We start from the raw sequence: 49,295 nt of genomic DNA, 5'->3' as shown, positions 1-49,295 counted from the left end.
AATGCCGTTAGAAACAAAATAGCATTGAGAATTGCTGCAGTTATTAAAAATCAAGTCAGCTATAAAAATAACTATAATATAGCTGCGTAAAATTTGTTTTTATCATAACAATCATTTCGAGCGGAGTGCAACGTAGCCGAGAACCACGATTGCTCAGCGAAGCTAAATCTGTCTCTATAGATTTCTCCGTTCTGTCACCGGTGAAAAACTGGCACGCTTCAGTCGAAAGGACGATTCTTCTATAGGATCTGAAAATGGTAACTTGTTTCAGGATCTAAAAGAAAGTATTATTAAGTAGATGAAAAAAAATGCTCCTGCTTAACTTGTTTAAGCAGGAGCATAATATTGATCCTGAGTGTTTTATTGCCTTAATAAAGTTTTCAGCTCTTTTTCTTTAATGATTAATATGGTACCGTGTCTTAAGCCTTTTGGCAAGGAAATCTTATCTGAAACATCAGTCCAGTTTTTTAAATCAGTAGATTGGATTGCCCCGTATTGGTGATCACGGTACTTATCAAAATACACCATCCAGGTATTACCGGTTTTTAAGCTTGTTGGTCCTTCAGCCCAGTAATTTCCGGTAATTGGATTTCCGGCTTTACTGTAAGGACCAATCAATTGATCGGCATAAGCCATTTTAATGTTTTTTTGGGCAGGCTGAGGGGTTTCATCCTTTAAAAACATGATAAACTGTTTACCGTTTTTAACGATAGTGGCATCAATAACATTAAAGCCCGGGTCGTAGAGCAGTTTAGTTTCAGAAAAGGTTTTGAAATCTTTAGTAGTAACATAGTATATGCGGTGGTTGTATCCGCTTTCTGCCTTTGAAGCTGTTTCATTAAATTGGCCAGTAATGGTAGTTGCCCAATAAATCATGTAGGTTTTGGTCTGCCCGTCATAAGTAATTTCTGGTGCCCAGGTATTTCGCGCACCTTCTTCTTTGGCCATTACCGGTAAAAATTGTTGTTCGCTCCAATTGATCAGGTCTTTTGAGCTGGCATAACCTATTCCTTTATCTTTCCAGCTCACTGTCCAAACCATATGAAATAATCCATCAGCCCCGCGGATAATGCAAGGATCGCGCATTAGTTTGTCTTTACTCACAGTAGGAGCAAGGAAAGATTGATCGTTTTTAAGGGTTGTCCAATTATAGGCATCGGTACTGTAGGCCAGGTGCAAACCATCTTCTCCGTTGCCTTTAAAATAGGCGAAAAGATAAACGTCTTTACGGCTTTGTGCCTGCGCGCTAAAAAAGAAGATGAACAATAAGGGGAAAAAATATGCTATTCTTTTCATCATGTTATTCTACAACAATTACAAAACCACCGAAAGGTTTCATGGTGATGTTAAAATTCGCGTTAGGGCTTACTTCCGTTTGGGTAAAGGATAATTCTTCGTTTCCATCGGTAATTAATGTTGCCTTCTTCCCTTTATACTTCGCCAGATCAAAATTTACTGCTTTAGCATTGGCTTCGCCATTTATACCTGCTATATACCACTTTGAACCTGCTTTACGCGCCATTACAACAAATTTACCCGGATAACCATCAATCAGTTTAGTGTCTTCCCAGCCCGATGGAAAGTTTTGCAGGAACGATTTAACATAAGGCGGTACGGTAGCCATTCCATCGGGAGATTCGGCCAGGTGTTGAATGCCTGATTGAAAAATTACAGGCAGGGCCAACTCAAATGCACTGGTTGTTTTACGCTTAATGTTTGGAATTTTAGTGAGATTCATTGGCGTAAAATCCATTGGATCGAAAATATTCCTCGTAAACGGGATGGTTGTGGCATGCGTAGGCTCTTGATCGGCATCGTACTGGCTGAAAGTGATAAATTCCATGCCTTTGATTGATTCCATGGTAAGCAGGTTCGGATAAGTACGTTGCCATCCCCTTGGTAAAGTGGCGCCGTGGCAGTTTACGCTTAAACCAAATTTGGCTGCATCTTTAAAAAGCTCAAGGTAATACCGAATCATTGATTGGCCATCGCCTCCAAAAAAGTCTATTTTTATACCTTTAATGCCCATTTTTTGAAGTAAAGCAAATTCTTTCAGGCGGCTTTCTTTTGTGGTTAATTTATTTTTAGGCGTGTATTTTACCGTATTCCAATCTCCTGCAGAATTGTACCAGAGCAACAGGCTTACCTTTTTTGATTTGGCGTAATCAGCCAGCTCCTTCATTTTTTCGTAACCTATTTTGGTATCCCAATCTGCATCAATCAGGCAGTATTCCCATTTCATATCAGCCGCAAAATCAATGTATCTTTTTTGTACATCATAGATAATCGAATCATCTTTCAGCATGATCCAGCTCCATGAAGCTTTACCAAGTGGGAATAAATCCGGGTTGATGTTTGCCTTTGCAGGATCAGCCAGGTCTGTACCTAAGGTAGATTCGGTTACTTTTTTAAGGCTGCCGATAGCAATCACCCTCCAAGGGCTATACCAGGGTAGGGTAGATTCGGGATTTACATTCTGATTGGTAAAAGCTTCTCTGGGATCAGGGAAGCCCACCTGGTAATTCCCATCAGGCGAATTTTGTTTTAACCGGGTGGCGCAATAATTGCCATCTAAACCTGTTTCGGTAATGAGCAACCAGGTATCTTTATAATTAAAAAGTGCCGGATATACCCAACCCGCAGCTGTTGGTGCCGGCGTACCTACATTGATCTCTTTTTTGTAATGTTCTTCGTAAGACGGATTGGTGCTTTCAAAGCCGGTTTTGGCTACTGCCATAGGCTGCAGCCATGCTTTGGTAGCTGTAAGGAAATGAAATGCCGTTTTTTCTTCGGTTATTTTTTTGAGTTGCTTATCACTATCAGGGAAGTAATAACGGAAAGCTACGCCATCATCAGAAACCTGAAAAATAACATCCATTTTTTTTGAAGAGGCATTTTGCAGGTGGAGAACTCTCCTGTTGGCCAGGTATTGATTGTTTAATCTTTTACCATTTTTAAGGGTATAGTTGTCTTTAATGAGTTCGTTCTTGGAAACCGATAGGACAGACAGGTTTTTAGAAAAGTCTGCATCTTCACGTACCAGGCCAAGTAACGAATTAGACAATACAGTGGAAGCATTTCTATTAATGCTATAAAAAAGCGATTTGTCTTGAAGAAAAACAGAAACCGTAAGTGTTTTATCAGGACTTGCAATTTCGTATCTGGTTTGACCCTTTAATATTTGAGTAACCGAAAGCAGTAAAAATACGATGCTTGTGATTTTATATTTCATCTTTTGATTTATTTTAATTCAAGAACCACAATTGATTGTGCGGGTAATTCTACTTTTAAGCTGTTTCCAGATTTTTTTGCACCTGTAAATTTTGCGTTATGAACTTTGTTAGGATCGTTGAAGGTATTTACATCAGTAAGTTTTGCAGAGGTTAATATTTGTCCACTAACCGAGCTCCATTTTAAGCCTTCTAATACAGTGCTTAAAGCAATTTTTTTATTCGGATCTAAATTAACCAGTGAAATATGTACTGCGCCACTTGAATCCTGAGAAGCAGAAACATTTAATGCCGGAATTTTTTGATTACCCACTGTATATTCAGGGCTGGTAAAGGCAATTGGTAAATATTTAGCATCCTGATGCACCTTGTACAGGTCAAAAACATGGTAAGTTGGTGTGAGTACCATTTTATCTTTTTCGGTTAGTACTAAGGCCTGTAAAACATTTACGGTTTGTGCCAGGTTGGCCATTTTAACGCGGTCAGAATGGTTATTAAAGATATTTAAAGTAGTACCGGCAATTAAGGCATCGCGTAAACTGTTCTGCTGATACAGGAAACCAGGGTTAGTTCCAGGCTCTACATCGGTCCAGATTCCCCATTCATCAACCACCAAAGCAACTTTCTTTTTAGGGTCATATTTGTCCATTATTTCGGAATGTTTGCTTACCAGTTCTTCCATATGCAGGCAGTTTTTCATGGTCGAAAAGTATTCTGCTTCATCAAATTTAGTAGCCGATCCTTTTTTACCCCAGTTACCCGTCGGAATGGTGTAGTAATGCAGCGTTAATCCCCACATCTGGTTGCCAATATTTTTCATACAGGTTTCGGTCCAGTTGTAATCGCTAGAATTTGCTCCACTGGCAATCTTTTTTAACGGTGCACCCGGATAATTGCGCGCATAGGTGGCATACCTGCGGTATAAATCAGAATAATAGTCTGCAGTCATATTGCCACCACAGCCCCAGCTTTCGTTACCTACGCCCCAGAAAGAAACTTTCCAGGGTTTTTCTCTTCCGTTTTGGCTGCGAATGGCTGTCATCGGGCTTACTCCGTCAAAATTCAGATATTCTACCCATTTGGCCATTTCTTCAACGGTTCCGCTACCTACATTACCTGCAATATAAGGTTCGCAGTTAATCATCTGGCAGAGGTCTAAAAACTCATGTGTACCAAAGCTATTGTCTTCGGTTACACCACCCCAGTTGGTATTCACCATTTTGGGGCGTTGGTTCCTTGGTCCAATGCCATCACGCCAATGGTACTCATCTGCAAAACAACCACCAGGCCAGCGCAGGTTAGGAACTTTTATTTTCTTTAGGGCATCAACAATGTCTAACCTGATCCTGCCTTTGTTCGGAATGGTCGAATTTTCATCCACCCAAAAACCATCATAAATACATCGGCCCAAATGCTCGGAAAAATGGCCATAAATGTGCTTGCTAACCACTTGGTTGCCGGCAGGTTTAATGGTTAACTGGGTTTCATTTTGTGCATGCACTAAAATGGAACTGCAGAATAAAGCTGCAGATAAGAAAAGTTTTTTCATTGTGATCTCGTTAAGTCTATTGGTTAAATGGGATTTTGATCACGTTAAAAGAGTAGGGTTTCAACGCGATGTTTAATTTTTTACCCTTTAAGTTAAATGTGCTTATTTTGGGGCTTACCGCTTCAGGGTTTTCGAAAGAATTGATCTGATTCAGGTTACTGTTCGCTATTTCTTCATTGGTAACCTTACTTTTTAATTTCATCTTTCCTTCAAGGTCAAAATCAATGTTTTGGGCCTGATCGGAGTTGTTTGCAATTTTAATGATGAGTTCTTTTTTGGCCTGATCGGTTACGGCAGAAGCGTAAAGCCCATCCTGGCCGATAACATTTTTCTCATCGAGCGTAATGGAAACCACATCAGTTCCTTTATTGGTAGAAAATAGCTTCTGTACATAATAATCGGGCGTGCCATACGATTTTAGGTTATCTACCCAGATCATATCCGGTGCCCACTGCCAGGCATCTATATGGGCAAAAAGGGGAGCGTAAGAAGCCATTTGTACCACATCAGCATTGCGCTCAAGTCCGGTCATTAACGAGGCCGAGGCAAGTGCACTTTGCCAGTTGTTTTTATTGCTGCCGGTAATATTACTATTGGCATGTACCGCGTATTCGCCTACAAAAACTTTAGATCCATTGCGTGGGTAATTGTCGTAGCGGCCGGCATTTTTTAAAAACCAATCGGCCGGACGGTAATAATGTTCGTCTATAAAATCGGCATTATTGCTTCTTAAGGCATTGTTCAACAGGTCGAAACGGTCGCCGTCCGGGCCGGTTCCAGAACTGTTAATCAATTTAAAATCAGGGTATTTCGCTTTAATCGCTTTGGTGAAAATGGCTACCCTTTCTAAATATTGCGGGCCCCAGTTTTCGTTTCCTATACCCATCATTTTTAGGTTAAAAGGTTTCGGGTGACCTAAATCAGCACGCATTTTGCCCCATTTGGTGGTTACATCGCCATTGGCAAATTCAATCAGATCTAAAGCATCCTGTACATAAGGGTCCAGTTCGTCAAGTGAAGCTACCTCAGCAGAGTTATACTGGCAGGCCATACCGCAATTTAATATGGGCAGGGCATCTGAACCTATATCTTCTGCCAGTTGAAAATATTCGAAAAATCCTAAACCGAAGCTTTGATAATAATCAGGTGCTGCACGGTGTGCAAATTCCATATTCCAGCGGTTCACAATCAGCTGTCTGTTTTCAATCGGGCCAATGGTTTTTTTCCACTGATAGCGGTTGGCCAGATCGGTTCCTTCTACAATACAACCCCCAGGGAAACGGATAAAGCCGGGTTTCATATCGGCTAATAACTGTACCATATCAGCCCTTAAGCCCTGCGGACGGTTTTTCCAGGTATCGCCAGGAAATAAGGAAATCATATCAACATCGATATCTCCATTGCCCTGAAACAAAATGGAAAACTTGGCTTTGGAGCTGGTTTCGGTGGCTGTAAAACTAGCTGATTGTTTTTTCCAGTCGCTACCGGCCTGATCAGGGGTTAAAGTTCCCTGGCCGATAATTTTATTATTCTCATCTTTAAGCATTAATACCAGTTTAACACCTGGAGATGCTTGGCGGTACATCAATGAAAAATCGTAACGAAGGCCTTTTTTTACACCAATGCCTTTAAATCCCTCGTTTACAAGCTCAAAATCTTCATTTTGTTTTTTTACCTGTAAATACCTGGGATTGGCCGTATTTACCTCTTTGCGGTTGACTACCAAAACTTCGCCTTCCTGCAGTTTCTTGCTCTTGATACTCCAGCCCATTAATGGTTTGGTAAATTCGAATGAACGGTTTTTAATCAGTTCGGCATAAATACCGCCATCTGCGCCAAAGTTAATATCCTCAAAAAAGACACCCCACATATTAGGTTGAACCTTGGCTATGGCATGGTCTGTTTTAACTTTGATCACTTTTGCAGTTTGTGCTTGTAAATTAGGAGTATATCCAATTGCCATTACAGCATATACTGTACATGCAGAAAACACACTTTTTATAGGGTTACTCAATTTCATACGGTTTTAATATTTGGAAGAATCTTATCGTAAAAGTAAAATATTTAGAATAATAAACGTTGCTTTAACATTTATTTTTTTTCTTAATATCGATTTTGTCGGTAAATTCTACAACTTTAGCATTAAATAGCTAGCTAAATAAAGTTTAATGGCACATAAAATGGTTAATATAACAACTTGGTTACGTAACTTTTTATATGAAATTTGAGATAATTTTAATGAAAGCCTTAAAATTTTTTCAGGTAATTTATTGTTACGGTCAAAAAGCAGGATACCACAGGATGCAGGTTAAAAATATACTGTTTACATTCGACTTGAATCATTTAACCCTAACTGCTAAGTTATGGCTAAGATTTGCTAACCAATTACACATAATGAGCCTATCTTTTTTCGATGTTTTTATATTGAATATGTTTTTGCGAGGCAGTTTATGCGAAAAAAATCTGTTTCACATGATTAACTATACATATGAATCCTAAAAAATATATTTTATTCAGCCTCTCAAACTTCGTGATGGTATTTTGTGCTTGGGCACAGCAAAAAACTATACCTGCTGGCGCTGATAAACAAACGGTTAAACTTTTTTTCGAGAAATCATATTTGCAGGTAGACCGTAGTTATTATAGCACCGGCGAAGATATTTGGTTTAGCGCTTACCTGGTAAACGGAAAAAGCAGCAGTTTAACTTCAACCAGTAATAATTTATATGTTGAATTACTTTCACCTCAATCAGAAGTATTGGACCGGAAAATGATCAGGTTAGATGGCGGGCTGGGTAAGGGCGATTTTAAATTAAAAGACTCCATCCCTTCGGGCTGGTACGGCATTAGGGCATATACCAATTGGATGCTGAATTTTGGCGATGATTTTGTATTTCAGAAACGGGTTTATATCAGCAATAACAGGGTCGAAAGTGCAGCTTTACCTACAGGTAATCCGTCTGATGCTTCAAACTCGAAAAAATCGATTGCTTTTTTCCCGGAAGGAGGGGCTTTGGTTGAAGGCTTAACCGGTATTGTTGCCTTTAAAACCAACGATGATGCCGGAAACGGTGTTAAAGCTACAGGCAGTGTGATTTCAGCTCGTGGTGATACCGTAACCACTTTCCAAAGTACAGAAGCCGGCATAGGTATTTTTGCCTTCACACCCAGGGCCAGCGAAAAATATAGGGTTGAAGGATTTTATGGCAAAGAAAAATTCTCCTCTGAATTACCTGTAATCCTTAAAAAAGGATTGTCGTTACATGTTACTACTGATTCTGTAACGATCAGGGCAACCATTAGTGCCAATGAAATGATGTTTAACGAATTGAAAGATAAAAACATTTCGGTGGTGATTAAACATGCTGGTGATAATATTTATACTGGATCGATCAAATTGAGTAAAGCTACTGTTTCGGTATCTATCCCAACTAAAGATTTTCCTAAAGGTATTTCGGGTATTACCTTGTTTGATGATGCGAACAGGCCAAATTGCGAACGCCTGATATTTATACAGGACAACAATCAAGTCGATTTTACGATTATTCCAGGGAAACGCATTTATAAACCACGGGAACAAGCGGTGATAAAGGTAAAGGCAACCAATTCTCTCGGGAAACCTGTTAAAGCCGCATTTTCATTCGCTGCTGTTGACGGGCTTGTTCCGGATGATGGAAATGATATTGTTTCATATTTAATGCTGCAATCGGAAGTAAAAGGAGAAATTAAAAATGCCGCACAATATTTCGATGTTAAAAATCCATCGCGGTTAAAACAGCTCGATTTATTGTTGCTTACCCAGGGCTGGAGAGATTATATCTGGAAAAAACTGGCCGATTCTGCCATTAAAATAAGCTACTTGCCTGAGCCAGGTATTACGATAAAAGGGTTGGTAAGAGAAAAACTGGCCGATAAACCGATTCCGAATATGAATATCACCCTCTTTGGCACCAACTTTACAGGTAATAAAATATTTACTACGAAAACGGATCAGAATGGGCGGTATTTTTTTGATGGACTCAGCTGGTACGGCAATCAAATGGTAAAAATTTCTTCAAAAGATGACAAGGGAAAAAAAGGCGGCTGGTTGCAGATCGATACACTGATTAAACCTTTAAATCTGGCTCCGCTACAAACAATATCATCTGTAATTCCGAATGCCCTGAACATAGAAGTTAAAAAGCGTATGGATTATAACCGGACCTACAAGTTTGGCGATTCGATCAGCCTTAAAGACATTGAAATTAAAGCCGCTCAAAACAACAAGGTAACGTTGTTTCAGGATGTTCTTACCTCATTCGGTTACCCGGAGCAGGTTTTTAACATTACAGCAGCCGATTATTCGTATAAAGGATTGGAACATTTTCTTTTAACCAAGGCTAAGGGAAGCTATCCGGCAGAAGAAAATGATACCTTGGGCAATGAAGGAGTTACTTTCATTGCCAATGGAAAAAAAGTGAGGCCGGTAATAAAAGTAAATAACAGAGAGGAGCTTTTTACCCAGCGTTTGGATTATTACAGTTTAACGATGGATCAGATCAATCAGGTTAAAATTCAGCACCTGTTAAACAGCAGCGGGAAAGATGTATACCTGATCAGTCTTAATTTGAAAGATGAAGCTCTGCGCGGACCAAATTTAGATTTGCTTAACCTCAATTTAAATGGTTATTATGCCGCAAGGACTTTTTATTCGCCAAATTACAGTCACCCGGCAACACCAAATAAAGATTTGCGCACCACCATTTTCTGGTCGCCATCTGTAAAAACCAACGAAAATGGCGAAGCAACAATCACTTATTTCAATGGAGATAATAAGGCCGATATTTTGATCAAAACCGACGGAATTACCGATAAAGGAGTGGCTGTATCGGCCAAAACAGCCTATAAAGTTCAATAACCTGTTGATTAACCATGAATCGATTATATTTTTTAATTAAGCTTGTACATCAGCCATGATGATCAAAACCATAAAATTTTCCTTTTTCTTTATCGGTCTATGCTGCACCGTACCGCTTTTCGCCCAGCGCCAAATGGAAAAACTTGATCGTGGTGTAATTGCGATACGGCAGAATAGTGATTCTGTTTATGTAGGCTGGCGAATGTTCGGTACCGATGCCGATGATATCGCTTTTAATTTGTACCGAAAAACAGGCAATAACCCTGCGGTTAAACTTAACCACGATCCTATTATCAGGAGCACCAACTTTGTAGATGTAGGGGTTAAATTCGACCTTCCAAACAGCTATTTTGTAAAACCCGTTTTAAAAGGACATGAGCTCGAAGCCAGCAAAGCTTTTACCTTAATAGCCAAAGCGCCTGTTCGGCAGTATTTAACCATTCCTTTGAGAACACCCGAAGGTTATTCGCCCAATGATGCTTCTGTAGGCGATTTGGACGGAGATGGTGAATATGAAATTGTATTGCACCAAACAGGACGGTCTCGTGATAATTCATCAAATGGTCCTACTGATCCGCCTATTTTTCAGGCCTATAAGTTAGATGGAACTTTTTTATGGGAGATTAACTTAGGAAAAAACATCCGTGAAGGAGCCCATTACACGCAATTTATGGTGTATGACCTGGATGGCGACGGCATTGCTGAAATGGTATGTAAAACTGCCGATGGAACGGTAGACGGCAAAGGAAAAGTAATTGGCGATGCGACTAAAGATTGGCGTAACGCTAATGGTAAAATATTGGATGGCCCCGAATTTTTGACTGTATTTAGCGGTAAAACAGGCGAGGCACTGGCTACTACCGATTATATTCCCGCCCGTGGCAATGTTGGTGCCTGGGGTGGCAAAGGTGGCAATGGCAAAAACGATAATACGGGTAACCGTGCAGATCGGTTTAATGCCTGTGTGGCTTATTTGGATGGTATTCATCCAAGCGTGGTGATGTGCAGGGGCTATTATGGCAGAACGGTTTTAGCAGCCTGGGACTGGCGCAATGGCAAATTAACTTCCCGGTGGGTGTTTGATAGCAAAGATGCTAAAAACCCATTTTCGGGACAAGGCAACCATAATCTCACTGTGGCCGATGTTGATGGCGATGGAAAGGATGAGATTATTTACGGTTCGATGTGCGTAGATGATAACGGAAAGGGATTATACACTACAGGATTGAGGCACGGTGATGCCATTCACGTTTCAGATCTCGATCCGGAGCATCCCGGATTGGAAGTTTTTGGCATACACGAGATAGAAGAAGGTACAAAAGGCCCTGGTGTGGCCGTTTATGACGCCAAAACCGGCGAAATATTATGGAAAGGATCGCCTGATGAGGATGTGGGCAGAGGAGTAGCCGATAATATTGATAATACACGTTATGGTGCTCAGATGTGGTGGTCGGGCTCGAATGGCTTATACGATATTAAAGGCAACAGGATAGGAGATCAGCCAAGATCGACCAATTTCGTAATTTATTGGGATGGCGATTTATCAAGAGAACTTTTAGATGCAAACCATATCGACAAATACAACGGCGGCAGGCTTTTTACGGCTGATGGAGCTGTTTCCAACAATGGAACCAAATCTACACCGGCATTAAGTGCCGATATTTTTGGCGATTGGCGCGAAGAGCTGATCTTAAGATCGTATGATAACCAAAGTTTACGCATTTATACCACAACGATACCTACAGAACACCGCAATTATACTTTAATGCACGACCCGCAGTACCGTTTAAGTATCGCCTGGCAAAATGATGGCTACAACCAACCGCCGCATACTGGTTTCTACTTCGGTTTTGGCATGAAGAAAGCACCTAAACCTAATATTGTACTTATAGAACCCAAAAAATAACCTGACTAATTTATAATTAAGCACCATTCCTAATTTTAATACGTGATGAATAAAAAATATAATATTATACCAACCCTGATCTTTCTGTGTTTTGCCTCCCTCTCTTTCGTTACACAACAAAAACCTGCCCTGCATACCATTGGCGATTCTACTGTTCGCAATTCTAATAAGGAAACCTGGGGCTGGGGTACTCCCATAGCCGCACTTTTCGATACCACTAAAATCCACATTGAAAACAATGCAATGGCTGGAAGAAGTACCCGTACCTTTTTATCAGAAGGCAGGTGGGATAAGGTTTTGGAGACGTTAAAACCAGGCGATTTTGTAACCATGCAGTTCGGACATAACGATGGTAGCGTTCCCGATACCACAAAAGCCGGTAGAAGAGGAGTTTTAAAAGGAACAGGAGAAGAAACTAAAGTATTAACCTGGCCAGATGGAAAGGTAGAAACCGTACACACCTATGGTTGGTATATCCGCAAATTTGTGCGCGAAACTAAAGCAAAGGGCGCTACACCGATTGTACTTTCGATGATTCCAAGGAACATTTTTAAAGAAGGTAAAGTGGTGCGCGCCAATAACGATTTTGGAAAATGGGCGGCAGAAGTTGCAAAAGAAGAAAATGCCTATTTCGTAGACCTGAATAAAATTACGGCAGATAAATATGATGCATTAGGACCCGATAAAGTAAAACTCTATTTTCCTGTCGACCATACGCATACCAACCTGGAAGGTGCAAAAGTTAATGCCCAATCGGTAGTAGAAGGGATTAAAGAATTAAAAGGCTGTAATTTGAAAATGTACCTGAAAGACTAAATACTAAAGCTTAAAGACCGACGCAACTAACGAAGTCGCGATTTCTACCCGTAGTGGAGAAATCTTTAGATTTTCAATAAAGATTTCTCGATTTCATTGCGTTTTAGTTGAAATGGCTACTTTTTTAAGACAACTACCTAAAATTAACCTGTATAATCATTCCAATAAAAATGAAATCAACTAAAAAATACCTCAGCTTAGCCCTTATTGGTGCATTCATCATATTTTCTTCCTGCATCATCTTTAAACAGCAAGATAAACCCACATTATTTCTCATTGGCGATTCTACCGTTAAAAATGGAAAAGGCAAAGGTGATGGCGCTTTATGGGGCTGGGGGAGTTTCATCGGTGATTTATTCAACAGCGAAAAAATCAATGTAGAAAACGATGCCCTTGGCGGTACCAGCAGTCGTACTTTCCAGACGAATGGCCTGTGGGATGCCGTTTTGGCTAAAGTAAAAAAAGGCGACTTCGTAATGATGCAGTTTGGCCATAACGATAGCAGCCCTTTAGATGATACTGCACGTGCACGCGGCACCATAAAAGGAATTGGTAAGGAAAGTAAAGAAATTTATAACCCGATTAAAAAAAAGCAGGAAGTGGTTTATACATATGGCTGGTACCTGCGCAAATTCATTAACGACATTAAGGCTAAAGGTGCTACAGCCATTGTATGTTCACCTGTTCCACGCAATCCGGTTAAAGATGATGCCGTAGTTTTAGCCAACGACAGTTACGCCGGCTGGGCAGCAGAAGTTGCAAAGGCCGAAAAAGTCGATTTTATTCCATTGAACCAAATCATTAAGGATAAATATGGTGCGCTAAGTGCTGCCGAGGTGAAAACTTTTTTTACAGAGAAAGACCATACCCATACCAACGAAGCGGGAGCAAAGTTAAATGCAGCCGCAGTTGCAGAGGGCCTAAGGAAATTAAAAAACAATAAACTGAATAACTACTTAAAATAATCCAAGCAGGATACTACAGGATGCCTTACTGGTAATATTCTCTTATTTTAACAGCCCTAACCAAATACAAACGGTAATAAACCGTCCAATTTTATGCAGATACAAGTTAAACGGGTTTTCAAGGTGCTGATAGGCATTGCTTTTGTACTTTTAATCATTACACAAATACATGCCCAGAGCATCTCGCTTGCTGGCAAATGGCGTTTTAAAATTGATGCAAAAGATGAAGGAATAAAAGGGAAATGGTATTCAACTGTGCTTCCCGAATCTGTTAATTTGCCGGGCTCGATGGCCGAAAATTTAAAGGGTGATGATATTACCCTCAAAACAAAATGGACCGGAAGCATTTACGATAGTTCTTACTTTTTTCACCCGCGTTTAGAAAAGTACCGCAAGCCGGGTAACTTAAAAATACCTTTCTGGTTAACCCCTGCCAAACATTATACCGGGGTGGCATGGTATCAGAAAGATATCGAAATCCCTGCCAATTGGCGGGGTAAAAGGCTGGTATTATCTTTGGAATACCCCCATTCAGAAACAAGGGCATGGATAGATGATGTCGAAATCGGAACCCGGTATACCTTTGTAGTGTCCCAAAATTTCGAGCTGCCAGCAAATTTAAAGGCAGGAAAACATACTATTACTTTATTGATTGACAATCGCATCAAAGCGATTAATGTGGGGCAGGATTCGCATAGTTTAACCGATCATACACAGGGAAACTGGAATGGTGTGGTAGGCAAAATGGAGCTGATAGCCGGTTCGCCTGTATATTTTGAAGATATCCAGGTTTATCCCGATTTAAAAAATAAATCTGCCAAAGTTAAGATTCAGCTTAAAGCCAGTGCTGATCAATCTTCTAATGGGAAAGTTACGCTTAGTGCTACCACTTTTAATACCAAAAATATACTCCAGGTTAAATCTGTAACGGTGGCTTACCAGATTACAAATGGAAACGATATTTTGGAAGTCGACTTGCCATTGGGCAAAAAAATTGCCACCTGGGATGAATTCGATCCGGCTTTGTACCGTTTAACAGCTGTTTTATTATCTAAAGATGGCCAAAAAGACGAGAAAAAGGTACAGTTCGGTATGCGCGAATTTAAAGCTGTGGGCAGAACTTTTGAAATTAATGGCCGTCCGGTTTTTTTACGGGGTACGGTAAACAATTGCGAATTCCCGTTAACCGGCTATCCATCAATGGATGTTGAGGCCTGGATCCGCATTTTTAAAATTGCAAAGGCTTATGGCTTAAACCACATGCGTTTTCACTCCTGGTGCCCACCTGAAGCCGCTTTTATTGCAGCAGATCAGGTAGGTTTTTACCTGCAGCCGGAGGGCCCGAGCTGGGCCAATCATGGTTCTTCTATCGGAGATGGAAAGCCCATTGATCAGTTTATTTACGATGAAACCAACCGCATGACCAAAAACTATGGCAATTATGCATCATTTTGCATGATGGCCTATGGAAACGAACCACGTGGGAGACAGGTAGAATACCTTACTAAATTTAACAAGTACTGGAAAGCAAAAGATTCTAGAAGACTGTACACCGGAGCATCTGTTGGAGGCAGCTGGCCAGTTATTCCAAACAACGAATTTATGGTACGTGCAGGCGCCAGGGGGCTTGATTGGGGCAAAAAACCTGAAAGTATTTCTACTTATGCCAAACAAATTGAACAGTTTACGGTCCCATTTGTGGCGCACGAAATGGGGCAGTATTGTGTCTTCCCTAATTTTGATGAAATAAAAAAATATACGGGGGTTTATCGTGCAAAAAATTTCGAGATGTTTCAGGAAGATCTTAAAGACCACGATATGGCCGATCAGGGTCACGATTTTTTAATGGCTTCAGGAAAATTACAGGCCCTTTGTTATAAAAATGAAATTGAAAAGGCATTACGTACACCTAACTATAATGGTTATCAGTTATTATCGTTAAATGACTACCCTGGGCAAGGAACGGCACTTGTTGGCGTTTTAGATGCCTTCTGGGATGAAAAAGGTTATATTACCGCTAAAGAATTTAAACGCTTTTCTAACAGCACTGTGCCTCTTTTAAAAGTTTCGAAATTTGTATTTACCAATGCTGAAACCCTTGAAGCTGCGGTAGAAGTGGCACATTTTGGTAAAGTGCCCATTGAAAATGCAAAACTCTCCTGGACGCTCAAAGATGAAAGTGGAGCAAATGTGGCAAAAGGTAATTTTAGCCCAAAAACCCTTAATATTACTAATTGTATTGCCATCGGAGAGATTAAGTATGCTTTAAATACAATCATCAGTGCCACCAAATTGAAATTAGAGGTTGCCATTGAGGGAACTGAATTTGCCAACGATTGGAATTTCTGGGTTTATCCGGCACAACTGCCACAGGTTAAAAGCAATGTATATTACTGTACCAGTTTAGATGACAAAGCGCAGGCCGTTTTGGCCGAGGGAGGGAATGTTTTTCTCAATGCAGCAGGCAAAGTGGTAAAAGGGAAAGAAGTGGTGCAAACTTTTCTGCCTGTTTTTTGGAATACCTCATGGTTTAAAATGCGCCCGCCTCATACTTTGGGTATTTTATGCGACCCAAAACAAGCTGCTTTTAAAAGTTTTCCTACTGATTTCCATAGCGATATGCAATGGTGGGAAATCGTAAACAAAGCGCAGGTTATGAACCTTGAAGATTTTCCTTCGGGATTTAAACCAATTGTTCAGCCAATCGATACCTGGTTTCTGAACCGTCGTTTGGCATTGGTTTTTGAGGCGAAAGTAGGTAAAGGAAAGCTGATTGTCTCGAGTGCCAATCTCTCGCCCGATTTAAAAGACATGCCTGCAGCACAACAGCTCTATTTCAGTTTGCAGCAGTACATGATGTCTGACGGGTTTAATCCAAAATACGAAGTAGCTTTTAACACTGTAAAAGATATTTTCGAAAGTCCGTCGAAAATTCAGTTCGATACCTTTACCAAAGATAGTCCGGATGAGTTGAAACCAAAATCCAAAACCAATTAATCAAGATAAGCGATTACCATGAAGAAATTTATATTTATCTCCTTTATACTGTTAAGTATATCAGTTCAGCTGCTTTTTGCACAGAAAATCCCGAATAAAAAGGAGGTTTTAAAAGTGTTAAAAGCTACCAATGCTTACTTCATGAATAAATGGCCTGATGCGGGAAAATCGATTATAACCAACAAGGAGAGGCCGAGCAACATCTGGACAAGGGCCGTGTATTACGAGGGATTAATGAATCTTTATAAAATTGCCCCTGAAAAGGCATACTACGATTATGCTGTTCAATGGGGGCAAAAACATAACTGGGGTTTAAGAAATGGCATTGCTACAAAAAATGCCGACGACCAGGCCTGTGGGCAAACTTACATTGATCTTTACCTGATTGATAAGCAACCCGAGCGCATTAAAGATATTAAAGCCTCTATTGATTTGGTCATTAAATCGGGCAAGGTAAATGATTGGACCTGGATCGATGCCATACAAATGGGTATGCCCGTTTTTGCCAAATTGGGTAAATTGTATAACGATACTACTTATTATAATTATATGTACAAAATGTATATGCACACCAAAAACATTGAAGGTGGTGGCCTGTACAATGCCAAAGATGGCCTTTGGTGGCGCGATAAAGATTTTGTACCGCCTTACAAAGAGCCCAATGGCGAAGATTGTTACTGGGCAAGGGGGAATGGATGGGTTGTGGCTGCCCTGGTGCGTGTATTGGAAATTATCCCTGAAAATGAAGCTCACCGGAACGAGTATTTAAAAACCTACCTGGAGATGATCAAAGCATTAGTTCCTGTTCAACGTGCAGATGGTTTTTGGAACGTGAGCTTACACGATGCCACACATTATGGCGGTAAGGAAACTTCGGGTACTGCCCTGTTTGTGTACGGCCTGGCCTGGGGGGTAAATCAAGGTATTTTAGATAAGGCTACTTATCTGCCTGTCATTACCAAAGCATGGAATGCCATGACAAAAGATGCCGTTCAAAAAAATGGTTTTATCGGTTTTATGCAGGGAACAGGTAAAGAACCAAAAGACGGGCAGCCTGTAAGTTATACCAGTGTACCTGATTTTGAGGATTATGGTTTGGGTTGCTTCCTTTTGGCCGGAACGGAGGTTTATAAGCTTAAAAAATAATTTAATGAATTTATACGGGAAGTTGGTTGTGAAAATTTGCATACTCGATCCGGGTTTGGTAATCAACCAATTGGAAATACGATAAATATGATGAAGAAACTTTTAGCTTTTGCTCTTTCCTTAATTTTTACGTTTGCCATTGCCAGGGCACAAAGCATTGGCGATTATAAATCCGGGTTTAAAAAAACGGGTAACATCATTTCATTTTTAACTACAAGAGGAGCAGTAAAATTAGAATTCTGCACACCAGAAATCATCAGGATCAGAAGCAGCTGGAGCGGAAAATTCGAAGCCAACGAAAACCTCATGGTGATTAATTATAACTGGGCTGATGTTGCAGTTAAAGTTTTAGATAAAAAAGATCATTTTTTGCTCTCCACAACTAAAATAACACTAAAACTGCACAAGGTTCCTTTTAAGATTGATGTTTTCGATGCCAAAGGTAAATTGCTGAGCAGTGAAGTAAATGGTGCCGTAGTTAAGGAAAATAACCAGGTAGGGGTAACTAAAAACCTGCAGGCCGATGAGCATTTCTTTGGTTTCGGAGAACGCATGGATTTTATGGACCGCCGTTTTAAAAAAGTAACTTTAAATGTTGGCCGTGGTAAAGGGCTGCCACATGCCATTGGTGCTTATAATATATTGGAAGCCAATTATTGTCCGGTTCCATTTTTTATGAGTACAAAAGGTTATGGTATTTTCCTGCATAACTCTTTTGCCACAGAATGGGATATGGGTGCTTCCAAGAAAGATCAGTACAGTTTTAAAGCTGCTGATGGGGAGTTGGATTACTATTTCATGTATGGACCAACTTTTCCGGCTATTTTAGATCACTATACCAGCATAACCGGTAAAACCCCTATGTTACCCCAGTTTGCTTTAGGTTTGCATGCCGGTACATATAGCGGTGGTACATGGGGGCACGAGGCAAAAACTTCAGATCATTATGTGGTTGAGCTGGCAAAAAAATATAGATCACTGGGCATTCCTGTTGATTTGCTGTGGCTGGATTCTACCTGGCGCTTATTTGGCGAAAATGGGGGTAAAGGCGCAACCTCTTTCGAGTGGAGAGAAACCTTTAAAGATCCAAAATCAATGTTCGACAGCCTTTATGCTATGAATTATAAAATGGTTGGGCTGCACCTTCGTCCGCGGTTTGATAATGCTAAAAAATTGAACTTATTGGACCAGGCAAGGGAAAAAGGTTACACCTATCCAGAAAATGGTAAACCCGGTGAGTTTGTAAACTTTTTTGATGAAAAGGCTACGCAATGGTGGTGGGATAATGGAGTAATGCGGGTAGCCAAATTGGGGGCAAAATTCTTAAAAACCGATGAGGGCAGCGCCTTCGGATCTTTAGCCAATGAGAGTGATAAAGTTGGTCCGACAGGAAAAGATGCCGAACGTTTACATAATCTTTTCCCAATAGCTTACGCCAGGGCACCATTTGTGGAATTCGAAAAGTTTAACGGCTTCAGGGGATTAAATCAAACCCGCGAGGGGTATGCAGGCATTCAGCGTTATCCGTATATTTTTGCCGGCGATTGGCCAAGTGAGTGGCAGTATTTCGCTCCGGTAATCAGGGCTGGGTTAAATGTAGGCATTTCAGGCGTAGGTTCCTGGGCACATTGTATGGGAGGTTTTGAACATCAGGCCGACCCGGAATTGTATATCCGCTGGGTGCAGTTTGGGATGTTCAGCCCTATTGCCCTTGTTTTTGGAATGGATCATCCAGGTTATAAAGAACCCTGGAAATATGGTGAAGATGCTTTGCGCAATTTCAAAAAATATGATCTGCTTCGCTATCGTTTGTTCCCTTACCTTTACACCAGCATGTATCAGCAATACGAAACAGGTTTGCCGATAATGAGGGCTTTGGTACTTAATTACCAGGATGACGAAAATGTATATGAAATTGGCGATCAGTACCTGCTTGGCGATCATTTAATGGTTGCTCCCGTTACCACTAAGGGTGCCATTACACGCTCTGTTTACCTACCGGAAGGTACCTGGTTTAATTATTGGACAAATCAAAAATACGAAGGTAAAAGTTATCACCATGTGGTAGCACCTTTAGATACTATTCCCTTATTTGTTAAGGCAGGGGGTATTATTCCAATGCAGCCAGAAATGACCTATAGTGGCGAAAAACCAGTAGACGTGATTACTTTGGACGTTTTTCCTTACGGGACATCCAGTTATGAAATGTATGAAGATGATAATTTAAGCGATGTCTACAAAACAGGAAACTTTGTATTAACTAAGATTACTTCGTCATTAACAGCTGCCAATCTTACCTTGAATGTGGCTAAACCAACAGGTAGTTTTAAACCAACTAAACATAAATACCTGGCTAAAATACATTGGACAGGAAAGATAAATCCTAATGTCGTTTCAGAAAATGGGATTAAATTAAAGCTTTTAAAGACGTTAGATCAATTGGATAAAACCGAAGGTTGGTGGTATGATATAAAAAATAAGCTACTTTGGATTAAATCTGCCGGCGACAATGGTGCTGATTTGAGTTTTGTGGTGAATTGACAACAACTTGATTACAAGTGGATCGTGGGGACACGGACCATGGAAGAAGAAAGATTCTGCACTGCGTTCAGAATGACAATAATAAAGGGTTAAAATCCCTTAAAATAATAAATTGAGAATATGAAAATTGCATTTAAGATGAAACTTAAGCCCGGCTTCAAAGCGGAATATAAAAAACGCCATGATGAGATCTGGCCAAAATTATCCGATTTGTTAAAAGAAAATGGGATTAGCGATTACTCTATTTTTTTTGATGAAGAAACCAATATACTTTTCGCCGTGCAGCAACAAAACGGAAGCTCCTCTCAAGATTTGGGCAGCACCCTGATTGTACAGGAATGGTGGGCTTATATGGCAGATATTATGGAAACCAATGCCGATAATTCTCCAAAAACTTTCCCCTTAGAAATGGTATTCCATTTAGATTAAACTTATGTATTTACAACGATTCTGTTCCGTTCTGCTGTTAAGCACATTAACTTTTAGTTTGGCTAAAGCACAAAAGCCCGTGAAAAATACTGGCAGCTGGCCCATTATCGAAAAGCAAATGAAACCTTGGACACGCTGGTGGTGGATGGGAAATGCCGTAGACGAACAGAATTTGAACCTGGTTTTAAAGAAATATGCCGATGCAGGCCTTGGCGGGGTAGAAATTACCCCTATTTATGGAGCCAAAGGCTTTGAAAAGCAATATTTGAAGTTTTTATCGCCAGAGTGGATGAATATATTGCATTATACAGTAGATAAAGCCAATACTTTAGGCTTGGGGGTTGATATGAATACCGGTACAGGCTGGCCATTCGGCGGACCGCAGATTAAACCCGAAAATGCAGCAACTAAGCTAATTACCCAGCAATATACACTCAAGGCTGGTGAAGGGTTAAATGAAACCATTAAGGTTAAGGAAGCCAAACAGGATTTTGCACAGTTACAGGCTTTAACCGCTTATGGTACCAACGGTGAGGTACTTGATCTGTTTTCAAAGGTTCAGGCTGACGGATCTTTAAATTGGACGCCCGGCAGTGGCAGCTGGGATATTTATGCAACTTTTGCAGGTAAAACAAGGCAAATGGTTAAACGTGCAGCGCCAGGGGGTGAAGGATTTACTTTGGATCATCTCGATAAAGATGCAGTTGATGTTTACCTCAAAAGATTTTCAGATGCTTTTGGAGGCAAGCCCCAGGGCATTCGGTCTTTTTTTAACGATAGTTATGAAGTGTATGGTGCTACCTGGACACTAACTTTCCTGCAGGAATTTAAGAAAAACAGGGGCTATGATCTGGCAGCACACATCAGAGAATTAACCGGCAAAGATTCTACAAACAAAAATATAGCCCGTTTAAAATCAGACTATCGTGAAACTATGGATGAGCTTTTGCTCCATAATTTTACGCAAAACTGGACCAATTGGGCACACCGTCTCCACTCAGTAACTAAAAACCAGTCACACGGTTCGCCAGGTAATCTGCTCGATCTTTATGGTGCGGTAGATATTCCCGAAGCCGAAACTTTTGGTTCGAGTTACTTTCCAATCCCAGGACTTAGGCGTGATGCAGCTGATATCCGCAATGTGGATCCCGATCCTGTGATGTGTAAATTTGCCTCTTCTGCTGCACATACAGGTGGCAAAAAACTGGCTTCTTCCGAAACGTTTACCTGGTTAACCGAACATTTTAAAACATCCTTTTCACAATGTAAACCAGAAGCAGAGCAATTGTTTTTGGCAGGAATAAACCATATTTTTTATCATGGTACCAGCTATTCGCCAACAAATGTCACCTGGCCGGGATGGCTTTTTTATGCTTCGGTAGAAATGAATCCAAATAACAGTTTATGGCCTCATGTAAAAGGCTTAAATAATTATATTGCACGTTGCCAGTCTATTCTTCAATCAGGAAAACCAGATAATGAACTTTTAATCTATTGGCCGATATATGATGTGTGGAACAAGGCAAAAGGTTTGGATATGCCCTTAAAAGTGCACGATGTTGACGAGTGGCTGCACCCAACTGCATTTTATAAATTGTCAAAGGAGCTTTCTAAATCGGGTTATTCCTTTGACTTTGCATCAGACCGGTTATTGAACCAATCAACTGTTAACCACGCGCAGATCAGTACCAGCGCAACGGCTGCACCATATCAGGTACTCATTGTTCCGCAGTGCGAAATGATGCGTCCGGAAACGCTGGATCAGATAATAAAACTTGCCAGTAATGGAGCAAAAATCATTTTTCAGGCATTACCTCAGGATGTTCCGGGCCTAAGTAACCTGGAAGCCCGAAGAACGCAGCTAAAAGCTACTTTGGCCAAATTGATTTTTACAGGCGGGGCAGATGGCATTAAACAATTTAAAATAGGTACGGGGCTTGTATTGCTTGCTGATGATGTACAAAAAGCATTAAATTCGATAGGAATTAATAGAGAGACCTTAACCGATACGGGCCTTCAGTTTATCAGAAGGAAAACAGATACCGGTAAATACTATTACCTGGTTAACCACACCGCCAAAGATATTGATACCGGACTTTCCTTAAATGAAGATGGACAGGTTTTGATTATGGATCCACAAAGCTCGGAGGTAGGAGTAGCTGCAGTACGCGATAAAAAGGTTCGTGTTCAGCTTAAATCAGGAGAGAGTTTGTTTTTAAAGGTTGAGCAGAATGGAACAGCCAAAGCACCCTGGGTTTATTTAAATAAAGCGGGCAGTTCAATTAATCTTAACCAGGCCTGGAATTTGAATTTTACAGAGGGGGGACCTGAATTGCCTGCAGATCAGCATTTAACTAAACTGGTAAGCTGGACTACTTTGGCTGATCCTAAACTACAGGCCTTTTCCGGTACCGGCATTTATACTTCAAGTTTTAACCTGGACTCAAAAACGGCCAAAGAATATGTTTTAAACTTAAATCAGGTAGATGAGAGTGCACGTGTATGGATCAATGGCCAGGAAGTTGGTATTTTGTGGAGTATTCCTTTTCAGGCCCGTATTGGTAAATACTTAAAAGCGGGGAATAATACGGTCAAAATTGAAGTGGTTAATTTGATGGCCAACCATATTCGCGATATGGATATCAAAAAAATCCCGTGGCGTAACTACCACGAAATCAATTTCGTCAATATTAATTATAAAGATTTCGACGCTTCGGGCTGGAATGTAATGCCTTCGGGATTAATCGGCCCGGTAAGCATTACGGCTTTTAATTAATTTTTATTGATAACACCAGTCTTCGACAAGTAAACTTGGGTGTTGCTTTCGTCTAATAAGATAGATGAAAGCTTTTGTTTATATTCGCAAAACCAAAATTATTCTCCTATGCGCTCCTTTATTTTCCTTATACTTAGTTTAGTTTCCGTATTGTGCAGCGCACAGATTAAATCGGCTGATCTTTCAGGCTCGTGGGTTGCTGGAAAGGTGAATTTTCTTAGTGGCGATGACCTGCCGGATGAAAATGTGCTGAAATATACTTATGTAAAATACACATTTTCAATGCCGGACAAAATGTATTTTTCTTCCGTATATCATACTTTAGGTTCTGAATTGCTTTTTGAACTTCGCGGAAATAAACTATTAGTAAAATCAAGTGTGGGTTTTGTTATTAATACATTAAAGATAATGGAACTAACCAAAACCAAGTTGGTTTTGGTTAGTTCTGATGCAAATGGTTCTTTAGAAAGTCCCAAGGCTATTCAGTATACTTTTTATCCAGAACCATTAGTGCAGCGCAGCCTTGCACTTAATCCAGATGATATCTATAAAATTAATGGGACTGATACCGTATATAATTCTAGCCAAAAAATATATGCATTATTTAAGGGTGCAGATTTTAGTAATTATATTTCTTACGAACTTAATAAAATGGATGTACACGTTAAAACTGGAACCTTACAGGCTATATTTATTGTAAATGCCTCCGGTAAAGCAGATAGTTTGAAGATTATTCAGGGCATTAATGCCAATTATGACAAGGCCTATACTAAGGTTTTTTATGCAGCGCAAAATAAATGGGAAGCGGCTACCCATAATGGGAAACCAGTTAATGTGTTGATGCATCAGGAAAAGAAATATTTCACTTCTGAAGAAGTTATACCCAGCATTTTTAATACACAAAAAGCAAATGCAGCCTATGGAGAAAAAAACTATGAGGTAGCGCTTTATTATTATGATTTATCATTAAAAGATAGACCAGACGATAAAGAGAATCTTTACCGTAGAGGTATCTGCAAACAGATGCTTGGAAACCTTTCCGGAGCCTGTAGCGATTGGAAAAAAGTACAGGAACTGAATAGCAACCTGGCTGATTCCTTGTTGGCTAAATATTGCAAATAAGGCATTGTTTTCAGGAAATTGTTGTTTAATGAACCAATTTTTAACAGGATGCATCAGGATGCGGTTTCAAAAAGCTTTTTTGATATTTGTTGATCAATTGTTCACAGTAAGAATTGGCTAACCAAATACATGTGCTTTTTATCATGAAAAAACTCATTATACTCGTTTTGTTTACCGCCATTGGTATAAATGCCATGGCTCAAGATTATACCATCACAAAATTTGGTGTAGGTACCGACAGCACGAAGCTGAATACCAAAGCGATTCAAAGTGTGATAGATAAGGCTTACCAAAAAGGAGGAGGAACCATTGTAATACCGAAAGGTGTTTACTTAACCGGAGCGCTCTTTTTTAAGCCTAAAACGAAACTGTTGTTGCAAGAAGGTGCTGTGCTTAAAGGTTCTGATAACATACAAGATTACCCTTTTATCCCATCGCGTATGGAAGGGAGGGGCCTTAAATACTTTGCGGCATTAATTAATGCAACAAAAGTAGATGGTTTTAGTATTTCGGGGCCAGGTACCATTGATGGAAATGGACATAAATTCTGGAAAACATTTTGGGCACATCGCGATTCGCTTAAAAAATTAGGAAAGCAATCTACAAACCTGGAGGTGAGCCGTCCGCGGTTACTTTTTATCTGGGGATGCAACAATGTGAGTATAAAAGGAGTAAAATTGCGTAATGCCGGATTCTGGACAACCCACCTGTACCAATCCAATAATGTATTAATTGAGGATTGCGATATCCGCTCGCCATTTCGGCCCGTAAAAGCACCAAGTACTGATGGTATAGATATTGATTTTTGTAAAGAAATTACAATAAGAAACTGTTATATCTCGGTGAATGATGATGCCATTTGCATTAAAGGTGGCAAAGGACCTGATGCACAGAAACTGCCAGAAAACGGAATTGTTGAAAACGTTTTAATTGAAAATTGTACCATTGGCGAATCGCATGCTGCTTTAACCATGGGAAGCGAATGTATTCATGCGCGCAATATTACCATGCGCAACTGTAAGGTAGATAATGACTGCCCTATTTTAAGGATGAAAATGCGCGGAGATACGGAGCAGCTTTATGAAAATATTACGGTAGAAAACATTACCGGGAAATGTGGCGCAATTATCGACATAAATCCCTGGAGGCAGTTTTTCGACCTTGGAGGCAGCAACGCAAAGCCATTTGGTACGATCAGGAACATTAAGATGACCAACATTAAAGTAGAAGCAACAAAATTTGGCGAAATGGATGGGAATCCTGAAGATAAAGTATCAGGCTTTCTTTTTAAAGATCTGGAGGTGACAGCTAAAACACCATTTCTGAAAAACAGGTACCAGGATGTTAAAATTGAGAACGTAGTGGTAAACGGAGCCCCTTTGGTGGTTAAACCTTAATCTTGATGAAACTAAAAGTGGTTGGTGAGACACATAGTACTAGACCAGGATTGCCAGCATGAAAGATTGCTTCGTCGTTCCTCCTCGCAATGACGATCTTTCTATAAATCTGAGTTTGATTATCCTATCGGTAGGTGTCTCACCGATTGAAATAGAATCAGGAAATGAGTATTCAGTGGTTCTTGGCGGTTTGCAGCCCCGCTTTCGCTTATAGTCCTCGTTGCGCTCCGGGCTTTACATTGCAATTGGGTTTAGGAACAAGAGTTCCTGCATCCTGTAACTCTTAAAGTGAAAATATTTGCTATCCTCAATCTGTGTCCTCACAAAACTAAAAATTAATATTTAGGTTGCTTTGTGTGACACAGGTCACCGGAAAAACTACTGTTTATTTCCGTGCTTTCAGTGTTTCTGTGGCAAAAAAAGCAAGATGCTACCAATCCAATTTCAATAGAGCCACACCTTGCCTGGCTAATTCCATTTCAAAAGCACCGTTTGCAGTGTTAAATTTTTTTGGTTTGCCAATCATTTTAAGCTGGCCAGATTTTTCTAATGCTGCAATCTGTTTTGCATCCGGGTTTTGTGGCGAACCCATTTTTTTCCATTCCGTATAAGAATTGCTGTTTTCAGTGTCAATACGGTATTCACTTATGGTTACTGTTTTTGCAGGTAGCTTATTTAACGAGATGGAAACGGGATCTTTTGAACCTGTTTTATCCTCATCGTGGTAATTCCACAACATAACCGCGGCCGTTTTATCAGCTTTAGTAGCTAAAACACCTATATCTGTGTGCGGTTTTCTAATGCTCGAATCCAAAATAGAATTTAAATTGTACATCCGGTTGCTTACCGCTTCAACCCGGTTCCCTTTCATCTGGCCAAACATCCTGAATACATTTAAAATAGGTTTATCCACACCATTGGTGGCTAAATCACGAAAGCCGGCAAACCAAGGCTGGTTTTCAAATTCGAACGACCAGGTAACAGCCCCTAACAGGTTGATGTGATATTGATCGGTAAGTTCATAAAGCCTGGCGAAAGAGGCTGCGGTATAACTCGAATACATGGTGCCGTTGCGATAAGCATTTTCGGGATTGGTACTCATGCCACAGGCAGCACAACCTTCAGGATCAGATTCGCCGATAATGACAGGGATGTTTTTAAGCTGGGGGTATTTACGGATGATTTTATAATTGCCGTCAATATTGCGGAGCTGTGCCCTTACATTCATTACTACGGTTCCGTTAACTACCCGTGGCGACCCTTTAGCATGAAACAAAACGGCATCTAAAGGCGACCCGATTTTACCGGTTACATAATTGGTATCTGTTAAACAATGTTTAATAAAGGCATCTAAATACCTGGTACCCCAACCAGTTACGTTGGCACCCCCAATTTTGGCAGTGGGTAAAGCCCTTTTAAGTCCATCGGCAGCGTAATCGTACAGTTTAAAGAATTCGGCTTGTGTACCTTTCCAATAAGCACCATCGGGCTCGTTCCATACTTCCCAGTACCAGCTTTCTACCTCTGCCTTGCCATAACGTTCTACACAATGTTTAACCCACTCATATACCAAATTACCCCACTTTTTGTAATCTTTTGGCGGGTAGGCCCAACCCGTTAAAATTTCATCGTAGCGTAGCCCGGGTTTCCATTTATGCTGGTAAGGAAAAGGTTTGGTAGACAATGCCTCGGGCATAAAACCAATTTGCGCCAAAGGTTTCATTCCTCTTTTAACATAGGTATCGAAAATCTGGTCGACAATCTTCCAGTTATAAACCGGGTTACCCTGTGCATCTTCGGTATAGGCATTAGTGGATCCCCATTTTAAAGCAGGGGTGCCGTCTCCGGAAGTGAGCAAATTATGTGCCCGCACATATACCGGAACCGGGCTTAATTTAGAAATTTCAGTGAGCAGTTTCTGGCCGTCTTTCATATAGGTATAATTTGGTTCATCATAACCAAACCATGCCCATATTGGTTTCATGGGCGCTATATCCTTGTCGAAATTAACCTCAATATTGGCTTTTGATTGTGCCTTTGCAGTATAGATAAAAACAGATAAACTAAGTAAAAGGAAAACGTTTTTTAAGATGTTCATATCATATGTTTTATAATTTCTGCCTGGACATAATGTAAGGGCCTGCATTAAAATAAGTGAAAAAAAATGATATTCGGTAAGCTATCCCGAACTAATTTAAATAATCAACAGTCACTCTCTTGTAGGTAAGTTAATCTTGATGCTTCTGCTTAAGATCTCCAATCAAGCTTGAACAAATAAAGGAATAACCTGGCAGCTAAATTTTCTTAAATTTCTTGTTTTCAGATTTTAAGTGAAGGAATGTAATACAGCTAACCACAGCTTCAGCTAAAGAAAAAAGGACAGACCATCCGGTACTGTCCTTACGTCATTAACTAAAACTAAAGTCAACGCTTTTAGGTCTATCCATTAGTGGAAAGCGTTTAAACCACTCGTTAAGAATTTTTTATAATTGGCTATTTCATAATCGGCGCCCTGTGGTGGGGCCAATAGTGCTTCTGTTTTTGGATCGAGCAGCACATAAAAAGGTTGCGAATTGGATTGGAATTTTCTGGCTTGAAGGTCGCTCCATTTTTTACCGATGGTGGTGAGTTTCTTTCCTTCAGGTGTACTGGTTACATCAGCCGGAGCCAGTGCTGTTTTATCATCCACATATAGCTGGATCAATACATAATCGGTACTGATCATCTTATATACCTCTTTATCCGGCCAAACATTGGCTTCCATTTTTCTGCAGTTTACGCAGGCATGACCGGTAAAATCAATCATTACTGGTTTGTTCAGCTTTTTCGCTGCGGCCAGGCCCTCATCATAATCGAAATAGACATTCAGTTTTAACGGCGCATGAAATTTATCTGCATATTTATGCGGGCCATCATTTGGTATTGTCTGTTTTCCGGCCAATAAATTGGTGGTATACAGATCAAAGTCCTGGGTTTCCTGCGGCGGAAGAAAAGCAGAAATGCTCCTCAATGGTGCGCCCCACATGCCTGGTATCAGGTAAATGGTAAAGGCCAATACTACAGTAGCGAGAAAAAGCCTCGGTACTGAGATAAATGCCAGCGGACTATCATGCGAAAACTTTAGTTTACCCAAAAGATAAATGCCCATCATTCCGAAAATAACAATCCACAGGCTTAAGAATACCTCACGATCAAACCATTCCCAATGGTAGGCCAGATCTACGTTACTTAAGAATTTTAACGCAAAAGCAAGCTCCAGGAAGCCGAGCACAACCTTAACACTATTTAGCCAGCCACCAGATTTAGGCAATTTGTTCATTGCAGAAGGGAATAGTGCAAATAAGGCAAAAGGAATGGCCAGGGCTAAGGAAAAGCCAAACATACCCGTTGCGGGTCCTAATAAGGCACCCGTTGTAGCGGCCTGTACCAACAGGGTACCTATAATGGGGCCGGTGCACGAGAAGGATACCAATGCCAGTGTGCCGGCCATAAAAAATAATCCTGCAGTGCCGCCTTTGTCAGAATTGGCATCCATTTTATTTACCCACGAAGAGGGCAGTGTAATTTCGAAAGCACCTAAAAACGAAGCTGCAAAAGCAACAAGTAACAGGAAGAAAAAGAAATTGAATATTCCATTGGTAGATAGACTGTTTAAAGCATCGGCACCAAAAATTACGGTAACCAAAAGTCCGAGTACTACATAAATGAGGATAATGAAAAAACCATATAAGGCTGCCCGCCGAAAGGCTTTTCCTTTTTCCGATCCTTTAGTGAAAAAACTTACTGTAAGGGGCAGCATGGGGAAAATGCAGGGCATCAATAATGCAGCTAAACCGCCAACAAAGCCCGCAATAAAAATTCCCCATAAGGTTTTGTGTTCTTCTTTTGATGGCGCAACAGTTTGTTTAACGGTGGCTGGTACTGCGGTTGCTGTTTTGGCAACCGTATCAGTTGCTTTAATTGTACTATCAGGCGTTTCAGGCTTAATCTCTGTAAACGTAAGGTCATCGGTATCAGAGCTGTCCTGTGCATATCCGGTTAAGGATATGGCACCACAGAACAGCAAACCGAGACAGATTTTTTTAAAGGATATCATATGCTTGGTTGCGCTATTATTTTACAGGAATACTAAAGTCAACCTGTTCTGGCGGCAAACATTGCTTATCATCGCAAACCATAAATTCTACACTGCCTTTAACGGTTGCGGTTTTGCCTGTCAGCTTCACTTTTTGTTGAAACACTACCGACTTTTCAAAGTAGCTTACGTCCATTTTAAATGTAGATTCGAATTTGGTTATCGCTTTTGGTTCGATTGTTTTTCCAACCAGGGTATAAGCAGCAGATGAGGGGAAAGTAAAGGTTGTTTTAACCGGGCCTCCGTCTTTAACAAATTGCGAATAGAGGTGCCAGCCTTGGTCTACCGTGGCTTTGATGAAAACAGTAGCGGTATTTGGACCGGTTTTTTTTGCCGCATAACTCCAGGTTACAGGCTTTAAAATCTGGCTGTTTGCACTAAGGCTGATCAGGCATACGGCACAGAACAAAAAGATGATTTTTTTCATGTTGTGGTTGTATTGGTTATGTTGGTTAATTTAATCTGCTAAAGGCCTGGTAATCCAGAAACTCTACATCAGGGGTAATGTATCCTGATTTAACTGGTTCCTGCTTCATTAAATCGGTACTTAAATATTTTTTATTGCTGTCAGAAAAGATGGTGACCACACAGCTTTCAATTCCCATTTTTTGCTGTTGTTTAATGGCACCTATTACATTGGCACCTGAAGATATGCCTACTGCTAAACCTAATTTCTCAGCTAGTTTTTGCGCCATGAGTATGGCATCGCCATCGTTTACCTGTACCACCTCATCCAGTTCGCACAGCTTGACAATTTCAGGAATGAACTCGTCAGAAATGCCCTGGATTCTATGGGTGCCTACTTTATAGCCAGTAGTTAAGGTTGGCGATTCTGCAGGTTCAAGCGGGTGTATTTTAATATTGGCATTTTGCTTTCTTAAAAAGTTACCTACCCCCATGATGGTTCCCCCGGTACCTACTCCGGCTACAAAAGCATCAGGCGATAGATTTTTCAATTGCAATTGTCCCCAGATTTCCCTGCCTGTAGTATATTCATGTGCTTCCGGATTGGCAATATTTTCAAACTGTTTTGGTAAAAAGATATCGGGACTGTTTGCGGCCATTTTCTCTGCAAGTTTAATGCTACCGATAAAACCGCCTTCTTCTTTGCTTACCAGAATTATTTCGGCGCCTAAACTTTTAATAATATCCATGCGCTCCTTACTTAACCAGTTGGGCATAATGATGGTAACCGGGTGGCCCAATGCTTTGCCTATTGCTGCAAATGCAATTCCAGTATTGCCACTCGTGGCTTCAACTATACGGTCTCCGTCTTTGATTTTACCCTCGGCATAAGCTTTTTTCAAAGTGTAAAGTGCCATCCTGTCCTTAATACTGCCCGTTAGGTTATAATGTTCACATTTAACATAGATTTTGCCTGTACTTCCCTGGTAGGTATAGGTCAGCTCCAGCATGGGTGTATTGCCAACCAGAAGCGATAAATGTTCAAATTTCCCGTTTTTGGCAGAAGTCATTTCATTAGCTGTTAACGTTTTCATGGATGTTTTAAATTAAATCAGAAAGAGCTGTTTTAATTAATTAAAATTTCGGTAAAACTCAGTAATATTATTATTTGTGTCAATAGAAGTCGTTTTTTACAGAAATTTTCTGTTTTTTTGAGTTATTATTGATTTTTATTTCAGTTTACATCAATTTTTTTAACGCCTATTATATTTTTTTTCAATCCATTTAGTGTATGATACAAGGAGATTTAGACCAGGTTGATATCGAGATATTAAAATTGCTGCAGCATGATGCCGCCCTGACCCATAAAGAAGTGGCATTAAAGCTGCATAAATCAATAGCAACCATACACGAGCGTATAAGAAGGTTAAAGGAGCAAGGTTATATTAAAAGAATTGTGGCGATTCTCGACCGTAAAAAAATCAACAGTAACCTGATAGCTTTCTCGCATGTATTGCTGAAAGAACATACGGCTAAAACGCTGATCGAATTCGAAACTGAAGTTTCCAAGTTTGCAGAAGTGATGGAGTGCCTTCAAATGACCGGTGCCCACGATTTTATCTTGCGTATTGCGACTAAAGATATGGATGCCTATCATGAATTTTTACGGAATAAGCTGGCTACATTGCCCAATATTACAACCGTTCAAAGTTACTTTGTACTCTCAGAGCCAAAGAGCGAAACAGCTTACCCGCTGTAATGTTGGTTCTTTAGTTATTTTTAGAAGTTAGCCTGTATACTAAAAAAAGATAACGCTGTTGGTCTGGTTTTAGTTCATGCAGGTTTATACTTTCATGTGCGGGTATCTTTTGAATTGCTTAAATCGTTATAAATGAAATAATTAGTGGATGCGCGAAACTTGTTATATAAATAAATTAAACTTCCCTTCATTTTCTTATAGCAATTATGCATTTATCAATAATAACTGAATTCGATTTGATATCTGCTGCGATCAGTTAATTCTTCAACTTAACCTTAAGTTAACATCGGGGTTCTTTCTTTGTTTGGCATTGCCTGATATAAATGCTTTTAACATGATCAAACCCTTTAGTGTTCTCGTACTTTTTCTGCTTTTCATTTCAAATGCGATTGCCCAGGAAGAGAAATTCGAATCGATTATTGCGCTGAATCAGAAAGATCCGACTGCTGCCCTCGCCCGATTAAAAAAAATATACGCTAAAGCTATCGATGATAACGATGAGCTTTTGGAAGGTAAATGTTTGCAGCAGATGGGTAAGATCTGTTATACGCAAGGGCATTTTAGCCAATCGTTAGAGTTCTTTTTAAAAGCAGATAAAATATTCGGTAATGCCAATCAATCGCTTTTATTGGCTGCTAACCTTAACGATGCCGGGGTGCTCTACTATTACATGAAGCAGAAAGACAAGGCCATGCATAGCTACAGTAAAGCCATTGGCATTTATAAAAGATCAAATAACCTGGTCGGACAGGTAACTGTTTTGGGTAATATTGGGCAGTTATACGAGAAAAGACAACTTTACGACAGCGCATTTTACTATCAAAAACTGGCTTTAAAGATAAACGGAAAGATTAACGACAAAAGTGCAGCTGCAAAAATACATGAAAACCTGGGCAGTATCTATGAAGATCTGGAACGTTATGATTCGGCCTATGTACACTTTAAACAGTCGTTAAAGTTATATCAGGAAGATCATAATAACCTGGGGAGTATTGAGGTAATTAATAATTTAGGTGATATTCTCCGTAAAACCGGCCGGTATAAAGAAAGTATTGCCCAAACAGAAACTGCACTTAAGCTGGCCGAAAAAATGGGCAATATTTATCAGTTAAGCTCCTGTTGCAGGGATTTGGGCAAGGCCTACGAGCTGTTAAACAATATGGACAGCGCCTACCACTATGTAAAACTTGGTTATAAGTACACCATCGATCTGTATTCTGAAGATGGCGCCCGCCAGGCGGCTTTTTTGCAGGTGCTTTATGATATCAATAAAAAATCGGATGAGATCAACAAACTGAAAAACGACCGCAAGGTGAACAGGATTATTGCTTTTTCTGCTACCATTGTGGTGATATTACTGGTTGTTCTGGGCTTTGTTATTTTCAGCAGGCAGCGGTTAAAGTTAAAAGATCAGCAGATGCTGGCAAGGCAGAAGGAAATAGAACATGGGATGACCAGTCTTGAGCTCAAAAATCTTCAGCTCGAGGAACAAAATCTGAAACAATTGCTGGAGGTTAAAAGCAGGGAGTTATCTACACATACCTTAAACCTGATCAAACATAACCAATTCCTTGAAAACCTCAGGAGTACCTTGCAAGCCATGGTAAAAGAGGATAAACGCGATCAGAAAAAGCAGATGAACCAGATCCTGGCAGAGATTAATCAGAGCTTTAACCACGAACGCAACTGGAAAGAATTTACACTGGCTTTCGAACAGGTGCACCACCAATTTCTCGAAAGCCTTAAAAAATATAGCAGTGAGCTTACTTCTGCTGATATGCGCCTGATTGCACTGTTAAAAATGAACCTCGATTCAGGCGATATTGCAACCTTACTTGGTATTTCTACCGATAGCCTGAGGGTATCGAGATACAGGTTAAGGAAAAAGCTAAATCTGGCACAGGGCGATAATTTATCGGCATTTATCCAGGCATTATAAGCGTTACATCAGCTGTAATATACGAACGGTTTTTTAATGGTTTTAGGGGCTTAACAATTCGTTAATGTAACGGTAATAAAAGCATAATGGCGTTTTTTGTTGTTGTTAATGCTTTGATAATCAGTATTTTGTTGTTTTATGTTGCTTTTTTATATATGGCTGTTGTAACGCTGTTGCCTTTATGTAACCCTGATAATTTTTTTGTGTAAAATGGTGTATACATCTTTGGCCGTCGATAATAAAAAGACATGACCAAACACAATGAATAAACAATTACAAATTCTGTTTTTACTTCTTTTTTGTGCAGCAACAGCTCATGCCACAAAACTGAAAGGCCACGTTTACGATAAGCAAACGGGAGAAGCCATTGTAGGTGCAACAGTGGTTTTAGACAACCCAAGGCGCACAACCAATACCGGATTAGATGGTACTTTCGAATTTAAGGATGTAAAAGCAGGTACTGCCAAAATCAGTGTAAGCTACATCACTTACAGAACCATCGAAAAAACTATAGTGATACTGAAAGAAGACAACGATCACTTAAAGTTTTACATGGAGAGCGATTCGAAAAATCTCGATGATATTAGCATTAAGTCGAATGCAGTCAGTTCTACCGATCAGGGAGCAAGGCATCTGGAAAAAAATGCGGCACAGTTGATGAATATCGTATCAGGTAGGGCAATCGAAATTTCGCCGGATTTAACAGTGGCCAATGTGATGCAACGCATTTCGGGTGTATCTATAGAACGCAACAGCAATGGCGATGGGCAATATGCCATATTGAGGGGAATGGATAAACGCTACAATTATACTTTGGTAAATGGCGTTAAAATCCCAAGCCCCGATAATAAATACCGTTATGTTCCGCTTGATCTTTTTCCTTCTGATTTACTTGATCGTTTAGAGGTGTATAAAACGCTTACTCCAAATTTGGAGGGTGATGCGATTGGCGGTGCCATTAATATGGTGATGAAAAATGCCCCGGGTTTGTTGCAGGTAAATGCCAATGTTTCTACCGGTTATAGTCAATTGTTTTTCGATCGTAAGTTTACCAGTTATAATGCTTCAGGTATTAATTATAAATCGCCTTACGAAATAAACGGTAAAAGCTATAATGCTACGCAGAATGATTTCACAAAAGGAACACTCGACTATCAATATAAAAATCCGGCACCTCATTTAATCGGGAGTTTATCTGTAAGTAAACGCTTTTTAGATAACAGGTTAGGTGTAGTGTTGGCAGGGAGTTATCAAAATACCTATCGCGGCAGCAATAGTACTTTTTACAATAATTCAGTTGTGGGCACAGATGCTTATGCTACCATTACCAGTAAGAGTTACCGTGAGTATTCAGAACAGCAGCAACGTACGGGCTTACATGGAAAAATCGATTACGTCTTTAATAAAGATCACCAGATCAGTTTGTACAATGTATATGTTAATCTGAAAAACCAACAGGTTAGAGATGCCGTAACCACCACCTATAACAAAGATTATGATCCTGTAGCAGGAAATGCACAGCTGGTTTTCGATACCCGTAGCCGTTTAACAGAACAGCAGGTTTACAATTCTACGCTGCACGGCGACCATAAATTTTTTGATGATAAATTTAAGGTGCAATGGTCGGCTGTTTATTCTTCAGCTAAAAATGATGTGCCCGAAAATACCAGTATCAGCCTGAATGGATTGGAGCAGAATTTTCAGCGCAAGCGAACCAGTTTAGTGAATACCAACCCGGTTACCCGCAGATGGGAACGCAATACCGACGAAGATTTAGCGGGTTACCTGGACCTGACTTACCATGTTTTATCAGGAATCCATAAACTGGATATTATGGCTGGAGGTTTATACCGAGATAAACAAAGGAGCAGCTTCTTTAATAATTACAATTTGGCCCAGGGAGCAGATCATGCAAATGATGTTTATGGTGTGAATTTCCAAAATTATACAGACTTGAACCTGGTGGTAAGCAATCCAACAGGTGCGGTAGCTAACTCTCTAACTTACGACGCTACAGAGAAAACCACTGCCGGTTATGGAATGTTTAAATATACTTCGGCCAAACTTGAAGTGATAGGTGGTGCAAGGGTAGAGCACACCAATCAGGGTTATAACCTTCTTTTTCCGGCAGGAGAATCTTTCCCGAAAGGAAATCAGATTTATACCGATGTATTGCCTAGTTTAACTGCAAAATATTTTTTAACAGAAAAAGCACAGCTGCATGCTTCTTATTACAAAGCCCTTAACCGCCCGGGTTTTTATGAAATCGTACCCGGAAAAGTTGTAAATGAAGAATTTCAGGAGCGTGGTAATCCTAACCTGCAACGTGCACTGGCCGATAATTTTGATTTAAGGTACGAACTTTTTCCAGGTGCTTCAGAACAGTTGCTGGTTGGTGCTTTTTATAAGCGGATCAAAAATCCAATTGAATATACTTTCCAGGCCGATGCGGTTCGTGGTCAGGATATTTATTACAGTCCAGGAAACTTTGGTACGGCCAATAATTATGGCGCAGAGGTAGATTACATTAAATATTTCAGCAAAATAGGCTTGAAAGCCAATTATACTTACACGCATTCGCGCATCAACACGACTAAAACCACCAGGGTTATTAATAGCACTACCGGAGATACAGAACCAGCTAACGTTAACCAGGAACGTCCGCTTTATGGCCAGTCGGCACATATCGCCAACCTGTCGTTATTGTTCAAAGACACTAAAAAGGGCTGGGACGTTCAGGTTGCAGGTGCCTATACCGGGCCACGTATCAACACCGTTTCACAATTCTTAAATAACGATTTATGGCAGGAAGGATTTGTACAGATGGATGCATCTGCAGAGAAACGTTTTAAAGGGGGGATCAGTGTTTTTGTAAAAGCCAACAATATCTTAAATACACCAACAAAACTGTTTATAAAAGGTACAAATCCGGCAAATAACGATATCGGCGAAGATCTGGTTAAAAATGGAAACACCTTGATCAGAAGCGATTATTATGGTCAAAACTACCTTGTTGGCTTTAGGTATAAGTTTAATTAATAGCATTTAAATATATAAAGACATGAAAACGAAACCGTTTTTTAAACTATTAGCCCTTGTTTTGCTGGCCTTAACAGGATGCAAAAAGGCCAATATAGATGTAGATACCACCACTGTTGACGGCTCGGCCATTGGCGAAGTTTCTGGGGTTTGGGCAAAAGGCAGTACACAGGTGATTAAAGGCGACATCGTTATCCCGGAAGGGAAAACGCTAACCATTGAAGAAGGCGTAACGGTGCTGATGGATACAGTGGCTAAACCAGAAATTATTATAAAAGGTAACCTGTATGCTTTAGGCACCACTGAGAACCCGATCAAATTTACTGTAAATGAATTTTATAAAACCCCATCAAAAAAATTCGGAAAGCTTTGGGGCGGTATTTTGGCTGGCCCAACATGCGAGGAGCTGGTGCTTGATCATGTTATTCTCGAATATGGGGGATCAACTACCTCAGATGCTTCGACATCGGTAAAAATGGGACTTTACAAAGCGAAAGCCGGCGAGAACTTACCTGCACTCTGGTTTGCCAACGCAAATGGCAAATTGGTTGTTCAAAACAGTATTTTCAGAAACCTGCAGGAAGATTGTACCTATATTGAGGGCGGAAAGATCATTTTTGCCAATAATGTGTTTTATACCACAGGTGTAACCGGCGGGGAGGCCATGAACTTTAAATCGGGCTGTTTGGCAGATATAGCCTATAATTTAGTGTATAGCACCAATACCAACGCCTTAAAATTATCGAACACAGGAGATAAAACACCACAAACCTACATTATTGCCTACAATAATACCATGGTAAACACAGGCTGGAGAAGACCAACTGCTAAAGGTGGCTCAGTCTGGCTGGAGAGTACTGTGCGTGCCGATCTGTATAATAATCTTTTCGCCAATACCCGTTTTGGTGTGAAAAGAGATCCGAAAAAGCCAGAGGATAGCCGTTCTGCTTACAGCAATAACTGGTATTATGGTTTTGACCAAACCACTGTAAACCAGTTTCAGCCAACAGGCGATATTGTAGGTGGTAAAAACGATGTTATCAGCAATGTTGCAGGTGCAAACGATCCTAAATTTGTAAATTATCCTTTAAATACAGCAGTTACCAATCCCGATTTCAATACCGCATGGGATTTCCACCTGCAGGGCAACTCGCCGGCTTTGGGTAAAGGCATCACTAATTTTACCCGCCATCACCAAGCTGGCATTATAATGAAAAATGGCATCACCTATATTTCCCCTTCACCATCTACGTTTGTTGGGGCATACGGAACTAAAATATAAAATGAAATATAACAATATCTTAAAACTTACCGCTTTTGCGGTTTTAAGCCTGGCCATTTCTTGTAAGGGAGGCGCACAAAACGGAAATAGTACAGTAGTTAAACCTTTATATGTATCTGATCCTGTTGATTTTGATACCGATGATCCCGCAATTTGGGTAAATCCGGACGATCCGGCACATTCTTTAGTAGTCGGTACCGATAAAGATAGCAATGGAGGTTTATATGTTTTCGACCTGAAAGGTAAAATCATCAGATCAAAAACTGTAAAAGGCCTGAAACGGCCTAATAATGTAGATATTGCCTATGGTTTGCAGCTGGCAGGGAAAAAGACAGATGTGGCGGTAACAACAGAACGTTACACGCATAAACTGCGCATATTTTCCCTTCCCGATATGAAAGCAATCGATAATGGCGGAATTCCGGTTTTTGAGGGCGAAACAGGGGCCGAGTACCGCGATCTGATGGGAATTTCGATGTATACTGACCCAAATGGAAAAATTTATGCCATTGTTGGCCGTAAAACAGGACCTAAAAACGGTGGCTACCTTTGGCAATATTTATTGTCAGATGACGGAAAAGGAAATGTTAAAGCCAATTTGGTTCGGAAATTCGGCCGGTACAGTGGTAAAAAAGAAATCGAAGCCATTGCCGTTGATAACGAACTGGGTTTTGTTTATTATTGTGATGAGCAGGTAGGGGTGCGCAAGTATTATGCGGATCCGGCCAAAGGAGATCAGGAATTGGCATTATTCGGACAAGGCGATTTTTCTGTCGACAATGAGGGAATCGCCATTTATAAAACCCCAGGAAATAAAGGCTATATCCTGGTATCTGATCAGGGATCCAGGCAGTTAAAGGTATACGACCGGGTAGCTAAAACCAATGCAGCCCACCCGCATCCGCTATTAACCACAATTAAATATTCGGCCAATCAGACAGACGGTATTGATGTGGTTTCAGTTCCTTTAAATAACGATTTTAAGCACGGTTTGTTAGTGGCGATGAGCGATGATAAAACCTTTCATTTTTACAGGTGGGAAGATATAGCTGGTAAAAAATTGACTAGTGTAAATCCATAACATTAACATTTGTTTTTGGAAAGCAGTTGCAGGAGCATTTAGGGCGGTTCAGTCCTGCTCCCGCTTCTGCCAATTTGAAGGAAATTGGCATCCCGCTTTGATCAGGTTTAGGAAGCAGAAATAGCACTGCTATGGTAGTGAAATCAAAGAGCAAGCAAAAATTATTGTCATCCTGAGCCTGTCGAAGGACAAATGTTTTTTGCTTTCGACTGCCAAAGGGCTTCGACAGGCTATCATTGATGTTATTTGGTAATTGCTTGCTAATAAGATATTTGCGATACTATACATTTCCACCCAGCTAGGCTACAGCACCGTATTCGCGTTCCACTTAAATCCGGCCTGACAAATTTTTCGGATTCTGCTGACCCAGCCACACAGCCGACCCTTAAAGAAAAATTTTCAGCCGGCATTTTATTAATGATCTTCTATTGTTTTCATTTGTATTAATGAGCTCGGCAATGCCTCGGTTTTGTTTCTTTTTGATGCCAAAAAGAAAGAGCCTTTCGGCGGCGGCGGACCTGTACCGATTTTTCATCGGTAGCCGAGGTAAGAATGAGCCTCTGGACAAAAAAGAATATGCGTCATTTATATTGATTCTTACAAAATAAATTACCCCCTCAGACTGACAACGACAATACTTAACTTTATGAAGTTGCGCGGGTACTTGTAGTGTAATGAGGCTGATCTACACCGCAATATTATTCGATAATTTATACTCAGACGGGGTAATTCCCGTCTGTTTTTTGAAATATTTGCCAAAAAATGAGGAGTTGCTGAAGTGAAGTTCCATGGCTACCTCCGAAATATTCATCACATGGCTGGTTAACAGCAATTTCGCTTCCCTGATTACCATTTCATCAATAATTTTCCCTGCCGTTCTATCAGTTACCTGTTTAACAACCTGAGATAAATGCCTTGGCGTAATACGTAAACAGTTGGCGTAATAAATTACACGCTTTTCCTGTTTAAAGTTTTCTGAAACCAGTGATAAAAAACGATTGGTGAGTTCAGTCTTGCTGTCGTGAGCAAAAGGTAAGGGATCTTTATGTTTGTTTTTTATCAGAAAGATATCATACAGTAGCTCCAGGAAGCTATTGTGCACAATGTTTTTAATCTGAGGGGTATCTTTAGATACATTCAGTTTTTTGTGCAGGGCAAGCATATCGTAATAAATGAATGTATATTCCTCTTTTGATAATGAAAATTTATGGGTAGGATCGTTCTGGAACATTCTGTAAGCTTCTCCGCTATTAAAGAATACCCCTTTGGTTTTTAAATAACTTTTATTAAAGTGGATGCTGATGAAAGAAACATCGCTATTGTCCTTTATCTCATAAACGGCATGCGGAAAAATGAGCAGGATATCTCTTTGATTTAATACATGTTCTACAAAATTTATCCTCAGGTTCATCTTTCCTTTTGTGATCAGGACTAAAGCATAACTCGATATACGGAAAGGTTCAGAACTGCAATAATGGGGATCTCTGCTATGATGGATTTTTGCCATCAGGCCATCGTTTAAAGAAAGTGCTTCCTCATGTTCTTTTTCTGAAAAAGTGGTATTGAGTAACTCTTGTTGCATAAAAATCGTTCAGCGTTTTTTAATAATTTCTTAACAGATTCGATTATCTTTTGCACTACAATTTCAGCCACCCTTTTGGGGGTAGTTTTTCGTCCTTTATCTGTCTGATTTTACGCTGACAAATGTAATGTTCGGGATCAATTTTGCAAGTAATTTTTTTTAAAATGACTAATTTCTGATTGATTTTTGTGTTTTTGATTAATAAATTTAAATATTTTAATGTGCTTAAATACAGGTTTTTATATTGTTTTTAATGCTTTTTTGACTGTTTTTAACCTTTTTACTATTTTATAATAAAAGTCAGAATGTCAATTAGTCAATTCATCTGAATGTCACATTTTCCCGATCCAACTTTTTGACCAATATATCCCACATTTGAACCTTTTTTTGCCTTCAATTCCGCGTTAAAATTGTGTTATCAAATTGTTTGGTTAATGCAGCCTTAATCTATATCGTTGATTTTAATATCTGCAGGTAGCATTCTGGCACAGGCCAAACTTTCAGAACAGGGTTTTAAAAACTGTAGAACAATAACGTTCAGTATGCGCAAAAAATTACAAGATAGAATTGCCTCTTTTAAGGATGCGGCGGTGATAAAAGAAAAGGGATTATATCCTTATTTCAGGTCGATAGAATCTGCCCAGGATACCGAGGTGGTTATGAATGGGGAAAAGGTACTCATGTTTGGTTCAAATTCCTATTTAGGTTTAACCAATCATCCTAAAATAAAAGAAGCTGCAAAAGCAGCCATCGAAAAATATGGAACCGGTTGTGCAGGATCGCGATTTTTAAACGGTTCGCTCGATATACACCTCGAATTGGAAAATCGTCTGGCCGAATATGTGGGTAAAGAAGCTGCTGTGCTTTTTAGTACCGGTTTCCAGGTCAACTTAGGAGTAATATCCTGTTTATTGGATCGTAACGATTACCTGTTGCTTGATGAGTACGATCATGCCTCTATTATTGATGGAAGCCGTTTGGCGTTTTCGCGTACCATTAAATATGCGCATAACGATATGCAGGATCTGCGCCGAAAACTAAGCCGGTTGCCTGAAGATGCCGCTAAACTGATTGTTTCTGATGGCATTTTCAGCATGGAAGGCGACCTGGTTAACCTGCCCGAAATGGTAGAAATTGCCAATGAGTTTGGTGCCAATATTATGATGGATGACGCACATAGCCTTGGCGTAATTGGCTTTAATGGATCTGGAACGGCATCACATTTCAATCTTACCGGCGATGTTGACCTCATTATGGGCACTTTTAGCAAATCGCTGGCTTCGCTGGGTGGTTTTGTTGCTGGCAGTACCGAAACCATCGAATACATCAAGCATCGCGCCCGCTCACTGATGTTCAGTGCAAGTATGCCGCCATCTGCCGTAGCAAGCGTGATTGCAGCATTAGATATTATCGAATCGGAGCCTGAACGGATTGATAAACTTTGGGCCAATACCGAATATGCAAAGAAACTTTTGCTCGAAGCAGGTTTCGATATTGGGCACAGCAATAGCCCGATTATTCCCGTTTACATCCGCGATAATATCAAAACCTTTATGATTACGAATATCCTTCAGCAGAACGGGGTTTTCGTTAACCCGGTGGTTTCTCCGGCAGTGCCGTCAGATGCTTCTTTAATCCGGTTTTCTTTGATGGCTACACATTCCTTCGATCAGATTGAATGGGCCATAGATAAACTAAGTGCAGCTTTTAAGGCTGTTAATCTTGAATTAGTAGGAAGCAGATCATGAGAGAACTGGTAACGGTTTCTGGTAAAAAAGCATTAGCAGCGTTTGTAGATTTTCCGCATGCATTATACGCGGGCGACGTAAATTACGTTCCCGAACTTTTTATTGCCCAGCGCGATCTGCTTACTCCAGGTAAACATCCTTTTTACGAACATTCTGAAATACAGCTTTTTCTGCTTTATGATGAAGGTAAGGTCATCGGACGTATTGCAGCAATCAACAATAACAACCATAATAAAGTCTATGGATCTAAAGACGGCTTTTTTGGCTTTTTCGATTGTATTAATGATGCAGCGGCAGCTAAACAGCTTTTTGAAGCAGCGCAGACCTGGTTAAAAGAAAAGGGACTGACCAAAATTTTAGGTCCGGTTAATTTCTCTACCAACGAAGTATGCGGCTTGCTGATTGAAGGTTTTGATGGTCCGCCCGTAGCCATGATGCCATATAATGCACAGTATTATCTGACTTTTCTGGAGCAAATGGGTTTTCAAAAGAATGTTGATTTGAGGGCTTACCGGTATACTGCTGGCAATTATAACGACCGCTCGCTAAAGCTGATGGATAGGATAGAGGAACGTTTGAAACGGAACGATATTATTCTTCGTAAAATCAACATGAAGAAATTCAAGGAAGAATGTAATGCGGTAAGAGAGGTGTATAACAAGGCATGGGATAAAAACCTTGGTTTTGTACCTATGACGGATAAAGAATTCGACTATACGGCAAACGACCTAAAAATGATACTCGACCCTGATTTTTGTATCCTGGCCGAGCAGCATGGCAAGATTGTGGGCTTTGCTTTAGCCATACCCGATATTAACCAGATTTTGATCAAAATTAAACGCGGAAGACTGTTCCCAACGGGTCTGATCAAGCTTTTAGTAAATAAAAAGAAAATCGATGGTATCCGGATTTTGTTGCTTGGCGTGGTTGATGGTTACCGTAAAATGGGTATCGAAGCCTGTTTATATGGCCGGATCATTAAACATTTTGAAGCCAAAAAAATGAAATATGCAGAGGCCAGCTGGACTTTAGATCATAACGATTTGATTAATAAGCCTATTGAAGATATTGGTGGAAAGTTATATCGAAAATACAGGATTTTAGAAAAAGCGATATGAAAAAGCGGGTGTTGATTACTGGAGCAACAGGATTTGTGGGTTATCACCTGATTAAATCTGCTTTGGCAAACGATCTTGAAGTGTATGCAAATGTGCGTCAACCAGCCACTGCAGCGCATCTTAAAGATTTTCCGATCAACTATGTTAACCTTGACCTTTCTTCCATATACCTGTTGAAAGAAAATATAGAAGAAAACAGATACGACTACATTGTACATGCGGCTGCAGTAACCAAGGCAAAAAAAAGGGATGATTACAACCAGGTAAATGCCATTTATACCCGAAACCTGGCTTTAGCGGCTTCAAAATCAGCTCATCGTATAAAGAAATTTGTATTTGTAAGCAGTTTGGCCGCGCTTGGGCCATTAAATCAAAAGAATGAAAAACTCACTGACAGGGCTGCCTCAAATCCGGTAACCAATTATGGGATCAGCAAAGCCCTTGCTGAAACCTACCTGGCTCAGATTCCTGATCTGCCCTTAATTACATTCAGGCCCACAGCAGTGTACGGACCCCGGGAGAAAGACATTTTTATACTGATTAAAACCATTAAAGCCGGGCTGGAGCTGTATATCGGAAAGCAGGAGCAGGAATTAAGCTTTGTGTACGCCACTGATTTAGCCGATATCATTATAAAGGCACTTGCCTCTGATGTAGTGGGTAAAAGTTATAACGTATCTGATGGGGCGGTTTATAACCGTTCTGCGCTGGCCGCACATGTGCGCAAAGCTTTAAACAAAAAAACATTGATTGTGAATGTACCTGTGCAAATGATTAAGGGCCTGGCATGGTCCATGGAAAGGTTGTATGGCGTGTTTAATAAAATCCCAGCCTTAAATGTAGATAAGATAAAAGAACTCACTGCCCTTAACTGGGGCTGTGATATTAAAAATATTCAGAACGATTTTGGTTTCGTGCCCCAATTCAGCCTGGAACAGGGCCTTACCGAAACCATAAACTGGTACCGTAAAAATAATTGGTTATAAGATTTTAAATAAAATAGAATGAAACAACAAGTAAAAGCAGCTGAAGGTAAGCTGGGGATTTTAACGCCAGGGCTTGGCGCTGTAGCAACAACCATGATTGCAGGAGTTACAGCAATTAAAAAAGGTTTGTCGAAACCAATAGGTTCATTAACACAGATGGGTACCATCCGTTTGGGAAAGAGAACCGAGAATAAACAACCGAAAATTAAAGATTTTGTGCCCTTAGCTAATCTTGAAGACATCGTTTTCGGTGGCTGGGATGTTTACGAAGACAACGTTTATGAAGCCGCATTAAATGCCCGTGTACTGGATGCTAACCTGTTGCGCGATGTGCGCGAAGAATTGCAGGCCATTAAACCAATGCGTGCTGCTTTCGACAGAAATTATGTAAAAAACCTGGACGGTAAATTTGTAAAAGACATCGATAACCGTTACGAACTGGCTTTAGCCGTAATGGATGATATTAAAAACTTCAAAGCTGAAAATAACTGCGACCGTATAGTACTGGTTTGGTGTGGCTCTACCGAAGTTTATTTCGAACCATCAGAAGTACACCAATCGTTAGCGGCGTTTGAGCAGGGGTTAAGAGATAACGATTCGCGTATTGCGCCAAGTATGATCTATGCTTATGCTGCCCTGAAATTAGGTATTCCTTTTGCCAATGGTGCGCCGAACTTAACTGTAGATATTCCTGCATTGATCGAATTGGCTAAAGAAACTGATACGCCGATTGCAGGTAAAGATTTTAAAACCGGTCAGACCCTGATGAAAACCATCTTGGCGCCAGGTTTAGCTGCGCGGTCATTGGGTGTAAATGGTTGGTTTTCTACTAATATTTTAGGTAACCGCGACGGTTTGGTATTAGACGATCCTGATAACTTCAAAACAAAAGAAGTATCAAAACTGGGGGTATTGGAAGATATCTTTAAACCAGAGGTTAATCCCGACCTGTATGGCGATATGTACCACAAAATCAGGATCAATTATTATCCGCCGCATGGTGATAATAAAGAAAGCTGGGATAACATCGATATTTTCGGTTGGTTAGGTTACAAAATGCAGATCAAAATCAATTTCCTTTGCCGCGACTCAATTTTAGCTGCACCGATTGTATTAGACCTTGCTTTGTTTATCGATCTGGCGAAACGTGCCAACCTTTCGGGCATTCAGGAATGGTTATCATTCTACCTGAAATCGCCGCAAACGATTCCGGGTGTACCTGCCGAGAACGACATTTTTAAACAGTTAATGAAACTTCAAAATACCTTACGTTACATCATGGGCGAAGAATTGATCACCCATTTAGGTCAGGATTATGAAGAAGAACTGATAGAAACAGTATAGTGTTTATCCACAAATTTCTTTCAACGGCTCTGGGAATCGGGTATATCGGCAAAGGTGCAGGTACTTATGCTGCTATAGCAACCTGTATCTGCTGGCACCTTTTTCAGGGCCCCTATACCAATCCATATTTATGGCCCGTGCTTTTCACAATGTTGATCGTGATGATAGGGGTAATGAGTGGAGATAGGGTAGAGGAAATTTGGGGCAAAGACCATAACAGGGTGGTGATTGATGAGGTTGCCGGAATGTGCATCACCCTGTTATTTGTGCCTTTAAAATGGGAATACACCTTAATAGGGCTTATTCTTTTTAGGTTTTTCGATATCCTAAAACCCCTTTACATCCGAAAGCTCGAAGTATTGCCAGGTGGCTGGGGGGTAATGGCCGATGATGTACTGGCGGGGATTTATGCAAATGTTATACTGCAACTGGTGGTTGCTTTAGAGTTATTTTAACCATGATGTTCACTTATCTAAAAGCACAGGCATCATCCTTAATGGCCTCGGCAACAGATTTCGGCTTGACCATCATTGCCGTTAGGCTTTTTGGCTGGTGGTACCTGGCAGCAAGTATAACCGGCACAGTTGCAGGCGGGGCAGTTAATTTTTATGTGAATCGCAAATGGGTTTTCGAAAGTGAATCTGCAGCCATTAAATGGCAGGTATTGAAATACATTTTGGTATGGGCAGGCAACCTGGTCATTGTAACAGCTGGAATATTTATCCTCACCCATTTTTTTAATCTCAATTACGTACTCGCCAAAGTTTTGAGCTCCGTTTTAACGGGCATCAGCTACAATTATATCATGCAAAAGCAGTTTATTTTTTCAAGTTAAATGAAACCGATTTATTCATTTTTGTTATCCGTGGTGCTCAGTTTTATTTTGCAGGTAAATGTTTTTGCGCAAAGAACCACCGTTTCGGGAACGGTCCGCGATGCCGTAACCAAAGAAACACTGCCAAATGTTTCCGTGTTCTTTAAAGATACCAAGATAGGCACTCAGACAGATGTGAACGGAAAATACACCCTTATTTCTCCCGACCCGCAAAGTGTGCTCAGTTTTAATTATGTAGGTTATCGCACTGTTTTTAAAAATATTGTGCCTGCGGCAACGCAGGAATTTGATGTTGCCCTGGTACCCGATTCAAGAGCCTTGGATGAGGTGGTTATTGTGGGCGGTAAAAAAGTAAAATACCGTAATAAAGATAATCCGGCGGTAGAATTGATCCGCCAGGTAATTGCTCACAAAGAAGAAAACCGTATTAAAAGCTACAATAGTGTTTCTTTTAGGCAGTACGAAAAAATGTTGTTCTCCTTAAGCAATGTATCAGATAAGTTTAAGAATAAAAGGATGTTCAGGAATTATCAGTTTTTGTTTCAAGAACAGGATTCGACATTGATTGGCGGAAAAAACCTCCTTCCGATTTATATTCAGGAGAAGCTGGCCGATAATTACCTGAGCAAAAATCCGGAAAAGAGTAAAACTATTGTAATTGGGGAAAAACAAGTTCAATTTGACAGCCGTTACATTGATAATAAAGGATTAAAAACCTATTTCGACAGGATGTACCAGGATATCGATATTTATAAAAACAATATTTCTGTAATCAGTAATGAGTTCCTGAGCCCTATTGCAGATGGTGCACCAGCATTTTATAAATTTTTTATCACCGATACATTAAAAAATCAAAAGCCTGAGGTTATTGAGCTGTCTTTTACGCCACGCAATACCGGCGATATGTTATTTGAAGGGAAGATTTATGTAACCAACGATAGCCATTATGCTGTTACCGGGGCTTCTTTTGGGGTAAATAAAAACATTAACCTCAACTTTGTACGTGCGCTTAAAATCGATTTGAATTTCGAACCGAACGATAAAGGCAAATACAGTTTAAGCAAAAGTAACTTACTGGCCGATTTTGGTATCGGTAAGACCAAAGGAATAGGCTTTACAGGTGAGCGTAGCGTTACTTTTAAAAATTACCAGTTCGATACGGTTTTACCCGATACCATTTTTCAGGGGAAAAGTACCGTGGTACTGGCCGATGCAGCTAAAAAGGATGATAAATTTTGGGAGAAAAACAGGCTGGATACCATTTCGAAGAACCAGTTGAAGATTTATGGTAATATTGATACCCTGCAAAATCTGCCGTCCTTTAAACGGACAATGAAAATTGTTACCCTTTTATTTGCAGGTTATCAAAATCTCGGACCTTACGAAATCGGTCCTGTAAATACATTTTATAGCTTTAACAATGTAGAAGGTTTAAGGCTACGGTTTGGAGGCCGGACAACCCCCGAGCTCAGTAAACGCTATTACTTCGAAAACTACCTGGCTTATGGGATTAAAGATGAGAAATGGAAGTTTTTCCTTTCAGCAACCTATTCGCTGAATAATAAATCGATCTACGAATTCCCGCAGAACTACGTAAGGGCCAGTTTTCAGCGGGATACTAAAATACCCGGACAAGAGCTGCAGTTTGTACAGGAAGATAATTTTCTCCTCTCGTTTAAACGTGGGGTAAACGATATGTTGCTGTACAACGATTTTTATCGTTTGGATTATGTAAAAGAGTTTGAAAACCACTTTTCTTATAACCTTGGCTTAAAAAAATGGAGTCAGACACCAGCCGGTGGATTAAATTACTTAAATTCGAATAACCAACTAGTTAACAGGTTAACTACGAGTGAAGTTTCACTTCAGTTAAGGTATGCACCCAACGAAAAATTTTATCAGGGAAAAATATACCGCGTGCCCATTCCAGATCGCTATCCGGTATTTAATTTGCGTTATACAGCTGGTTTAAAAGGTGTTCTCGGTGGCGAATACAATTACCATAACCTGTTGGGAAGCATTGATAAACGTTTTTATTTATCACAACTGGGCTATAGCGATGTAACTTTAGAGGGCAGTTATATTGCCGGAAAAGTTCCTTTCCCTTTGTTGGATATTCACCGTGCCAACCAAACTTATGCTTATCAGCTTAATTCCTATAACCTGATGAACTTTCTTGAATTTGTGAGCGATCATTATGTGAGCATCAATATAGACCAAAATTTCAATGGTTTCTTTTTTAATAAAGTGCCATTGCTCAAAAAATTAAAG

At 40.2% G+C, this 49,295-nt stretch carries 32 protein-coding genes (1 of these 32 only partly in view); 23 read left to right on the top strand and 9 right to left on the bottom strand.

Going from position 1 to position 49,295, the window contains the following annotated elements:
- Window positions 1–360: 360 nt before the first annotated feature.
- From ACFSR6_RS00400 to ACFSR6_RS00385, 4 genes are read right to left on the bottom strand one after another with little or no spacing between them, the layout of a single operon-like run.
- A complete protein-coding gene (locus tag ACFSR6_RS00400) occupies window positions 361–1,299 on the bottom strand; it encodes a glycoside hydrolase family 43 protein (RefSeq protein ID WP_379073647.1) in 939 nt (312 codons plus the stop codon).
- A 1-nt stretch (window position 1,300) separates the two neighbouring features.
- The gene (locus ACFSR6_RS00395) at window positions 1,301–3,232 is read right to left on the bottom strand and encodes a glycoside hydrolase family 97 protein (protein ID WP_379073645.1); all 1,932 of its coding nucleotides are present in this window, start codon (window positions 3,230–3,232) and stop codon (window positions 1,301–1,303) included.
- Between the two features lie 8 nt (window positions 3,233–3,240).
- Window positions 3,241–4,779 carry an alpha-N-arabinofuranosidase gene (locus ACFSR6_RS00390; RefSeq protein ID WP_379073643.1) on the bottom strand — a complete coding sequence of 513 codons (1,539 nt, stop codon included), beginning with the start codon at window positions 4,777–4,779 and terminating at the stop codon, window positions 3,241–3,243.
- A gap of 16 nt (window positions 4,780–4,795) precedes the next feature.
- Window positions 4,796–6,799: an alpha-L-arabinofuranosidase C-terminal domain-containing protein gene (locus ACFSR6_RS00385; protein ID WP_379073641.1), complete on the bottom strand. Its 2,004-nt coding sequence runs from the start codon at window positions 6,797–6,799 to the stop codon at window positions 4,796–4,798.
- A 468-nt stretch (window positions 6,800–7,267) separates the two neighbouring features.
- Here ACFSR6_RS00385 and ACFSR6_RS00380 point away from each other — a divergent pair, with 468 nt between their 5' ends.
- The 11 genes from ACFSR6_RS00380 (at window position 7,268) to ACFSR6_RS00330 (ending at window position 25,771) form a co-directional block, all read left to right on the top strand.
- Window positions 7,268–9,676: a hypothetical protein gene (locus ACFSR6_RS00380; RefSeq protein WP_379073639.1), complete on the top strand. Its 2,409-nt coding sequence runs from the start codon at window positions 7,268–7,270 to the stop codon at window positions 9,674–9,676.
- A gap of 133 nt (window positions 9,677–9,809) precedes the next feature.
- Complete coding sequence (locus ACFSR6_RS00375; protein ID WP_379073637.1) at window positions 9,810–11,582, top strand: rhamnogalacturonan lyase; 1,773 nt, start codon at window positions 9,810–9,812, stop codon at window positions 11,580–11,582.
- 45 nt (window positions 11,583–11,627) lie between these two features.
- Window positions 11,628–12,398 (top strand): rhamnogalacturonan acetylesterase, encoded by a 771-nt coding sequence (locus ACFSR6_RS00370; RefSeq protein ID WP_379073635.1) that lies wholly within the window; start codon window positions 11,628–11,630, stop codon window positions 12,396–12,398.
- Between the two features lie 170 nt (window positions 12,399–12,568).
- Window positions 12,569–13,363 (top strand): rhamnogalacturonan acetylesterase, encoded by a 795-nt coding sequence (locus ACFSR6_RS00365; protein ID WP_379073633.1) that lies wholly within the window; start codon window positions 12,569–12,571, stop codon window positions 13,361–13,363.
- 93 nt (window positions 13,364–13,456) lie between these two features.
- Entirely contained in the window at window positions 13,457–16,360 is a 2,904-nt protein-coding gene (locus ACFSR6_RS00360; protein WP_379073631.1) for an exo-beta-1,4-galactosidase, read from the top strand.
- Between the two features lie 18 nt (window positions 16,361–16,378).
- Window positions 16,379–17,506, top strand: a complete 1,128-nt coding sequence (locus tag ACFSR6_RS00355) for a glycoside hydrolase family 88/105 protein (protein ID WP_379073629.1) — start codon at window positions 16,379–16,381, stop codon at window positions 17,504–17,506.
- A gap of 87 nt (window positions 17,507–17,593) precedes the next feature.
- Window positions 17,594–20,047, top strand: a complete 2,454-nt coding sequence (locus tag ACFSR6_RS00350; protein WP_379073627.1) for a glycoside hydrolase family 31 protein — start codon at window positions 17,594–17,596, stop codon at window positions 20,045–20,047.
- A gap of 120 nt (window positions 20,048–20,167) precedes the next feature.
- Window positions 20,168–20,476: an L-rhamnose mutarotase gene (gene rhaM, locus ACFSR6_RS00345; protein WP_379073625.1), complete on the top strand. Its 309-nt coding sequence runs from the start codon at window positions 20,168–20,170 to the stop codon at window positions 20,474–20,476.
- A gap of 4 nt (window positions 20,477–20,480) precedes the next feature.
- Window positions 20,481–23,252 carry a glycosyl hydrolase gene (locus ACFSR6_RS00340; protein ID WP_379073623.1) on the top strand — a complete coding sequence of 924 codons (2,772 nt, stop codon included), beginning with the start codon at window positions 20,481–20,483 and terminating at the stop codon, window positions 23,250–23,252.
- 108 nt (window positions 23,253–23,360) lie between these two features.
- The gene (locus ACFSR6_RS00335; protein WP_379073621.1) at window positions 23,361–24,374 is read left to right on the top strand and encodes a hypothetical protein; all 1,014 of its coding nucleotides are present in this window, start codon (window positions 23,361–23,363) and stop codon (window positions 24,372–24,374) included.
- 143 nt (window positions 24,375–24,517) lie between these two features.
- Window positions 24,518–25,771: a glycoside hydrolase family 28 protein gene (locus ACFSR6_RS00330; RefSeq protein ID WP_379073620.1), complete on the top strand. Its 1,254-nt coding sequence runs from the start codon at window positions 24,518–24,520 to the stop codon at window positions 25,769–25,771.
- A 430-nt stretch (window positions 25,772–26,201) separates the two neighbouring features.
- Here the strand turns inward: ACFSR6_RS00330 and ACFSR6_RS00325 are convergent, their stop codons facing one another.
- The 4 genes from ACFSR6_RS00325 to ACFSR6_RS00310 form a co-directional block, all read right to left on the bottom strand.
- The gene (locus tag ACFSR6_RS00325; RefSeq protein ID WP_379073619.1) at window positions 26,202–27,869 is read right to left on the bottom strand and encodes a GH39 family glycosyl hydrolase; all 1,668 of its coding nucleotides are present in this window, start codon (window positions 27,867–27,869) and stop codon (window positions 26,202–26,204) included.
- Between the two features lie 348 nt (window positions 27,870–28,217).
- Window positions 28,218–29,867: a protein-disulfide reductase DsbD family protein gene (locus ACFSR6_RS00320; RefSeq protein ID WP_379073617.1), complete on the bottom strand. Its 1,650-nt coding sequence runs from the start codon at window positions 29,865–29,867 to the stop codon at window positions 28,218–28,220.
- A gap of 16 nt (window positions 29,868–29,883) precedes the next feature.
- On the bottom strand, window positions 29,884–30,333 hold the full coding sequence (locus tag ACFSR6_RS00315) for a protein-disulfide reductase DsbD domain-containing protein (RefSeq protein ID WP_379073615.1): 450 nt from the start codon (window positions 30,331–30,333) through the stop codon (window positions 29,884–29,886).
- A gap of 25 nt (window positions 30,334–30,358) precedes the next feature.
- Window positions 30,359–31,405: a PLP-dependent cysteine synthase family protein gene (locus tag ACFSR6_RS00310; RefSeq protein WP_379073613.1), complete on the bottom strand. Its 1,047-nt coding sequence runs from the start codon at window positions 31,403–31,405 to the stop codon at window positions 30,359–30,361.
- 197 nt (window positions 31,406–31,602) lie between these two features.
- Here ACFSR6_RS00310 and ACFSR6_RS00305 point away from each other — a divergent pair, with 197 nt between their 5' ends.
- The 5 genes from ACFSR6_RS00305 to ACFSR6_RS00285 all read left to right on the top strand — a co-directional run bounded on the left by ACFSR6_RS00305 (window position 31,603) and on the right by ACFSR6_RS00285 (window position 39,411).
- Window positions 31,603–32,070, top strand: coding sequence for an Lrp/AsnC family transcriptional regulator (locus ACFSR6_RS00305; protein ID WP_184465871.1), 468 nt, complete (start codon window positions 31,603–31,605; stop codon window positions 32,068–32,070).
- Between the two features lie 334 nt (window positions 32,071–32,404).
- Window positions 32,405–34,009: a tetratricopeptide repeat protein gene (locus ACFSR6_RS00300; protein WP_379073611.1), complete on the top strand. Its 1,605-nt coding sequence runs from the start codon at window positions 32,405–32,407 to the stop codon at window positions 34,007–34,009.
- A 261-nt stretch (window positions 34,010–34,270) separates the two neighbouring features.
- Window positions 34,271–37,048, top strand: a complete 2,778-nt coding sequence (locus ACFSR6_RS00295; RefSeq protein ID WP_379073609.1) for a TonB-dependent receptor — start codon at window positions 34,271–34,273, stop codon at window positions 37,046–37,048.
- Window positions 37,049–37,070: 22 nt separating this feature from the next.
- A complete protein-coding gene (locus tag ACFSR6_RS00290) occupies window positions 37,071–38,330 on the top strand; it encodes a right-handed parallel beta-helix repeat-containing protein (RefSeq protein ID WP_379073607.1) in 1,260 nt (419 codons plus the stop codon).
- A 1-nt stretch (window position 38,331) separates the two neighbouring features.
- Complete coding sequence (locus tag ACFSR6_RS00285) at window positions 38,332–39,411, top strand: phytase (RefSeq protein WP_379073605.1); 1,080 nt, start codon at window positions 38,332–38,334, stop codon at window positions 39,409–39,411.
- A gap of 685 nt (window positions 39,412–40,096) precedes the next feature.
- Here the strand turns inward: ACFSR6_RS00285 and ACFSR6_RS00280 are convergent.
- Complete coding sequence (locus ACFSR6_RS00280; RefSeq protein WP_379073604.1) at window positions 40,097–40,993, bottom strand: helix-turn-helix domain-containing protein; 897 nt, start codon at window positions 40,991–40,993, stop codon at window positions 40,097–40,099.
- Window positions 40,994–41,535: 542 nt separating this feature from the next.
- On the opposite strand from ACFSR6_RS00280, the gene spt reads away from it, so the two are divergent.
- The 7 genes in view from spt to ACFSR6_RS00245 are tightly spaced (at most 18 nt apart) and all read left to right on the top strand, a layout consistent with a single transcriptional unit that may run on beyond the window.
- Window positions 41,536–42,741, top strand: coding sequence for a serine palmitoyltransferase (gene spt, locus ACFSR6_RS00275; protein WP_379073651.1), 1,206 nt, complete (start codon window positions 41,536–41,538; stop codon window positions 42,739–42,741).
- Window positions 42,738–43,859 carry a hypothetical protein gene (locus ACFSR6_RS00270; RefSeq protein WP_379073602.1) on the top strand — a complete coding sequence of 374 codons (1,122 nt, stop codon included), beginning with the start codon at window positions 42,738–42,740 and terminating at the stop codon, window positions 43,857–43,859. Before spt ends, ACFSR6_RS00270 begins: the two co-directional genes overlap by 4 nt.
- Window positions 43,856–44,845 (top strand): NAD-dependent epimerase/dehydratase family protein, encoded by a 990-nt coding sequence (locus tag ACFSR6_RS00265; RefSeq protein ID WP_379073600.1) that lies wholly within the window; start codon window positions 43,856–43,858, stop codon window positions 44,843–44,845. The genes ACFSR6_RS00270 and ACFSR6_RS00265 overlap by 4 nt, the downstream gene beginning before the upstream one ends.
- An 18-nt stretch (window positions 44,846–44,863) precedes the next feature.
- Window positions 44,864–46,189 (top strand): inositol-3-phosphate synthase, encoded by a 1,326-nt coding sequence (locus ACFSR6_RS00260; RefSeq protein WP_379073598.1) that lies wholly within the window; start codon window positions 44,864–44,866, stop codon window positions 46,187–46,189.
- Complete coding sequence (locus tag ACFSR6_RS00255; protein ID WP_379073596.1) at window positions 46,189–46,644, top strand: phosphatidylglycerophosphatase A family protein; 456 nt, start codon at window positions 46,189–46,191, stop codon at window positions 46,642–46,644. Before ACFSR6_RS00260 ends, ACFSR6_RS00255 begins: the two co-directional genes overlap by 1 nt.
- Window positions 46,645–46,646: 2 nt before the next feature.
- Window positions 46,647–47,024: a GtrA family protein gene (locus ACFSR6_RS00250; protein ID WP_379073594.1), complete on the top strand. Its 378-nt coding sequence runs from the start codon at window positions 46,647–46,649 to the stop codon at window positions 47,022–47,024.
- Window positions 47,025–49,295, top strand: partial view of a DUF5686 and carboxypeptidase-like regulatory domain-containing protein gene (locus tag ACFSR6_RS00245; protein WP_379073592.1) — the 5' portion only. It continues 273 nt past the right edge of the window; the window shows 2,271 of its 2,544 coding nt (coding positions 1–2,271); its start codon is at window positions 47,025–47,027; its stop codon lies beyond the right edge, outside the window.

The sequence above is a fragment of the Pedobacter vanadiisoli genome (genome assembly GCF_042684385.1).
Lineage (GTDB): Bacteria > Bacteroidota > Bacteroidia > Sphingobacteriales > Sphingobacteriaceae > Pedobacter > Pedobacter vanadiisoli.
This window is presented reverse-complemented; position numbering and strand designations above follow the sequence as displayed.

Coding starts and splice junctions, on each gene's coding strand:
- ACFSR6_RS00380 (WP_379073639.1), top strand. CDS start 7,268: ATGAATCCTAAAAAATATATTTTATTCAGCCTCTCAAACTTCGTGATG.
- ACFSR6_RS00320 (WP_379073617.1), bottom strand. CDS start 29,867: ATGATATCCTTTAAAAAAATCTGTCTCGGTTTGCTGTTCTGTGGTGCC.
- ACFSR6_RS00370 (WP_379073635.1), top strand. CDS start 11,628: ATGAATAAAAAATATAATATTATACCAACCCTGATCTTTCTGTGTTTT.
- ACFSR6_RS00350 (WP_379073627.1), top strand. CDS start 17,594: ATGATGAAGAAACTTTTAGCTTTTGCTCTTTCCTTAATTTTTACGTTT.
- ACFSR6_RS00285 (WP_379073605.1), top strand. CDS start 38,332: ATGAAATATAACAATATCTTAAAACTTACCGCTTTTGCGGTTTTAAGC.
- ACFSR6_RS00365 (WP_379073633.1), top strand. CDS start 12,569: ATGAAATCAACTAAAAAATACCTCAGCTTAGCCCTTATTGGTGCATTC.
- ACFSR6_RS00385 (WP_379073641.1), bottom strand. CDS start 6,799: ATGAAATTGAGTAACCCTATAAAAAGTGTGTTTTCTGCATGTACAGTA.
- ACFSR6_RS00390 (WP_379073643.1), bottom strand. CDS start 4,779: ATGAAAAAACTTTTCTTATCTGCAGCTTTATTCTGCAGTTCCATTTTA.
- ACFSR6_RS00280 (WP_379073604.1), bottom strand. CDS start 40,993: ATGCAACAAGAGTTACTCAATACCACTTTTTCAGAAAAAGAACATGAG.
- ACFSR6_RS00340 (WP_379073623.1), top strand. CDS start 20,481: ATGTATTTACAACGATTCTGTTCCGTTCTGCTGTTAAGCACATTAACT.
- rhaM (WP_379073625.1), top strand. CDS start 20,168: ATGAAAATTGCATTTAAGATGAAACTTAAGCCCGGCTTCAAAGCGGAA.
- ACFSR6_RS00355 (WP_379073629.1), top strand. CDS start 16,379: ATGAAGAAATTTATATTTATCTCCTTTATACTGTTAAGTATATCAGTT.
- ACFSR6_RS00295 (WP_379073609.1), top strand. CDS start 34,271: ATGAATAAACAATTACAAATTCTGTTTTTACTTCTTTTTTGTGCAGCA.
- ACFSR6_RS00250 (WP_379073594.1), top strand. CDS start 46,647: ATGATGTTCACTTATCTAAAAGCACAGGCATCATCCTTAATGGCCTCG.
- ACFSR6_RS00300 (WP_379073611.1), top strand. CDS start 32,405: ATGATCAAACCCTTTAGTGTTCTCGTACTTTTTCTGCTTTTCATTTCA.
- ACFSR6_RS00375 (WP_379073637.1), top strand. CDS start 9,810: ATGGAAAAACTTGATCGTGGTGTAATTGCGATACGGCAGAATAGTGAT.
- ACFSR6_RS00400 (WP_379073647.1), bottom strand. CDS start 1,299: ATGATGAAAAGAATAGCATATTTTTTCCCCTTATTGTTCATCTTCTTT.
- ACFSR6_RS00310 (WP_379073613.1), bottom strand. CDS start 31,405: ATGAAAACGTTAACAGCTAATGAAATGACTTCTGCCAAAAACGGGAAA.
- ACFSR6_RS00335 (WP_379073621.1), top strand. CDS start 23,361: ATGCGCTCCTTTATTTTCCTTATACTTAGTTTAGTTTCCGTATTGTGC.
- ACFSR6_RS00360 (WP_379073631.1), top strand. CDS start 13,457: ATGCAGATACAAGTTAAACGGGTTTTCAAGGTGCTGATAGGCATTGCT.
- ACFSR6_RS00305 (WP_184465871.1), top strand. CDS start 31,603: ATGATACAAGGAGATTTAGACCAGGTTGATATCGAGATATTAAAATTG.
- ACFSR6_RS00260 (WP_379073598.1), top strand. CDS start 44,864: ATGAAACAACAAGTAAAAGCAGCTGAAGGTAAGCTGGGGATTTTAACG.
- ACFSR6_RS00330 (WP_379073620.1), top strand. CDS start 24,518: ATGAAAAAACTCATTATACTCGTTTTGTTTACCGCCATTGGTATAAAT.
- ACFSR6_RS00265 (WP_379073600.1), top strand. CDS start 43,856: ATGAAAAAGCGGGTGTTGATTACTGGAGCAACAGGATTTGTGGGTTAT.
- ACFSR6_RS00325 (WP_379073619.1), bottom strand. CDS start 27,869: ATGAACATCTTAAAAAACGTTTTCCTTTTACTTAGTTTATCTGTTTTT.
- ACFSR6_RS00290 (WP_379073607.1), top strand. CDS start 37,071: ATGAAAACGAAACCGTTTTTTAAACTATTAGCCCTTGTTTTGCTGGCC.
- ACFSR6_RS00395 (WP_379073645.1), bottom strand. CDS start 3,232: ATGAAATATAAAATCACAAGCATCGTATTTTTACTGCTTTCGGTTACT.
- ACFSR6_RS00270 (WP_379073602.1), top strand. CDS start 42,738: ATGAGAGAACTGGTAACGGTTTCTGGTAAAAAAGCATTAGCAGCGTTT.
- spt (WP_379073651.1), top strand. CDS start 41,536: ATGCGCAAAAAATTACAAGATAGAATTGCCTCTTTTAAGGATGCGGCG.
- ACFSR6_RS00315 (WP_379073615.1), bottom strand. CDS start 30,333: ATGAAAAAAATCATCTTTTTGTTCTGTGCCGTATGCCTGATCAGCCTT.